Here is a 57671-nt window from a genome sequence, read left to right as displayed (position 1 = left end):
TTAGAAAATATTGATACAAAAGAAGATATTGCTACAGCAAGAGTTAATCAACAGCAAGCACACATAACGGTAGATCATAAAATTTTTAATCAAGACCGCAATGAAAGTGACGGCGCTTCAAACCAGTACCATGGATATTGGTCAACAGGTTATAACACTAGTGAGTTAAGAGGGACAAGCACTTTGGTTTTTGCAGATAAGGATTTATCTGCTGATACTAATATTGAATTATCAAATTGGCAAAGCAAGCTAAGCGATGATACTTTGTTAAAAGAAGTCACATTACCAGGAGCTCATGATGCTGGTGTTAACAATGCCTCACCAGTAAGCCGACATGGAGCAGCCTTAGAGGATTCATATGTAACAGCCCAAGAGTATGATATTAGAGGGATGTTAAATTATGGGACACGATATTTTGACTTAAGACCTTATGATAATAATGGGGTTCTGCGCGCAGGACATTTTGGCGGCGCTGGGGGAGGGTATGGTGAAAAGATTGTAAATATATTTGATGGTGCAGTTACATTTCTAAATAGTCACCCAAGTGAGTTTGTTGTATTTGCCATTACTCATACTGAGTCTGATGCACCTAATGACGGTGAAGCTCATCGTAGTGAAACAGCCAAAAAGATTTTAGCACTCTTAGGAAGTCAAGATTATTCAAAATATATTTATAGATCAACTTCAAATGATCTTTTAAATACACCAATTGAGAAACTAAGAGGAAAAATGATACTTCTTTTTGATAAAAACAATGGTTATGAAGGAAGCTCTGAAAACGGTGTTTTTTCAAACTCAATTATTTCTGGTTCTTATGCAAACACTTACCATGTTGCTGATATGGAGAAAGATCAATTGTCAAAGCTTGAACATAGAAAATCAAACGCACTTTTTTATTTAAGTTGGGAGTTGACTGCTAGTGAAAAATCATTGCAATTTGCTATTAGACCATTAAGTAATATCGCAAATGGTTATTTGATGAAAAATGCTTTTGATTTTGGCGCATATGAGAAGGTTCCCAATATTGTGCAGTATGACTTTAATACTCCTAGTCTGAATAATGGTCTTATTAATCAAGTAAATAATATAACCACGATGTTTATTGATATTCCAGTAAGCAGTCTGACATTTCTTAATTCTATAACGCTTTCATCAGAGTATGGTCATGGGTATTCGTATAATACATCGGCAGTTTTTTATAAAAATGGTAAGGCATATAAACGTCTATATCTCAAATTTATGGGTATGATGAATGAAGATGATACCGCTGTGAAATTAACTGCTTATTCTCCTGATACGCAAGTAAAAACAATTTTAATTGAGAGAAAAAGATCAGAAGAAGGATATGAGATTATAATCAAGGATGGTAGCGAGAAGATTTTAGGAAGGGTTGAGACAAATAAAAATAATAATTTTTATAAGGTGGATCTTGATTATTTAGTGCAAGAAAGCGCTTACAAGATCGATAGCTTTGATAGAGTTGGGGATAGAGATCAGTAGATTGCGTAGGTTTGATTACATAGGAGCAATATCCCACGGAAGTCATTTAACTCAAGCAATATTAATAATGAAATCAAAATATTATTAGTAATTGTATACCAATTTAATATCAATCAATAGAGGATAACAACATGTTGAAAAAAACAATCACTATTTTAACTGGTACATTAATCTTAACCACAACTGTTACAAGTTTTGGTAATGTTAACTCAAACTTGCTACCAAAAGAAACTCATCAGGCCGTTAAAGCAAATATGATCGAAGGAATTAATAATCTTACTTCTTCACAATTACCTAAGAAGCAGGTGGTAGGTGATATAACTGACGATATATTTGGGCAATTTGCAAAAGCAGCAGCTGCTGCAACAGCACAAGCAATTTTTGGGTTTGATGCAACGGATCCAAAGCAGATATTATCTAATGTTTTCGGAATTGATGTTAGCGACCCTGTTACCGATAGCCTAGAAAGGATTGAACAGGAATTAGCAAAGATAGATGATAAAATTGACCATCTGGATCAGGCAACTAGAAGTTTAATCGATAAGATTGATTTGCGATATATGCAAGATGCGTGGGACGCAGTTTCAAATGGTGGAAGTGCTACTAACCGAGCATTAGCATTGGCACCAAGAGAAGGGGGGGGCAATGAGTTAGCCAATCAGATGGTTTACTCTGGCGTAGTAAATGCGTTAGCAAATAACGCAGATTTAGAAAAGCTTGGATTTAAAGCTTTCAAAGGAAATATTGCTGAGTTTATTAATAGCCTTTCCTCTGATGATGCAAATAAAGCAGCCGGAATTATTTTTGGAAATGATAAAGTGACTGGAATTATTACGCCAGATTCTTTGAAGAGCATAAGCCAATTTATCAGTGGAGTTACAAACAAACAATTCTCACAAACAGGTAATTTGGGCACTGATCTCGGATCACCGTTGACTGATTTCTTAGACTACTATTTAGGCGCTGTGTATAAAATATATGCCAATGATTATTACACAGAAACTAATAACAACATGAAAGATTTTAACAGCTATTTAAGTGCATCCAGGTATGAAATGTTAAACTTGCAATATCAAATTACGATGGGATTAATTATTGGCAATAGTATAGAAAGATCCATTCTTGATATGCAAAATAATCATAAGATTACAAGTGACGATACTAAAGCGAAAATAATAGATTTAGCAACTCTAGTCAAATCTCGACCTAATATCACAGATGTGCAAAGTCTTGATAAATTTTATTTAAAAGCGAGTGACTATGTGAATAAAGTATTTGATGATCCGTCACAGGACGACAAAGCAGGCTCTGGAAATGTGGGGCGTTTCTATGACAGGCTTAGTAATGATTATATTTTGACGAAATCTGGCTCTGATATTGCTAATGGCTCAACAAAAGCCGATCCAGGTAAAGATTTTAAGTCACTTCTGGAGACCTCATCTTCATATCAAAGTTATTGTAAAACAATTGGGGTATATGATGATGCTCTCTTTGCAGAATGTCTTGTGGCATCAGATGGTAAGAACCAAACCATTTGCTCCACAGACCCCGATAGTTGCAAAAAAGTGATATATGGTATTAATATCAATAATGCTTTATCTGACTCTGATGCTGAATACGCTCAAGAAAACTATTCAAATGTAACAAGAAAAATTTCATTCTATTTACCAGCTAATAAGCCAAACCACGATGCACATTTAACTGCTACAGATGGTGCCAGTGATAGAGGAGAAAATACCAACTTGCTAGAATATTCAAAATCTATAGCTTATGAAAGTTATAGTAGTCGTGACTATTTTGAAAAGTTGATTGACTATACGTTACCTTACAGTTTCTATAATGATCAAAACCCATCTGACATTGGTGATAATGTTGCTAATGGTACACCTATTGGGTTATTTATGGGCGGTGCAAATACTTTTGAAGGCGGGGCTGATGAAAATGATTGGATTTACTCACGTGATTATCATGATGGAAGTACAAATCTTCACGATGATGGATCATTCAAAGACGATGCAAAAGCCTATTACGTCAATTATCTTGAGACACCATCTGGAGAGCCTATTTATTATACACAATATTTTGATATATATGCTCATGCTTATGATACTTCTTATTCAGGGGGAGCTTCCTATCATCTTGAGACTGGAGTGGGATGCCTGTCAAATGATACTCGATGTAATAAAGGTGTAGAGGATAATGGTCCCTATATTGGTAGTCACTCAATGCCTCGTGCAAAAATAGATATCCCAGATATTAATGATAAAGCAACAGGGTTTGCTTTACTTGGTAGAACTATCGATTATCAAATGCAGGTAGATGATTCTTCTGATATGGATACAGGACGTTTTCATTGGAGCTTGTTAATACTTAATAGTCAGTATTTTACAAGTGATTTATCTAATGATCCAACAAACTCAGTGATTAATCGCATTGGAGGAGGCTTCCGTAATAAGTGTTACATGAATACCTCTGGAGAGCCAACATGCTATTATCAAACTTACGATAAGGATAAAAATACGTATGATTTAGTAACGACTAATTTAGATGCAGACTCTGTAGAGTTACTTGCTAGAGCTAAAAACTTTACAACTTCAGATCGCGCTTATTCGTTACTTGATGCGGTGGTAAGTAGCAAAAGTGCAGCGTTGAATCTGGCTGGAAATATTTGGCACAATTTAGGAGATTTCAACCCCCATTATGACTAATGATCTAAGCTGAAAATTTCACGAACGGTTCTTCATTGGACATTACAATAAATTTACATTTTATTGCAAAAAACTCAACAGTATATCCATTATATTTATCAAGCCAACCAAGTAAACATTTAAAAAGAATCACAGGATAATATTATGAAGAATATAAAGAGAACACTCCTTTGCAGTGCAATCAGCATAACACTTTCTGGAAGTGCTATAGCCAATAACTATGAAGAACCAACAACGAGTACAGGTTATTTTGAAAGCTTCATGGTTAATGGTGCAGAAACATGTTTTGAGTCAAAAAATATAAAATTAGTCCCACAATCATTGGGAGAGATCAGAAAATTCTATGCAGGTGGTGCTGTTGATACTAAAAATGCGCTAACGAGTTTATCCATGGATTTGAACCTTGGTTTTATTTATGGTCCGTTTTCAGGGAATAATAAGATTTCCTATATAACGACAAATTTAAGTAAAGAGAAGACAATTGACTTATTTTTTATGTCGTCTTATGCTCAAAAATTTCGTGTTGATTATGGTTCAAATCCTTTTACAAAAAGAGCAGCAGAACTAATTAAGCAGAGCAATAATCCAGATAATGCTTTAAATTTTATTTCTGCATGTGGCACGAATATACCAACACTTTTCTACGCTGGAGCATCAACGCTTTTTAAAGTAACAATGACATTTAACTCTAAGGAAGAAGCTCAAGAAATCAAAGATATACTGAAAGTAAAAATGAACTTGGATGGCGGTTGGGTTTCGTTAGAGGGTGAGATAGCTAACTTAGATAAAAAGTATCAGGCTAAAACACAATTTAAGATTGAAAGTACAGAAACAGGTTATTCAACTACTGCTGCAAAGGAGCGTGAAAAAGTAGCAAATAGCATGGGTAAGTGTATATCAGGTGGATCAGAAGAAGATTGTACTCAGTATATTCAGGCGATTTCAAATTATACATTTAACTTCAGCAATTATGTTGCTAATGATGTTGCAAAGAATGACCAAAAGAAGTTTAAGTATACTTTGACACTTATGGGAACACCTCTAGAAAGTTCTCCTATAGGTCAAATTATTGTTAACCCTAAAGGCATTGATGCCAAGCAAAACGTACAAGAAGCAATTAACACCTACTATAAGAGTCAGTCAATAATGAATATAAATGCAGCTATTGAAAGATATTTACGAGAAAGACTTGAGTTAGAAGATGCTATTGATGAAATATACAACAAAGTCAATCTGGATATTAGCCTAAAAGAGTCTTTAGAGAAAATCAAAGTTATGCTATCAAAGAGCTATGATTTCAATAATCATGAGAAGGGCGTTTTAAGCAATGCTTTAAATGATATAGTCAAAAACCCAAGAAATCATCAAAGAGAGTTTGATAGAATTTTAGAGTATTTTAAGGAACATCAAATTAGTGAGAATGACTTAGGAAAAGTAGCAGAGTATAAGCATATTGAACAATTTAAATTGGCGGGTGTTGATGATATAGATTTATCAAAAATATTCCAGATAGACTCTAGTTATCTTATGAAGCAATCTGCTGAAGGCTTACCTGCTTCAAACTCTAAAAACTTTGTTGTTATTAGCGACAAAGAGCAAGGCTATCCAAGGTATCGATATTTAGACTTAGCGCTTAATTCAGCACTTAAAGAAAGTCAAAAAGAGTTTGATGATGTTATAGGAAAAATATACAAAGAGCACAATAAGGGGTGTGTATATGGGTTTTTAGGTGGTCAATACACGGGACATAGAGCCGAGTACAGACTGGAGTCCAATCATATATTACCTGTGTATAGTAAACTATTAAATTTTATTGAATCACAGAATAATTTAATTCAAGTATTAGAACAGAATAAAGCATGAAAATAAATTAACAACCTTAACAAAAAAATAAGGATTAAGTAAATGAAGTTTTTATTAAATTGTTTAGCGCTAGCCTTAACTTTTGGTTCGGCATGGGCTAGTTATGATATGCGCTTAGAAAATGAATATTATGAAGATGCTACTGTAACATTAGATTGTGGTGATAAGGATGCGGGTACTCAATTACCAGAAAGTGCGTGTAAATTATTAACATCTCACATTGAGGCTAGAACTACACGAGATTTTATGCACTTAAATCAAGATCAAGGTATTAAGAGTGGTGTTGTATATCCAATCAAAGTAACACTTTCTTATCAAGGTGGCTTAAAAGTGGTTTATAGATTTAATATTACCGGAGTTTGGGGTAGTTCAGAGCTATCAGATTTAAGGGTTACAAAAGATAAAAGTGACATCAAAAAATTGTTACCTGAAACTGGTTCGCTTATTGAGGGGAATATGGAGAATAATATATCTTTCTCTCACGATGGAGCAAGTGATTTGTCAGTTTTTGCTAAGTCTAATGTGAACTTCAGTGTTCATAAAGTAAGTGGATTAACGCTTGGGGTAAAAGCCACGACAGATTTGCATTGTCCACTTGAGCCTACAAACTCTATGCTTGAAGCAGCATGGGAAAGGGCCACTGCCAAAACAGAAAATCAAGCGTTAATTGGTAAATAGTAGAAGATGAAGATTTCCAATTAGGTAGCTATCGGAAGTCACCTAATCCAGATTGATAATAGTTATATATCAAACTTATATGCACTTCAGCATCCTAAGAGGTTTTGCCTCAACTAAACATAGCAATACCTCGCGGGTTTTATTGACGTGAAAAATGAACAAAAAACAATAAGTGATTCAGGAGAACTATAAAATGTTAAACAAGAAATACCCTAAAAAAATTATGCTAACTGCTATGATGTCATTATTGTTAGCTGGAAATAGCATAAGTTACGCTGGTGATGGTGTACAGAAATTAAAGCCAGTTAATAGCGCTTTAAGTATGTCAAAAAATGCATTAAAGATTAATTCTTTTTTGGAATCAACAAAATTTATAGGTCTTAAGTATTGGGAGCAGAAATATGTGTTACAGGACATTCTCTCCGATATACCTTATGCCAGTGAAGGAGTTGAATACGCCTTGGATGTAATCAAGTCTCAACCATTTAAATCAGTTGATTTAACTTTGAAATTTATTAATGATTATGGGAGTGGAAAATATATAGATGCTGCGAAATCAGCCATAGCCTGTATGGCATATTTGACAGGGCAACTTACAGTTTCTCAAGTGATTAATTATCTTAAAATGTATAATGGAGGGGTAAAAGCTTTATCAAATTTACTAGGCTATAGTCAGGTAAATAAGGTAGTTTCACAAACATTAGATAAAAATTTCTTTTCATCAAAAAACCTAGATCATACCTTTGTTTACTGTTCCAATGGTCATGATGAAATTATAACAACTTTTTCAAAATTAGGATTCCAATTTGCTTATAATCAAGGGTATGTTTCAGGTAGATGGATGAAAGATCATCATGGTAAAGATATCTTTGCAACAACTGTATCACCTGATGAGTTGAGAACACAATGTGCATATTTATTGGAACTAAAACGTGAAGTAGGAAGTAGTCACGTTGAGAATAGAGAATATATGACAGATTTAGATGCAGACAATGATCGACAGAAATGGGCTCAACAAAACTCTGACAAAATCAAGGTACAAGCGGTGAGTAATTTTGGAAAAAAATATGACTTCGTTTTTTATCAATTTATGGATGATGCTCATCATGAGGCAAAATGTATTAATGGGGCTGGGGCTATGCTTAAAAAGGAGCAATTTAAGCAAGACATGTTAGATCGCACATACCAAATGGCTGGTTCAGGAGTGGCAAGTAGGTATGTACTAGGTCCGATTCAATTTAATCAGTCCGCATATGGGATGAGAGATTTCGATGATTACATACATGACAAATTACAATTCAGTGGTTTTGATAGGTTAAATGATGCTGAAGTCATTGGAGATCTTGATCTAGATGTTAATGATAGTTACTGGAATACTGGACTTATGTTAGCTAATAGTGCTTGGGGTGGAGTGTGTGATGTAACTTCCCGAACTTTTTATTGTCTAGACAAGTTAGGTGAGGCATTAATAAGCTATGAAGAAGCATATGATAATGAGCTAGCTCACAGTGAAATGTATGGGGTTTTATAACAAGCAATTTAGATGAACTTTAAAAATGTTATTACAAAATTATGTATTCTAGGTTGAGTTATAGTGTCTAGGAAAGTTAAAAAACTTTGAAACAATTTTATAGTATAACTATATCGCAGTTTACAACGCAGATTTTGAAAGGTTTCATTTAAAACTAACCTTTATTACTTTTTCATCCTTGAAAATAGAAGAGGGTGAGAAAAAATAGGGAGTTTACTTTTAAATCTTAGATTAAAAGCAATAAATAGAAGGATTAAATTATGTTAAAAATAAAAAAAATATGCATATTCGCATCTATTATCGGCGCTACTTTATTAGGTGCTGTTGAATATTCTGCGGCTGTAATTGTGTACCAAGATAAGAACAAAAACGATTGGACGGGACTTATCAGTCAAGCTGTCATGGCTGCTTCAGGTGCTTATAATAATCCAAAGTTGTCTGACAGACAAATAATGGAGGGCGAGACCTTCTCTGATTATAATAATCCAGAAGGGTTTGAAGAAGATGGAATTTTTGCTAGTAAGGTAATCCTTGATGTTGGCAATAAAGCTCGCGCAGAATTAAAAGAGCAATTCGATGAATTTTCAAAATTTACTTACACTGTAGATCAACAACAAAAACCTGCTGGTATTATTTATTATAAAAAGGGTCAAGATAATCAAAATGACCAAATTTTGGTTGCATTTCATGGGACTGAAAATGTTAGTGATATCATGACAGATCTAAAGGCATCGAAAATCAAGGCAACTCTACACGGAAGTGTCAATGGGAGCCGAGTGCATAGTGGGTTTTATCAAAGGTACTCTCAGGGTAGGAATGATTTTCTGGATCTGTTGAATCAATATATTCATCAAGCACAAACAAGAAATAAGGCAGTAGATATACTTGTTACAGGCCACAGTTTGGGTGGAGCGCTTGCATCTTTAGCTGCTATAGATTTAATAGGTGATATTAAGGGAAAGAATTTAGAGGCAACGGCTAAAGTCAAGTTAATTACTTTTAACTCTCCAAGAGTTTTTGATAATGATAGTGCAGAAAAGGTTAATGAAATTTTAGGTGATAATGCATTGAGATTGTGGAGAAAGGGCGATCCTGTATCAGCTGTTCCTATGGGGAGTTTAGGATATAAGCATGTTGGAAAGTCTCTAAAGATGAGTCAAATATATGAAGGAACTAATTTGGCAAGCAATCATTCACTAGATTTAATGAAGAATGATGCTCTGTCTGTAAAGAAATTCTTTCCAGTGCCCGAAGTTATACAAGAAGCATTTCCAATATATTTATATTGCTATGATGGTGAAAGGCTATTAAATGTTAATAACACACCTTATATGGTTACATTGAGTCGAATGCCAACATGGGAGTCAATGTTTGCAAATGCATATACTTTGTCAGCTGAAGATTACGATAAACTGACCGTTATGTGTGAAAACATTATGGGTAAAGGTAATATGGTTAATGTAAGAATAGCTGAACCTGGTCTAACACTAAAGGGAGCTATATTCACTAAAAAAGGATATCCAGTTAAAAAGAATAACTAAAAACTCTCTTAATTACCCAGCAGAGTGATAAGTGTATAGAAGATTTGATTGCTTTAAGATTAAGCACTTATTGAAAATAAGTCACATTGTTTGGCATGTGATAATTCTTGAATAAGATTGATTTCATTTTGCTCTGATTTTCTGTGTATTTTGAGACCTGCTGAGCAGTTAAAATTTTGTGAAATAATTTTATTGATATTATCACGCTCAACACTCCCGACTTTTCGCTAATTTAAAGGAAGGTACATTCTAATTTACTAGAGTAGAGGAGTGTGAAAAATGAACAATGAACAATGAAAAAAATAAATATTAAAAGGAAATGTTAAGATGTCTATAAGAAAAATAATTGCTGTTTCAGTGCTATGTTTAACAGGTTCTGTTGCTATGTCAGCACCCACTGAAGCTAATTTCTATTGTTATATAGGTGGAGAGCTGAAGTCCACAACGAAAATAAAATTGGAAAGTCCTCGATACTATTCGACTGGTTACCTTGGTACTAGCTTCTATATACTGAGTAATAAAGATAAGTTGATTGCTGATGAGCTTTTTTTATCGTGTACTCGTCTAGCTAATCTCGATAAATTACATGACAGTCACAAAGCTATATCGCATGATGAGCTTGAAAAAGGTCAAGGTGATCGAGCGGTAGAGCTTAGGATGGGTGAGAAAGATTATGTGACTTTCAAGGCGCAATATGGTCTACCTATTGGGCATATGAATGATGATGAAAGCTCGGCAATTAGGGATTATTATGATGCTGCTTTACCTGGAAGTGTTTCCAGTATGTTGTATTCGTATTTTATTGAAAATGCTACAAAAATTAACGCTAGGAAAAATGCTGGATTGGGAGATGCTGTTGTATATAAATGGAAAAATTATCTAAACGGTATTGCACTTTTTAACAGAAGTACTACAACATCAAAATGCCCAACCGATATTAGATCGCATTTGAATGTGTTGCAAAAGCAAGGAAACGGTCAAGCTGAATTTCCAGTTGGTAACCAAATAATAAAAATTCTGCCCAGTGATGTATTCTTTGATTCTTCTATTGAAGATCATGAAAATTATGGCAAGCTTGTCGAGGAAAAATATAAAGCATCCCTGAAAGAGGAAATAACCTATACTGTGTTGATGCCATTTTATACTTTTGGTCATGTTTCATTATCAGTACTTAATATTCATCATGGTAAGCTCACTTTTCAAGTTATTGATTCGTTGGTAAGTCAAGCCAAAGATAAGGAGATAGCAGTAAAAATGGAAGATATTATTAATGGCTTTAAGGATAAGTTTGGAGATGAACATGTAACAGGCTTGGAGATAAAGCATATGGGGATTCAATTACCTTTCCAAACAGACTGTACTCGTTATGTGATTGCATGGGCAGCAGCTATGGCAGCAGGTGTGGACTTAGATAAGCTTAATGGTACCGATTATGAGAAGATTATTAATGAGATGCTGACTAAGCAGGGTCAAAGTAAGAGCTTATATCTTATTTAAAAGCAAATTAAGGCTAATTTTCTGTGTGTAGTTGGGGCTAACACCTTGACTGACCCTATAAATGATAAAAAACAAATAAAAACAGATTGAGTTGATCATGAACATTAAAAATAATTTTATAAAATTGCTCTATAGTACTTTGACTTTTTGTTTTAGCTCAGCACTATATGCAAATACAGAGCTGTATCAACCTGATAAAAGCTATACAAAAGGCTGTCAAGTCATTCATAACGGTAAAATATATAAGGCAAAATGGTGGGCAAATTCAGGGGATATTCCAGATACAGTAGTTAATAATGCATGGGACACTCCATGGGAATTGGTTCAAGTAAATGATAAGCCAGTCAACTCAAATATGGTGATAGATAACAAAGAAAACCAGCTGTATCAAAAAATAAAGAAAGAAATTAAACCTTTGCATTTTGGATATTTAGATGCAACAGCTACTCTCAGCGCGAGCAAAATACAAATGGCTAAGGTGTATAGTGATGGATACAGTGCACTTATTATTGGTTTTGCAAAAATAGATGGTGTAAATATTAATTATTATCCAGGGGCAGAAGAGATATCTAAGATAAAGGCAAAAGAAGCAAAAGTAATAGGGATGCCGGTTTTCATAAGTGTGGGAGGTGCTGAAAATACATTTTCACCAGGGGTGCTAGATGAGTTTCAAATAAAGCAGTTAGCTCAGAACATCGTGAATTTTTTGCGCAATCAACAGTATGACGGCATAGATTTTGATTTAGAAATTAAGACCGATCCTTGGTTTTTGAGCAAACTGCTTGGTGAAATAAAGAGCTTGGACGATGATATAATACTAACTGCTGCGCCTCAATTTTTTGATAATGGTCTTGTGACTACAGGCGCAAATCATGATTATGATATTGCGATTAAAAATGGGTATTTTGATTATCTTTTGGTACAAGCTTACAATACGGAAAATAATGATTTTAATGGCGGAGTAAGGGGTGCTAAGTATATTTCATCTTTGTTTTATAAGATAGCTGCAGAAGTTCCTCAGAAAACAAAAATAGCTATAGGAGAGCCTGCTAATGCTGTTAGTGCTGGCGATGCAACAATTTTTCACCCCAAGCCAGAGATAACTCTTGCCGCTATAGATGTGAGCGGAGATATCAAAAAGGAAATTGAGTTAATCAAAGCCCATCCACAATACGGTGGTGTAATGATATGGTCTTTAAATACTGATTATGCAGCAAACTTATATGGAGATAATCTGGTCCATCAACCTGCAGAAATCATTAAGAAATTAGCAAAATGAAGCCAGAAATAAATATGACATATAATGACTAAGATTAGCAATTCTGTTAAGGAATTATGATTTCTCATCAAATTTAATATTTTTTTGCAATAAAATTTAACAAATTAGAGGTACAAGAATAATGAAAAATTTGTAACTACCCAGCAGGTTAGATTTTGATAAACAGTAATTTTTGGCAATTTTTCCAGATTTGATGTTTTCATTTGCAAATAAATATGGCGTAATTTGATCGATGGATATGAAACTAGAAAAAATGATTCAAGAGCTATTGGCTAGAATCGACACGCTTGAGCGTGAAAATGCTCGATTAAAAGAGGAAATTGAGCAACTTAAGAAGCGGCTTTCTAGGAATAGTCGCAACAGCTCAAAGCCGCCTTCAAGCGATGGTTTGTCACGTCCTAACAAAAATAACAGTGTCAGCGAAAAAGGTAAACTTAAGCCCAAGGCTACCAAGAAGCAATCAGGTGGTCAAAAAGGTCATAATGGTAACAATCTTGGGCAAGCTAAACCGGATGAAGTCGTGACTAAATCTGTAACGAGTTGCGATCATTGCCAGAGCGATTTAAGTGATATAAAAGCACAAGGTCATGTAAGACGCCAGTTGCATGATCTACCTGAAATGCCAAAGCTTAAGGTGATTGAATATTGTCATGAGAAAAAGTGCTGTCCGAACTGTCAGAAATATACGACCGCAAGTTTTCCAGAAGGCATTAATGCGCCAGTGCAGTATGGCAATAACCTAAAAAGCTATGCGACGTATTTGCAAAATCAACACTTTATTCCTGAGCAACGCATTCAGCAGTTGTTAGAAGATTTATTTGGTGTTAGTGTGGCAAAAGCCAGTATTGCAGAGTTTAGTCAAACATGTGCTGATCAATTGATTGAATTCGAGCAAATGGTTCTTGATCAGCTTAAAAATGCTCCAGTTAAACATTTAGATGAAACTGGTTATCGCATATGCTCAAAAACCCAATGGTTACATGTTTGCTCAAATGCTGACTATACTTATTATCACGTGAGTCCTAAGCGTAAATCTCTACTCTCTGGTCTAACAGGTATCGTGGTTCATGATCATTGGAAATCCTATTTTACCCTTGAAGGTATAAGTCATGCATTATGCAATGCCCATCATTTGCGTGAGTTAAGATCTTTAGCTGAAGATGGCGAGATTTGGGCAAAACGTATGATGAGATTACTGAGGAAAAGCTGTCATTTGGTGAATATATCTGATCAATCAGTACTATTGCCTAATAAGCAAGTTTTAATCAGCAAAATTTATGATCGGATTGTGGCGGATGGTCTTAAATACCATGAAATTTTGATGCCTTTAGCAAGTGTTGGTAAACGAGGAAGGAAAAAACGACGAACAGGTCATAACTTATTGTTACGATTGCGTGATTACAAGAATGACGTGCTTAGATTCATCTATGATTCAGAAGTGCCTTTTACTAATAACCAGGCTGAGAATGACTTGCGTATGATGAAGGTAAAACAAAAGGTATCAGGCTGCTTTCGTAGTGAAACTGGCGCTCAAAAGTTTGTGCGTATTCGCACATTATTATCAACTGCACGCAAACAGGGTTGGAAGATTATTGATACCATTGCGGATGTCTTTAATGGCAAAGTTCCACAGTTCAATTAACAAGCTGCTGGGTAGTTACAAAAATTTTATATTTAAAGTGACATCAGGAATGCTTATATTGAGTAACTTGACTTATGCAAACAATCATTATGTGAGCTTTGACAATAAAACGGATTATGATACGTTGCTTGTTGCAATGAGAGAAGCCTATACAGGCAATAATCCTGTACAAAACCAAGAGCATTTATATGTTTATAATGCAGATACACATGTAGCCTTTAAGTTTGATGACAGAGTGTATTATAAATGGATTGGATTTTTAAACCAAGGTGGGAATTGGCAGAACGCAGAAGATTACACTTTTTCTGATATCCCTGAATTTCATTATAGCCATATGCCTGGCAATGCAGCTAAGTACACTGCCTTTACTGTTATGGATGCGTTTATGACAAAACGCAACGATTATTTTAACAAAAATCACTCAATTAATGGAAAGGAAGTTAATAATAGAGCTCGAGCGATAGCGTTGATGGCTGAGGCGGTTAGATTTGATGCAGTTGATCGCGCATTACATAATCTTGGGAGTGATGGTGAGTGGCAGTACTCATGGAAAACACTTGCAAATAATTGGGAAAACATAACTAACAAACAATTTACTATACCTGTAACAATTCCTCACGTATGTCAATTCATGAAACAATCTACGGATAAAGATAATTTCAAAAGTTATATCAATGGTTACCTTGGAAAAGATCAGTGTATAGACATATAGGCGTAACAAAACTCAGTCAGCCATCAAACCAAATAGTAACGCATGTATCAAAATTTGGCATGATTCAAACCTAACTGCTTCAAGAACCTCACCCTTCTTTTAAACTCTTAGTTGTCAAACTATACTTATGTGCATAAACACAAGAAATGATCAGCTTAGGAGGGGGGGAGGTTTACTTGTATTTAGAAAAGTGCCAAAAGCACATTAGCAAGTAATGTATTATAGATAACAACCAGATAAAAAGTAAAGCTTGCAAAGATAAGGATATCACGCTTGCCAATATGTCTGGACAAATCAATTGTCAACATCAAGTAAGTCACAACGGATGCGATAAAGAAGTATTCATAGTAAGCACTGATTAGTAGTATTATAAGCAGTGCCAAATGGGGCTTAATCGAAAGTTTGGGATAAATCACAAAATACATAATTATGCAACTAATCAGGTAAGCCAAGGCTTGAATCCATTCCCGTGGTGATAGGGTTGTGATGCATATTGAGAGCAATGTAATAATGATTAAGATTACTGTATAGCTTAAAAAAATGATTGATGCCTTACGATTGGCTAAAAGCAAATAAGCCATCACAGTGATGGGTCGAGATTTCTTATGTTGCCACTTGCTAGAGAGTAAATTGACAGTTAGGACAATCGCTAAGGCAGGAACAGCTATATATAAGATAAAAATATGCATATCGATGTACAAAAATAAAAGATCACAGACAACGAAATAAATAACAAAAAATAGTGCGTAAGCTGTGCGCTGAAGTGTATTAATCATCACAAGTGGCAAAGCAAAAACCAACCCACCGTTAAAGAGCATGGCAAGATATAAAACACTATGATGTGGGAAATAATCATAAATAACAGCGTAAAATAGCATTGAAATAATCCCAGCAAAAAGCATAATGTTTTGCATCATTTGGGTGTTTTGGCGCATAAATCCATAAGTACTAGGCAGAAGAATGATCCAAGGTAGTGCAAATAAAATGCCTTCAGTACGATTAAAAAAATCATCTAGTTGTAAGGTGATCGCATATTTGTCATCAATGAGACTCAAGTTGATAAAGTAAACAGAAATTAAGAGTAGGTAGATTAAGAAATAATGGTGAAATAGTCGTCTATCCTTCATCTTAGTATCCTAGTGATTCAGGGCAAAACCAATTGAATGAACGGTTTCAATCATCTCTTTGCCAAGAACTTTTCTCAGCTGTGAAATATGTACATCAATACGCCGATCAAAACTATCAAAAGGTTCGTCATAACATTTTTTATGAATAAGCTTCTTCTCAACAACACCACTGTGTTGCAAAAGCATTAATAGTATTTGTGTTTTGACTTTTTTAATATAAACCTTTTCACCATTTTTATGTTCAAGTAAAAATTGTTCAGGGTAAAAACGCCAGTCCGCTAAATCATATGTGCTCAGCGTTTCAGGTACTTGATCAATCTTGCACATCTGATTGTAACGGCGAATATTTGCACTAATGCGCGCTTCAAGCTCCTCTAGTGAAAAAGGCTTTGTGACATAATCATCCGCACCAATGTTTAATGAATAAGACTTTTGCGTGGTGTCGCTAATCGCTGAAATCATAATAATTGGCATATCATAGACTTGGCGTATTTTCTGGCAAAGTTGAATGCCATTGTCGCTACCCAGATTGATATCAAGTAACAGGCAATCAAAGGATGTTTCCTCAACGGTAGCTAATGCGTCAATGGCGGTTGATTTTATGACGACTTCGTAATTCATCCGCTCAAGATAGCGCACAATCATTTGTGCTAATGAGTCATCATCTTCAACAATTAAGATACGTTCCATCTGTGATTAATCCATGTTATTGCGATGTTCTAATTTATAGTGGAGTTTGAGAAATATTTCAAATGGATTTGAGTTCAAAATGAAAGCTTTTTCCGTCGTCAGTTGGTGTAAATTGCAGTTTACTTTGGTGCTCAGCCAGTATTTTAGCTACTGAATATAGCCCGATACCATGTCCGTTTTTTGAGTGATGCCAAAAAAGTTGTTTCATTTTGTTGAGATCTAAATTTTTCTGTATGACGCCGTCATCCGATATGGTAATACGAACTTGTTGCTCGGCTGCCTCAACCGATAAGTGTATATTGGTATTAGCGTATTCAATAGCATTGTTTAGAAGATTATAGAGCACGCGCTTTAGTTTAAAAGGTTTGATCATGACATAGGTTTTTTGATTGATATTAAGCGCTAAATGTAAATTGACTTTTTTATTGTCTTGTATAAGCATATGCTGATAATCAATAAATAATTGTTCGATAAAACCTCCTATTTCAATGGGCTCTTTTTGCTCAGTCAGGAGTTGATTTTCTTTGAGTTTCGCTAATGAGTGTCCTGTGATCACTTTTATCTCGTTGATATCTTCTTTGACAGCCTTATACGCAGCGTTGTAATCAAGCTCAAGTTTAAATGATAGCCGTGTGTAAGGTGTTCGTAAGTCATGCAGCATCGTTAGCATATCGCTTTTTTGACGCCTTAATACATCTTCAACCAATTGGTTTAACTTAAGATGTTGTTTGAAAAAATAACCCTGTTTGAGCGTCGTTTCATAATCGCTATAACCTAAAATCACTTTACGTGTTTCACGGATAAATCGCGTAATTTTGAAGTAAATGTAGTAAGCAACCACAAAGATAAGAAATAAGCTTAAAATTGCTAAGGTAATACTTGCGTAGATGTAATAGTACTCGGCAAGATCAAGTGTAGCTGTTCTGTCTTTTTGCTCTGCTAGGTGCTGACTAAGGCGAAACAGCATGATGATTGTAATACATGATACGAGGTACTCAGGCTTTAGTACTTTCTTAAGTAGTTTATGGTGCTGTTTATTGGTTGTTTGCATGATGTTTATCACCTAAATCAATCATTATGAAATTTGAATTAGATTTAAATATAGTTGAATCTAGGTGTTTATGTAGTAAGGCTATAAGAATAATATGGAATTGCTCTGATTTATCAGGTGCTCATGGTTGCTGTATCAAGCTTGCATCACGCTGTACAAAAGCAGCTAATTGGGCTAATATGAGCGCCGAAATAAGCCTCAATAGACAGAAAAAACAGTAAAGAAGGAGCTATCCTCATGACGGATTTAAAACGTTCAACAAAGGTTTTGATTGACGCCAAAGGTCAACAATATACCGCCTATAGCTTGCAAAAATTAGCAGCTGAAACCGGCAAAGATATTACGCGTTTGCCGTATTCTATTCGTGTATTGGTTGAGAACCAATTGCGCAATATTGATGACTACAAAGTTAAAGTGTCTGATGTTGAAAATGTACTTAATTGGGATGCTAAAGCTCAGGTGCGCCCTGAGATTCCACACATGCCAGCACGTGTGGTAATGCAAGATTTTACTGGTGTTCCTGCGGTTGTTGATTTGGCTGCTATGCGCCAAGCGATTAAAGATGCCGGAGGCAATCCACAAAAAATTAATCCATTGGTTGATACAGCAATGGTTATTGATCACTCGGTACAAGTAGATTATTACGGTACGAAAGACGCACTTGAGAAAAACGTTGCCAAAGAATTTGAGCGCAATGGTGAGCGCTACTCATTGTTAAAGTGGGGGCAAAAAGCATTTGATGATTTTGTGGTTGTGCCACCGGGCATGGGGATTATTCATCAAGTCAACTTGGAGTATTTAGCAAAAGGCATTTTGGTTAAAGATCAAAATGGTGAAAAAGTTGCTTACCCTGATACGCTTGTCGGTACAGATTCACACACAACAATGATTAATGGTGTTGGTGTGATGGGCTGGGGTGTTGGCGGTATTGAGGCTGAAGCTGTTATGCTTGGTCAGCCGTATTATATGGTATTACCAGATGTTATCGGTGTGAAGTTAACAGGTAAATTACGTGAAGGTGTGACTGCGACTGATTTGGTATTAACAATTACTGAGCTCCTTCGTAAGCATGGTGTGGTTGGTAAGTTTGTTGAATACTTTGGTGAGGGCTTAAAACATTTGTCCCTTCCAGATCGTGCAACTATTGCCAACATGGCGCCAGAGTATGGTGCGACAATGGGCTTTTTCCCAGTGGATGATGTAACTTTAGCCTTCTTTAAAAACAGTAACCGCGGTGAATATGCTGAATTAGCAAAGAAAGTTTATGAAGAGCAATATTTATTCCGTCACAACCCAGCAGAAGAGCCAGAGTATACGGCAGTAATTGAGCTTGATATGTCAACGGTAGATTCGACATTAGCAGGTCCTAAACGTCCACAAGATCGCGTTTCAATGCGTGATTTGAAAGCTGACTTCAAAAAATGTTTAACAAATGAAACAGGTTTGCATGGCTTTGGGCTGACAGAAGAACAGACCAAAACGGCAGTTAAAATTGAAGGCATGGACTGTGAATTAAAGCATGGTGATGTGGCAATTGCTGCGATTACGTCATGTACAAACACATCTAACCCATCGGTGTTATTAGGTGCGGGCTTATTAGCGAAAAAGGCTGTTGAAAAAGGTTTGACCGTTAAGCCATATGTCAAAACATCACTAGCCCCTGGTTCACAAGTGGTTACCCAATACCTTGAAAAATCAGGCTTATTAAAGTATTTAGAACAACTGAAGTTTGATGTTGTGGGTTATGGTTGTACAACGTGTATTGGTAATTCAGGTCCATTGGATCAACCGATTGTTGATGCGATCAACAAAGGTGATTTAGTCGTTGCATCGGTTGGCTCAGGAAACCGCAACTTTGAAGGGCGTATTAACCCTGATGTTAAAGCAAATTACTTAGCATCTCCTATCCATGTGGTGGCGTATGCGATTGTCGGAACGGTTGATTTTGATCCAGAGCATGACCCAATTGGTAAAGATCAGCATGGGCATGATGTTTATCTAAAAGATATTTGGCCAAGCACACATGATATCGCAGAATTACAATCGCGTGTGATCAACAATGAGATGTTCGAGAAGTCTTATGCAACGGTTTTAGATGGCACAAAAGACTGGCAGAAACTATCAGCACCTACGGGTGAGTTGTACAAGTTTGATGAGAAATCAACGTATATTCAATGCCCTAATTTCTTTGAAAATTTTGCCGATTCAGGCAAAGGCTCTTTAGATATCGTTGGTGCGCGCACATTATTGATGCTAGGTGACTCAGTAACAACAGATCATATCTCTCCAGCGGGCTCTATTCCAGAGGAATATCCGGCAGGACAATATTTGAAAGCGCATGGCGTTGAGAAAAAAGACTTTAACTCATATGGCTCACGTCGTGGTAACCATGAAGTGATGATGCGTGGTACGTTTGCTAATATTCGTATTCGCAATTTATTAGCACCTGGCACAGAAGGCGGGGTTACCAAATACCATCCAGATGGTTCAATTGAATATGTGTTTGATGCGGCGATGAAATATAAAGCATCAAATACCCCATTAGTTGTATTGGCAGGTAAAGAATATGGTACAGGTTCATCACGTGACTGGGCAGCTAAAGGAACTTTCCTATTAGGTGTTAAAGCTGTGATTGCTGAGAGTTATGAGCGTATCCACCGTTCAAACTTGGTTGGTATGGGTGTGTTACCTTTACAGTATGTTAATGGTCAAACGGTCAAAACGCTTGGCTTAGATGGTACAGAAACATTCAATATCAAAGGCTTGGATAATGTGAAGCCACGTGCGAACGTTATCGTTGAAGCTGTGCACTCCAATGGTCACAAAACAATCTTTGAAGCATTGGCGCGTCTAGATGCTGATGTCGATGTTGATTATTTGAAAAATGGTGGCATTTTGCAGACCGTTTTGAAAAATATGATGTCATAAATTGCGTGTATAGGGGGCGATTTGTGAATCGTCCCTACGTATCCATATGCGACTGCTCCTAGATGAATATTTTTCATATAGGGATTTGCAGCAGACAACAGTTGTCAAAATACCACCTGTCATGTACATTATCCCAGATTTTTAAATAGTATATCGCTCGATAATTATTTTACGTGCGGTGTGATAATATACCTCAACAGGAGAGAAATAATGAATAAGTTATTAGTAGCACTATCATCGCTATTGTTGTTAAGCTCAAACGCTTTTGCTGAAGGCGCTGCAGCTGGGGGCTCAGCAATGAGCTCAATTCTAATGTTGGTGGCGTTTTTTGCCATTTTTTATTTCTTACTTATTCGTCCACAAATGAAGCGTAATAAAGAACAGCGCAAGATGATCTCTGAACTGGCTAGAGGTGATGAGGTCATGACAAATGGTGGCATTATCGGCAAGATCGCTAAGATTGGTGAGAACTATACTGAGATTGAAATTGCTGAAAACGTTATTATTAAAGTACAAAAAAGCGCGGTTTCTGGTGTTTTACCAAAAGGTGCTGTTAAAACCAATTAATTTTGACTACATTGCTATACAGTCAACTCAAACTAAGGTATTAGGATTATGCTTCATCCCAGACAAAAAGCTGCGGTTAATAAGTATCCTTTGTGGAAATATATTACTATTCTGGTAATTGCGATTTTGTCGATTATCTATGCGTTGCCCAATTTATTTGGTGAAACGCCGTCATTACAAATCTCTCCCAAAGATGGTACGGTGAACTCAGCCCTTGTGACGCAAATTAAAGACACATTAAATGAGCAAAAGATCGCGTATAAATCATTGCATCAAGAATCAAATACAGTGGTTCAAGTGAGATTCGCCGATGCGCAGGATCAAATTGCAGCACGTACGGCTTTGCAGAAAACGATTGGTAGCGATTATATTGTCGCACTTAATATGGCAGCAAATACACCTAATTGGTTGTTGGCGTTAGGTGCTGAGCCGATGAATTTGGGACTTGATTTGCGCGGTGGGATGTACTTAGTGCTTGAGGCTGATACGCAATCAGCGATTAATGCACGTTTAGATAATACCTTAGAGAGTTTGGCGCAAGGCGTTAAAAAATTGGGTGTAACACCTGAGTCACAACTAAAAGCATCGCAAAAACCTGAAATCACGAAAGCATTGCCAGTGCCTGCAACTTATAGCAGTATTGGCTATGTGGCATTAACTTTCGCCAATAAAGCGGATCTGGATAAAGCAATTGCTTTTATTAAAACAGATTACTCTAAGACGCAAAACAATCAGTTAGTTTATAGTGCGTTGAAAGATAAAACATTGTTGGTTACTTTCAATGCGCAATTATTAACACAAATCAAGCAAGAAGCTATCTCGCAAGTGGTGACGGTAATGCGTAATCGTATTAACGCACTAGGTGTTGCCGAAGCTTCTGTTGCTGCTTCTGGTGACTCACGTGTAATTATTGAGCTGCCTGGTTTGCAAGATGCAGCACGCGCTAAGCAAATCTTAGGCGGCACATCAACGGCAAGTTTTTATATTGTGACACCTGTTACCGATCGTTTGAAAGTTGAAGAGCAAGGCATTAAGGTGTACCCATTAACTTCAAATGGTCAGACATATTACTATCAATTAAATGGTAATTCGGTTGTCAGTGGTAGTGCGATTGTTAATGCCTCTCCTGGCGTGGATCATCAAAGTGGTCAACCGATCGTTGCCGTACAGTTAAGCTCAGATGCAGCTGGTCATTTTAGAGAGGTTACTGGCAAACATGTCGGTGACTTGATGGGGGTGATGCTTGTTAACACAACCTATAAAAAAGAAATGGTTGACGGTAAAGAAGTCAATAAGATTGAAAAGACTGAAAAGCTTGTTAATGCGGCAACGATTCAAACCGTATTAGGGGCTAATTTCCAAATTACGGGTCTTGATCAACGTGAAGCCAATAACTTAGCGTTAATGATTCGTTCAGGTGCATTGCAGGTGCCTGTACATATCGCACAAGAGCAACAAATTGGTCCAACGCTTGGTAAGCAAAATATCGAGCAAGGGATGTTATCTATTGTTGTCGCATTGATTCTTGTCGTGCTATTTATGGCAATTTATTATCACCTGTTTGGTATGATTGCCAACGTCGCACTCATCCTAAACTTAGTATTAATCGTTGCAATTATGTCAATTATTCCAGGTGCTACACTGACATTGCCTGGTATTGCCGGTATTGTGTTGAACTTGGGGATGTCAATTGATGGCAATGTCTTGGTGTTTGAGCGGATACGTGAAGAGCTGAGAAATGGCATGCCGGTGCAAAGTGCGATCTCGGCAGGCTATGAGCGCGCATTTGGTACGATTGTCGATTCAAACGTCACAACCTTGATTGTGGCAATTATCCTCTTTGCGATTGGTACAGGTGCTGTTAAAGGCTTTGCGGTGACATTGATTATCGGTATTCTGACATCAATGTTTACGGCGGTAACTGTCTCGCGGGCGATTACGAACCTTGTATATGGCTCACGTCGCAATCTTAAAAAATTATCAATCGGAATATAGGGGTGTCGCATGGAGTTTTTTAAACGTAAAACCAATATCGACTTTATGGGAATCCGTAAATGGACCGCGATTGTTTCGATTGTATTAATTGGTTTATCTGTTATATTTTTAGCTGTTCGCGGCTTAAATATGGGCTTGGATTTCACTGGTGGTTATCAGATCCAAGTCAATTATAATAAAGCGCCATCAACCCAAGAGGTGGCAAAAGTATTGGCGCGTGATGGCTTTCCTACCGCGCAAGTGACGACTTTTGGCTCAAGCGATAGCTTGATGATTAAGCTGCCGATTCAAAAAAATGAAAACAATCAGGCAGTGATTAATCAAGATGGTCAATCAGCGCAACAATTACTTAAAGTGAAAATTGAGAAAAGTTTAGGCTCTGACGCACAAGTCACTAGCTTAAACTATATTGGCCCACAAGTGGGTAAAGAGCTCGCAACCAATGGTTTATTGGCATTATTAGTAGCGATGATCTGTATCGTTGGCTATATCGCTTTTCGTTTTGAGATGAAGTTTGCGATAAGTGCGGGTATTGCGCTTATTCATGACCCGATTATTATTCTCGGTGTTTTTGCGGCATTCCAGTTAGAGTTTACCTTAACAACATTGGCTGCAGTACTAGCTGTAATTGGTTACTCATTGAATGATACGGTAGTGATTTATGACCGTGTGCGTGAAAACTTCCGTAAGATGCGTAAGGCATCAGTGATTGAGGTGGTTAACCGCTCAGTTAATGATACTTTATCGCGTACGATTATGACCTCAGGGTTAACACTTCTGGTGGTTGTTGTCCTTTATTTCTTCGGTGGTCCGTCATTGCATGAGTTCTCATTAGCTCTTATCTTAGGTGTGATCGTTGGTACCTATTCATCAATCTATGTTGCCGGCGTATTAGCGGTATTGTTTGGCTTAAAGCGCGAATCACTATTGCCGCCACAACGCTTGGATGATGATCGTCCTTAGTTTTAGTCAAGGTGATAATACTCAGGAATAGTCTTTTTTAAATTTACTCAAATGTTACTTCTCAATTTCCTTTAGGAATAGATCAGCTTCGTCAATTTGACTTTCATTGAAAATGCGTACTCCATTACATGTTAGCAATTCTGCAGTGATGCCCGAGCCATCAATTATTTTACCACTAAAGCTACCATCATAAATGCTTAAATTGCCACATGAAGGACTATTCTTCTTGAGTATTGCTAACTTAATATTATGAGCTATTGCAAGCTCAAGGGTTTTTTGAGCTCCAAGGATAAATTGCTTTGATATATCAGATCCATCTTTTCCAATAACTTGAGCTTTCCCATGAATGACATCAGTCAAGTTGCCGCCAACTATTTCAGCAGGTATTCGAGGAATAGGCAGTCCTCCAGATACTTCTGGGCAAATTGATATTATCCTACCTTCTTTTTGCCATTTTTTTAAAGTTAAGTGCTCAGAGAAACAGTTATTGCCATCGTAGCGGACATTGTGACCAAGCAAACAAGCGCTAATAAGTATTTTTTGCATGAGTCACGAGGCTCCTTTGAGAGTTATTCAGTTTGTGAGGATTTTGCATTTGATTTCTTGCGCGTGCGCTTAGCATTACTGGATTTTTTCTTTTTGCTTTTTGGCGGTTTGCTATCAACTAATTTTGTGGGTTCAACGGTACTGTTACGCGTAGGCTTTTTGCGTGTGCGCTTTTGTGTTGATGATGATTTTAGGCTTGAGGATTTAATACGCGCGCGACGGCGTTTTGGTGTGCTGCCTGCTGCAAGCTCTTGATGACTGCGACCTTTGCCATTCACTGTTAATTCAAAATCAATCTGCATCTCATCTAAATTAACACGTACAAGTTGTACTTGAACTTTTTGTCCAATGCCAAAGGTTTTCTTCGTATGCTGACCGATTAAACGATGCTGCACTTCATCAAACACATAGTAATCACCATGCATTGACGAGATATGTACTAACCCTTCAATATAATTTTCAATGAGCTCAACATACATCCCAAAGCCAGTAACATGGACAATTTTAGCATCAAATAGCTCACCAATACGATTGTGTAAGAAATGGCATTTTAACCATTTCTCAACATCACTAGAAGCTGAGTCGGCATTACGCTCTTGACTTGAAGCATGGGCGCAAAGCTCATCTAATTGACTGTGGGTGTAGTGATAAGCACCAAGTGTTTTCTCACCAAGAATCGATTTGATTGCGCGATGCGTTAATAGATCAGGATAGCGACGAATCGGTGAAGTAAAGTGACTATAGGCCGGATAGGCTAAGCCAAAGTGCCCATCATTATCTGGTGTGTAAAATGCCTGATTCATGCTTTTTAGTGTCATCAGTTGAATATTGGCAAAGTCATCGCGATCTTTGACAGAGCTTAGCATCTGACTGTAATCAGCAGGAGTGGCACCTGATTTGCTCGGTTTAAAGGTAATGCCAAGGGAGTGCAAATAAGCTTTCAAATCATCGACTTTGCCACTAGGTGGTGCACCATGTACACGAAAAGGGGCATGTGCTTTGTTTTTCTCAATAAAGCGCGCTGTGGCAACATTTGCCAACAGCATGCATTCTTCAATAAGCTTATGTGCATCATTGCGCTGACGTGGAATAATCGCTGAGATATGCTGATGCTCATTTAAAATAATCTGTGATTCAACCGTATCAAAATCAATTGCTCCGCGTTGTTTACGTGCCTCGGCTAAGACTTTATAAAGATCATATAAATCAAATAAATGAGGAATAAGCTCAGGCTGCTCGTAATAGATGTTATTGTCTTTATTGTTTAAAAGCTTGGATACTTCGGTATAGGTTAAGCGCGCTTTAGAATTAATAACGCCTGAGTAAAACTTGTAGCGTGACAGCTTGGCGTTAGCACTGATATTCATCTCGCAGATTAATGCTAAGCGATCTACTTTTGGCTTTAATGAACATAACTCATTGGAAAGCTGCTCAGGCAGCATCGGGATCACGTAACCTGGGAAATACACAGATGTTGACCTGGCTTGTGCTTCTTTATCAAGGCTTGAGTCTGGGCGAACATAATACGAAACATCAGCAATCGCAACATAAAGTTTCCAACCACCCGTTGAGCTTTTACGTGCGTAAACAGCATCATCAAAATCTTTGGCATCCTCACCATCAATCGTGACAAATGGTAAATCACGTAGATCTGTGCGTGGCGATATTTCAGTATCGAGCACTTGAGACGGAAGTTTGCGCACTAGACGCGCGGTTTTGTTGCTCCAGTCCTCGATTAGATTATGCTTTTTGCTGGCAACTGAAATTGCCGTGAGAATCGGTGATTGCTCTTCAATAATTTCAACAAATTGTGCGACCGCTGAGCAAACCATTGAGGGGAAGATAACTAGTTTTGCTTTGATCAGCGTATCAGGCTCAAGCTCTTCTGACGGGGGTAAAAGTGCGATATATTTCGGCATGGTTTTGCTAATCGGTTGGATAAAATGGCTATCCAACTGTTGGCTATAGCGCCCAGTGATTTCAATGGTGTTGCGCTCAATAATACTATCAATGCGCGCTTCTAATCTATCTTTGCGATTAAGTCCCAAGATCATCGCACAGACTTTGTCACCGTTAAAGATTAAACGTGCTTGATGTTGTGGTAAAAATGCGCTGTGCATTCTATCTTCGGTAGTAATAATCGCAGTGCCATCGTTTTCAATGCGTACATAGCCGGTAATGATACGACGTTTTTGTTTTAACGGTCTAAAATATTGACCATCTTGTTCAATTTGTTCATCGCGTACCATCGCACCCAAGCGATTCGCAAGGGCATCGAGTTGTCTGCTGCGCTTTAGTCCCAAATTATCAGCAATTTTCTCAAAAACAGTTGGCTGCTTAAGGTCTTTTAAGTAGGTTAAAATGACCTCTCTACTTGGAATAGGGTCATCATATTTTTGTGCTTCTAAATCCTTGTTCGGATCGTTATCAATCGTGTATTTCTTGCTCATTCTCGATGATGCCTTGTAAAAAAAGTTGTTTTTTCACAAGCTCGCCATCATTAAAGTGACCAAGTGCGACAAATCGATCTTGATCATAAATACGGGCGCTGCCGGTGAAATTATTGGTTAGTTGCATCTTTCCTTTCAGATAAAATAAGTCCACTTTGTCACTAGGTATAGTAAAAATAGGTGTATCTGTAAATGCATATTCTGGATTAAATAGCTTTTCATGGCATGAATCCAGTGTGAGTGTCTGCAGCGTCTCAAGCGATAATGCATCATCCATCGTCAATAATCCGCATGCGGTTCGTGTTAATTTGATTAAATGTCCAGCGCAATTTAGCGCTTTGGCAATATCCATACCCAGCGTGCGAATATAGGTCCCCTTGGAGCAGCGCACCTCAATGTCAATGGTGTGCTTTTCAGGATTGTAGTCAATCAATTCAAGCGTGTAAATGTTGATATTACGCGCCTTGCGCTCGATTTCAATGCCTTGACGTGCTAATTCATACAAGGGCTTTCCTTGGTGCTTTAGTGCTGAATACATTGGTGGGATCTGACTTATCTGACCACGGAATGTCTCCAATGCGTTATGGATGTTTTGAAGGTTGATTTCAGGGACTTGGTGCTGTTCAATAATATTACCTTCAGCGTCACCACTATCAGTGCTGATACCTAACTGAATCGTTGCTTGATAAGCCTTGTCGGCATCTAAAAGATATTGTGATATACGTGTTGCTTGACCAAAGCAAATGGGTAACACGCCCGTTGCCATAGGATCAAGGCTGCCTGTGTGTCCGGCTTTTTGTGCATTAAAAAGGCGCTTAACACGTTGTAGTGCGTGATTGGAGGATAAGCCTTGTGGTTTATCAATCACGATAATGCCATTTAAGGCAATTCCTTTGCGTTTACGTGCCATAGTTATTTATCTTGTACTTTAATTGCTTTTAATGCTTCTTTGGCAGCGTTATGTTCTGCTTGCTTACGCGATTTGCCTTTGCCGCGATAGCTGTGCTCAAGCGATCCCAGCGAAACTTCGACTGTAAAGGTTTGATCATGATCCAACCCCTCAGTGGCAATGATTGAATAAATTGGATGCGTTTGAATCTCGGCCTGTAAATACTCTTGTAAGCGTGATTTGGGATCTTTGGTATGCTCTTCAACATTAAGTGTTGCTAAGACATCCTTAAACCAATGCAAAATACGCTCTTTAACAACAAGCATGTCACTATCAAGATAAATTGCACCAATCATTGCCTCAAAAGCATCTTCTAACAAGCGTGCGCGTTTATGTCCGCCGGATTTAAGCTCGCCAACCCCAAAAGACATATACTCACCTAAGTCAAAATGCTTTGCCATGTCAGTCAGTGTTTTACCACGCACCAAATACATGCGAAGGAGCGATAAACTGCCTTCATCTTCATGTGGAAACTTCTGATAAAGCGCTTCGGCGATTACAAACCCAAGAATGGAATCGCCCAAGAACTCTAAACGCTCATTATGTTGTTTTTGTTTACTGCGATGCGTGAGCGCTTGAATGATAAGCGCTTCATTGTTGAAGTGGTAGCCAATGCTACGATATAAAGAAGTGTAATCAATGGTCATTATCTATAATACTCGTCCTATTTCGCTCCAACGTACAGAGCTGTTTAAACTATTCCAACTAAACCAGACAAAGCTTGCTTTACCAACAAGGTCTTTATCAGGAACAAAGCCCCAATAGCGGCTATCTTCACTGTTGTCGCGATTATCACCCATCACGAAATACATGCCTTTAGGGACAACAAGGTTGGTGAAGTTAGCTGATGGGGCGTTCGCCATATCATCAATTTGATGCGCAACTTTACCCAGATGCTCGGTGCAAATAGTGTTTGGACCATTGCCGTTATAGCTATTAACTTGATTATCTAGGCAGTTGGTATACTCAATGGCTTTGCCATTGACTGTAAGCTTTTTGTCTTTGTAAGAGATAACATCGCCAGGCACGCCAATAACGCGCTTAATAAAATCAACGCCTGGATTAACAGGGAAGTGAAATACAGCAATATCGCCGCGCTCAGGCTTGCCTGTTTCAATCCAGACATTGTTGGTAATTGGGTTTCTAATGCCATAAGCCGTTTTGTTCACCAAAATAAAGTTACCAACGGGTAACGTTGGTGTCATTGAAGCTGATGGGATTAAAAAGTTGCCGATTAAAAAACCACGTAAGATAAAAACGATCAAGAACACACTAAACAATGAGCGCGCATAATCAGCCAATAAAGGCGCTTTTAGCGCTTTGTTTTTTTGAATAAACTTACGACGTTCTTTTTTCTTCATGCCCTGGAGTTCATCCATAACTGGTGCCAAACGTTTTGGTTCAAACTTAAATTTGTCAATGGCTGCAATAATACCTGAGGCAATTGTCAGTACCAGTAGCCAAAAGCTAAAATCAATATTCATAGGTTTTTATATCCTTTGTGCAATATACCGGCATTATTATACGGATTAGCCCAAAAATCGCTATGCTTTTATTGCTAAAGTCATTTCTATCGCTGATTGGAAGCTTTAGAATGTGCTTTTGTCGCAGGAGATGGCGGCAGACCAAGTTCTGTGCCTGAGAAATTGATTCAATGTGTTATGAGATAACTATTGCTTTGCAACCCAATCAATGACAGTAAGACCGTCTACTTTTTTAAATTCTTTAGTATTATTTGTTATTAGTGGGATATTTAGAGATTTTGCATGGGCAGCGATAAGTAAATCATTGGCACCAATCAGATTACCTGTTGCTTCAAGCGATGATCTAATAAGTCCATACTCATTAGCCGCATCTTGATCAAATTCAACGATAGAAAGCGGGGCAATAAAACCTGCTAGTGCTGATATATTCTGATCGACTCTTTTGCTTTTATAGGCGCCGTATACCAACTCTGAATAAACGATAGATGAGATAGCGATTTCATTAAATTTATATTGCTTAAATCTGTCAAGTACCATAGGTGGCTTTTCATTAATAATAAAAATACAAATGTTAGTATCTAACATAAGTTTAATCATCTTATGTCCTCTCTGTTTTGTAATGGTAAATCAATGCGTTTTTCAACCATAAAATGATCAAACTCATCTAAACACTTAAAAACTTGCTCCCATGATTGCGGAATTTCTCGAACAATAAGGGAGTTACCAATTTTATTAATATCTACTTTATTGGATTCCAACTTTAGCGATTTGGGTATTCTAATGGCTTGGCTATTACCGTTTTTAAAAACTGTCGAGATCATTTGTGTTACTCCGTTAGTGGTGATATATATTTTGTAGTATATACTATTGTGGGTGGATGTGTTTGAAAATTAATAAAAATATTTTTCTATAGTGCTTGACAGTAAACACAAAGCTCACTAGAATGCGCTGAAGTTTTCGGCAGTACGCTAAAAATCAGTGAAAGTTTCCTAGTGTCCCCATCGTCTAGAGGCCTAGGACACCGCCCTTTCACGGCGGTAACAGGGGTTCGAATCCCCTTGGGGACGCCATAATTTAAAAGGTCGCGTAAGCGGCCTTTTTTGTTTTTATGGATTTTAGAGTTGTGTGCGGAAAATTGAGTTAAGCGTATCTTGACCACAGGCAATCGGTAAAAAGGACTTATGATCAATTTCATTGAGTTTAATGGTTAAATCAATTGTGACGAGATGTTGCATTTTTTGGAAATACGGATTGTTGCTAATTATTTTTTGAATGCTTTCGATAATATGCTGATTAAATCGTGGGACGCTAATGACCATCTTAAGGAATGCTTTGGTTGTGCTTTTAAGTCCTTGTAAATAGCAGGCATTTAAGTAACTGGTTTGATTAATATAGTAGGGTTTTAATGGTTGCAGACATTGATTGGATTGCACACTGAAGCTTACACAATATTCTGATAATTCATATTGTAAACTGGTGACAAGTGTAGCGACTGACAAGCTATTGGTATCATGCTCGTAATAAAGCGCCTGACCATTTTGGTAGCTACTGTCATAAATCTGATTAAACTCAGGATATAGCCCATAAAAATAATGATGAAGGAGCAAAGACGTCCCTTGATTAAGGGTGTTGATAATCTGCATTTGATCATTTTTATCTGCGAGACTGTAGTAATGTTGAAGACCCGAAAAAATAGTGAGTTTAGAGAGATTAATCATCACAAAAATATCATGATCACTAGCATAAACATCTTCAATCAGGTGATTGCTCGGTGTGATCGAGAAATTTGCTACAAAACAGACATGTTGCGCGCTGATATTATAGTAGTGGATTAATTCAAGTAGCTCGGCAATATTAACAGAGCGTTTGAGCCTGTGATAGCGATCAATAAATGCCTTAATCATAATCGATTATTAACGGTAGTAGATAAAAAATTGATAGGTCTCATTTTTAGTATTGGCTTGAAAAATGAGGTTTTTTTCGCTTAGGATATAATCCCACTCTTGCCCTGGTGATAGGCGATAGGTTTTATACAGCAATGGGTTATTTAACTGATGTATTCCGCTATCTGGCATGTATTCTAATTGCACACCTGATAGTGACATTTGATTGATATGTTTATTGCGTGAAATTGCTGAGAGCTTAATGAATTTTGGATTAAGGTCAATGCTTTCAACGCTAGGCTTCTTAACGACCAAAAAGAATTGTTTTGCGGCAAGGAAGTCACTTGCTAAGTGCGAGGCGGTGAAGTATTCCCCCTCAAGTTTTAGCTCAATAAATTGCTGCTTAATAGGTTTGTTTAAGAATGCCTCAAGTGTGTTAAATAAACTTTGAAAGCATTTGTGTGGGGCGTAAAACTCAAAAGGCATGTGGAGGGTGTTTTTCTGGAAGACTTGATGCTCGTCAGGTAGTAAAAAACACAGCTCTTTTAAAAGGGTATATAACTCAAAGGGGTGGTAATGGATCGCGCGTTGCGTAATTGATTGTAGTTTATCCTCAAGTTTAAACAGCATTAAGCCTAATAATGGATATAAATGCGACTTGTGCTGATAATGTTGGATAAGGTGTTTAAGTGAAATAAGAATCTTTTCTAACCGATGCAAAGTCGGCAAGAAAGTTGTGCTATTGCAACTTAAAAGTGGCGGTGTGAACTCAGAGAGTTGCCAACCGTCACTGCTAAGGTGCAGCTCGCAAACTTTGATGCTATGCACGGCACTTGGGTCACTTGCAAATGACAAGTGAAAACAAGGGCGCAAAGTTGGGATATCAGCGATATGCGTTTGATGTGTAACATTCACAAAAATAGATGCTTTAGTATCATCATGATCCGTTAGCGAAAGATGTAAGGCATTATGTTGTGACGAAAGTTCAAAGAATAAACGGGTTTGCGTATATAGTGCGAGCTCATCAATCTTGAGCTCGCCCACACTAAGAAGCTTGGTATCAAGTTTTAAGCTAAGTATGCCATACTGCATTTGATAGGGTAATTGTAGCGCTTGCGCGACATATTGATGCCCCAGCATATCTTGCGTGATGAAATATTTAGCACTTAATAATGCGCCATCTTGCCAATGAACTTTTGCTGCCATATTTTACCTTTTTAATTGTTTTTAGGCGGTATATTAACCAGCTGAAGAAGCTGCTTCATCAATACTTAATAAGCCGTATTGACCTTTTTCAGTGCTCTCACCATGAACAACATCTAATGCTGCCTTAGAAAAATTAGCTTTATCAACCATAACCCCGGAAATCGTTAGGATATAGTAGTCAGCTGCTGCAGTTGAACCACCGAGGAAGCCGTATTGTTGGAAATCGATATTAAATGCCGAATTATCAACAGGAACTAATACAAGCTCAGAAAGATCAGTAATTACGTCCCATTTCTCATCATTTTTGTACTCTTGAGAAGCATTGGTTTTACCAAACTTGATCGAAGTATCTTTGGCTTCAGATTTCTTAACAGAAGAAATAAGCCCTTCTAGTGTAGTTTTCATTTTTGGACTGATTGGTAAGCCAATAGTCACTTCAAGACTTGCTTTCATTTGTGGACCTGATAAATGAAACTCAATCAGATTACAAGCAGCCGTTGGACTTGTGACATCATTTAAGTTTTGACCGCCATCGATGGCAAATAAAAACTTGCCCATGTCTTGTCCTAAGATTGTTAATGAGTCAAACCAGACACGCGCTTTAGAGTGACTTCCTGCAAAGTCAGCTTCGCCAAGCTTAAAGCTCAGTGGTTTGGCATCTAAGACAACGGATCTTGCTACTTTAGGTTCGATACTTGCCATTTTAAAACTCCTTGTTTATTAGTGGTTAGTGGTTGGGAAATGGATATGTAGTAAACGATGTTTAATAATGTAATTATTCACCTTCGCCTTCAGCTTCGGCTGTGGCAAAAAGACCTGGGTCAAGACGTGTATCAATCTTCAAGGTTGTATCCATGCCTTCAAATTGAATATGTGGTAATACCGTGATATTACACTTATACCAGCCTGCCTTGCCTGGAATTTGGGTTACCTGAATATCAGCGGCTCTAAATGGGTATTTCGCCATTTCAAGTGCAGTTGGCTGGAAAACTGTTGTAACATAGCGACCAAGCCACTTGGATAATTGCTCTTGAATGATTTCAGTACTGGTGACACTACCGATTTTATCGCGGATAACACATTTAATATAATGTGCAATGCGTGAAATACATAAAGTATAGGAAAGGTTGGCCACAAGTTGTGAGTTCATTGAATCAAAGTTATCGACAAATTCTTCAACACGTTTGATTGAATTAACACTAAAGAAGCAGGCATTTGCTGTGCCTTTCTCCTCAATAATAGGGATAACGCCAATGTTTGCTAATGACAGCTCCATATAATCAGGCAGTGAAATGTTCAAAGCCGAACGTTGTTCATCAAAGCCGCGAATGTTATAAACCGGTGCAATAAGCTCTTTGATGTAGCCACCGTTTTCAGGACCGCGAATGTACTGGAACCAGCCACTTTCAGCAAAAGAGCGCATGACATTTTTGGTAAACAGCAATGATGAGCTACCCCAGAGATAGGTGTCATTTGATTCGTAATTATTAACCTGCTCAACAAAGTTATTCATGCGGCTATCGGCAACGGGACTGTTTACCGGATGATATGGTTGACGTAATATAAAGTCACCTAGGCATAAGCCAACGTAAGCTGCCTGATCTGTTTTGCGAAAGGCATTCCAGTCGCGATAGCGTGGGTGCTCAAGCAAGGTTTCAAAGCTTTTGATTTGTTTGAGTTCAGCGATATCATCAACCCCAAAAAATTGCGGGTTAATCGCAGAGATAAACGGCGCGTGTGCACTCTCAGCAACCATCCCCATCCCTGTTAACCAAGTGATATCATCCATGCTGTTTTTGAAATCATATAGCCCCATCAATAAACCATATGGCTCACCACCGTATTGGTCATACTCAGAAACATAGACTTTCTTAAATAGTTCACTGCTTGAGATATCATACAGATTGCGTTCAAAGTCGTATTGTAGCTCTTCCTTAGTAACATCAAGTATTGCAACATCGATGTTATCATAATCATGCTGCATGACTTCTTTAAGTTGTAACCATTGATTCTCTATATAGCGAAACTCAGGGTGCAATAAGATGCTATTGACTTGCTCTTCGATGATCTGGTTGATGCGCTCAATCGCACGCTGAACATAGATTTTATTGTAATTGACGATATCATCATTATTTGCCAAGACCAGTGCAAGAGCTGCAATATTTCTCGAGTAATAATCATCAGCAATATTGGCAACGGCATTGATGTCTTCTTTAATGTTGGCATTTATTTTTTCAATACTGGTACTTTGCTCTTCTTGTGAGCCGCCAAACATTGAAAAAATACTTGCCAAGGCGTTTTGTTCTACAGTGCTTGTTTCAGACATTCTATGTTCTCCTTAACCGTTTTGCTGTGGATTTTCTTCGCCAGAGACAACTTCACCTTCAATCGCGCCATCATCAGTTTTGGCAAGATTATAGTGATCTAAATTGGGGATCTCTTTTTTCAAAGATTCAAGTGTTTGCTTATCTGAAAAAATACCGTCAATGGTTTTTTTCAACGTGCGATTGTTATCAATGTCTTTTTCAAAGGAAGACAGCATTTCTTTTAATTGGAGAAGTGCATTCAATTCAGGGACTTTTTTGGCAATGCGATCAGGCTGAAAATCTGCCATTGATGTGAATTTATAATTGATATCAATCATTGGTGATTTCGCAGGATTGATGCTATTGGGAACACGCATATTTGCAGTGATTTCCATATCTTTAAGTGTGGCGTCAAGCCCGTTTTTAATCACACGGACATCTCGATCTTCAAATGGCAGCTTGGCATCTTTTGATTTGCCTTTGGATAAATCGCCCATCACGAGAACGCGATATGGAAGTTCTTTTTTCTTTGCCTCGCCTTTAACGCGAGTGTCGTATTGAATCATCAATCTTGATTTTGGAAGCTTCTTATTTACAGCCATGTTATCCGTTCCTTTTTAATGCTCTTATGGTTGATTATATGCTGAGAATATTTCCTATCAGCACTCGGATTTTTACTAGAAATTCAATTTTCTGGTTAGTTATTTGGCTGGATCAATGTAACCTGTTGATTTATGGTTAGTCAATAGCTAGAAGCAAAAAATACAAATTTATTTTTCGAGTGATTTAATAGGCTTTTTTGAAAAAATAACACTCACCTCCTGATTTATATGAATTCTATGCATAGGCGGATGACGATTTTAATGAATCAGACAAATTTTGTTTTTTTTATTTTCAAAAAATGCTTTAAATTGACTTGACCTAATTGTTTGTTTATCGATAGATTATTTATTAGGAAATGGCAAATAATGGCTGTCGTTACTTGAGCTACACCGCTCGTAAATTATTTTGCGATAGCTATATTGGCTTGAGTATTGGAGTAACTAACCTACAGGGATAATGGATGATGTTTGGAATGCCTTTTTCAGTTGCAAGTTTTTCACCGGTCGCCAAACTGGGCTATCAAGTCTTGCAAGAAGCGTATAAAAGCTATGCGTCAATCGAAGATGTGAATGATAATACCAAGGTCGAAGATGTTTCACTGATTGTCGTTGATCCGCAGATTGTGCAGCAATATGTTAATTTCTTTGATGATAAAATTGGTGAGATTCGCGAGGGGTTGAAAGGAAGCGTCAATAAGATCGAAAGTCATGATCTGCAATGCCGCATGCAGTTTGGCAGTGAAAACTCAAAAGAGGCGCATAAATTCTTGGCTGAAAGCTGGGGTTTACGTGAAACATCCAAAAAAATATGGGGCTATCTATCGGGCAAACGCGTGTTTTTAACCGATGGTATTGCACCATATAAACTAGCAGTTGCCTCTAAAAGTGGGCGCATTGATAACGGCTCAAACTTTTTTGAACTGGATGATGTAAAACGTGACCTTATTATGGTTTTTGCCGATTTGGTTACTTTTTTGCAAGTGCACACGGCAAGCTCATTAGACCCAAAGAAACTCTCTGATGCACAAACCGATGCAGATATCTCGACGATGGTCAATAAAAGTGGCACGGTTTATACCTTTGTATCCTTGGATATTGTCTTATTATTTATCATTACCAACCATCTTTATAATATCCTCAATATGACGCATTACCTTTATCAAAATGGTAATTTGGTTTATCCAACCTTATATGCGCATATCGATCATTTAAACGAATATATCACATCCATTGCTATTCCACTTTTAGAACAAAAGCAAGAGCAAAATTTACAAGAGCGTGCTGAGTCTTTTCGTAATGCCACTTCACATTTGGTGAGTGTGCTTAAGGAAAGTCAGAATATCCATATGCAAAAAATGTCGACCATGCTAAGTCGTATAGGGGATAAACAGGTTGATGAAGTCTCTTATATGAATGCCGCCCCTACCGCAGGAATCGCTAGTTTTTTGGCAAAAAAATCCTACAGCAATATTGCTTCAAGCATGGGTAATGTCAAAGCATTTGTGACCGATGTTGCCGAGCAAAAAGGGCATTATGATCAGATGCAAAAGGTAATTGCGCAAAATAAAGCAGCCATTGAAGCATCCAAGCAAATGATAAAAGAGAAGCCTAATGATAAAACCTTGAAAGTTTTTGGCGGTAATTTTGGTCATACGATGTTAGGTGGCGCTGACTTAGGTGGCAAGTTTAAAAAAGCCATTCCACCCTTTGAAGTAGCACGCTTGTCACAGTCATATTTCCAAAGTGTCTTATACAAAGTAGAAACTTCAGCACCAACAGCCATGCTTAAACATATCCATGAATCGATGCCGTTGATGAATTATTATTTTGATTTAGTGCGTCCAATTTTACGTTTGATGTTTAGCTATAATGATATTTCACTTAATAGCAGTATGTTAAATACCTTTATTGGTAGCTTATACCTTAAGATGTTTACCTATTATGATGCTTTTTTTACCGAGGTTAAGGACAAAACCGCTGTTGATGAAAAATTCAATGGTTTAATGGGTAAAGACTATGTTAATACTGCAGTGAGTATTACATTGGAAAAAGTAGCAGAATTAGAGCCTGTAAAACATAAAATTGTTGCTATTAGCTATTCAGATATAAATCTCACAACAGAAAAAGAAATTGCTCAATTATTATTTGGTAGCAAGCAACAAATAATGCCTGAGATGGCGTATCTTGAGTGTACTGAAATAGTGGGCTTAAAATTAAAGCTGGATGATCTATTTAGCAAGATGAAAGATCCAGAACAAATCCCAATTGTTCAAGCGTGGGTTGATAAGGTGCTAATGATTAAAGCAATTGCTGCTAAGCAAAACACGCCATTAACGCAGGCGGCAATTGAGATTCCTGAAGACGCCGATGCCAAAGGCTTTGGTGATGATGTAGCAGCTCTTTTAAAGAGAGAAAAGCATGAAGAAGTGTATAAGCATTTTGCTGAAAATGCCGATGATCTAGAAAAAGTCATTGCCAGTTGCTTTCCACTTGAAATGCCGATGTTACAATTTTTATTTAGAAAGCGCAGTGCAGTCAGTCAATCATCTTTGGCAATCAGCGGTGTTACTCCTTTTTATTTATTACTTGATTATAGCTATAGCATGGTTGTGCATTCCTTTGTTGTACACTATGCACGCGAGTCAATGGATAAGGCAAATCAGGCGATTAAAAAGCATCTTTGTGTGAGTGAAAAAGAGCCAAAAGATAAAAAAATTGAACAGCGCTTAGAAAAATTAATTCAAGAGTACTTAAAGCGTTATCAAAAATGCTTTTCACAAGAAGAGTTTGATGAATTAGTAGGTAATCCTATCAATAAGGTAGTAGAAGCCATTGCCGCTTCAGCAAAAGATGCGTTACTGCCAACCATGTCATTGATACTCGCAACAATGATGTCATTGTTTGAGCGGTTGGTTTTACTTGATATCGGTAAACGCTCAGCAAGTAGTATGATCAAGCAATATGGCAGCATGATTTTTCATAACGAAGTGTTTAGAGGCAGTTTAAAAAAGCTTTATGAAGATGAGCGAAGTATCGCGCAAGTATTAGAAGCCATTACTTATCAGCTGTTACCTGAGCTTGAACAGTATGCTGATACGGTCAATAGTCATTATTGGCTAAGTGGATTAAAGAAAGTCTATAACAGTGTGCGCCCGCAAATGATGACTTTATCAGATTCACTGTATAAACATGGGCAGATGGCAGTTGACTACTTGGATAAAGCCAGTGTTTACCTCAAAGATGGGCAAAAAGTTGATATTAAGCAAAAAGCCTATTTAACCCTGCTTAGCAATATCCATGAGTTCTTAAAGCAGCAAGTGCAAACAGTGCCCTATAATGCCAAAGGCGAAACATTTGAATATGATACATTTGTACAATCAGCAATTATAAAAAATGATCAAATTCAAGCGAGTGTTAAAGAACAAAAACTAGCATTGTTGAAAAAAGTATCGGATTATTCTAAGCTTAAGCAGTACCCATTAGAAACAAAAATGTTCTTTTACAGCATGTTAAGAGGTGGTGGCTGGAGCTTGTTTAGCACGCACCCCATTCCATCGGATGAGTTTTTGTTGTCGAGTGTTGATAGTGAGCTTTTAATGTATTCCTTTTTGGATGATAAGTATCAGAAAACACTTTCAGAGTCAAAAATCACATATGACGTACCACGAGAAATGTTTGCGGATTTGAATAACCAAATTATTAAAGGTTATCAGCTCAATAATGTGATGGACTGGTGTTTACTGGAAGCAGTTCACCATGGACGAAGGGGGCGAACTGAAGTCAGTGATTTTGAAAAATCAATCATTTGGCTGCAGTTTTTACCAGAGGACAAGAATCCGCTGCGAGTGTCGCTTTTAAAGCAAATAGAGATTATTCAACAGTTGTTTTTAAGCTTTAAACATTATGATAAGACTCAGAAAAAAACAATTACGGCAGCGCTTCTTTATGCGATTTTGCAGAATGATGAGCTTTATAAAAACATTCAGCCATTAGCCGGTGTGCAGTTAGATACGGATTCGGATGCGCAGTATAATCTTATCTTTGACAAGGTTATGGGCGCCTTTGAATATGATCAAGCAAGCATGCCTGCAACAATGTATTTCATTGTATGCACATTGTATTCATTGATTAGTTTTGAGGTTGAAGGTTCTAGCTTCAAATCAGGTTTCGCAAAATTAATTCAAGCCAATAAAACGTGGTTAACGGACGATGAGCAAGCTTCATTGGTGTATGTATCAAAAGATTGTGATTTTTCAACGTTAGTTTTTATCAGTCAACAAATTGAGCTTAGCATTGCTTCTATTCAGAAGATTATCCATCAGGCTTTTCATGATTTTAAAATGCTTTTTGAAAATGAAAAACTTAAACAGTCATTAGTTGAAAATATTAAAAAAGTGGCTCAAGGGAGTGTGAAGCGATTAAAAGATCATTTGTATGATAGCTCGTTATACCTTCAATCAAGACGTGTTTTTTGCATATTAAAAGCACAAGGTGCGACCACGGAAAAATCTAAATCAGGGGAGATGGGGACAAAGCGGCATGCTAGTTTTTTTGAGTTTGTTAAGAAAGATCCCACATCCAAATTAACAGCCCCTCAATTTGTAACGGCTGGAAATTTCAACTGGTCAACAGAACGTTTTGTAAAGGAGGATTATGTTCCAAGATCACGAATAAAAGTAAGTGACATTATGAAGTGCAACTTTGTGAACCCTCAAGATAGCAGAAGTATCATAAGTGATCGCTATGATATTGCATTTAGCATGTTGTCATATCCTGCGGTATATGCTTTGATCAAGCGAGAGGTAAATAAGCTTTTAGAGTTAATAGACCCGCAGCAACCAACAGTGAAGACTCTGCCTGTTCATACAAGTGCTATTACCTTGGCGGTTACTATTGTTATGATGTCCTATGTTGCTAAGAGCTCTTATGTTTTTGATACAATTACTGAAGTAGATGCTGATACATTAAGTCAGAAAATCTTAACATTAAAAGGTTTTCTACCCCAAGAATTTTGTATTCTTTACACTGAGTATGAGGAAATTTATTCACGTTTTATTGAATGTACTCATGAAGATGATACATTGGTGAAGTTTCAAGACTCAGATACGATGACAAAAGATAAAGAAGCGCATCTACGAGCTATGCAGCGACTAATGGATAATGGGTGTTTTACCACGCTTAAAAATAAAGGAGAAGACGTATTTTCTGAAAATGGAAAATATGGAAATTGTTATGATAGTCCAGTGACTGGGATGGGGAAAAACTCTAATTGGAAAAAAGAATGGGAGTTAGTTGATCTATACAACGAACAAGCATTAATCCGTTTATATGACGACTCCGCGTGGATGTTAGAAGCAAACCCACAACTACGCATTAAGAAGCTACAAGCCTATGTTAAAGCATTTGAACAGGCATTAAGTTAACAAGCATAAAGCAGTAAAGGCAGAAAAAATAGATAAAAAGGAGTTTGAGCATGGGCTTAATTAGCGGTGCAGTACAATTAGCGACATTAGCCTCAAATGCAGGCAAGGTGATCGATGGCTACAATGAGGTGCAAAAGCGTTTAAGTGCCAGTGAGGATATTGAAACCCAACTGGCTGTTGCTGATTATGACACGGTGGTGATTATTGCGAAGCCGGCGCAAGCGCAAGCTTATCGTGATTTCTTTAATGATAAAAAACTAGCACTTAAGAATATGGTCAGCTCTGGTTATAACGAGCGCGCTTTTGATGTTGCTGTTAAAATGGGCGCGCAAGTCAGTAAAGAGCAGTTTGACAAAGTACAGGAGAAAACCTCCTTTTGGCAAAAGACAAAAATCCGTTTTGCGGATTGGTTCCAAGGAAAAAATGCTTATATTACCGATTGCTTAAATCCACGGATGTTAAAAAATGTGCTGACATTTAATTATGAAAACCTAGAAAGTGACAACTTAAAGCTGATTGCTAAAGTGTTAGAGTCTCTCTATCACGAGTATGTTTCTTATTATGAATGGTTGGCAATGAATGAGGATGCCAAAAAAGTCACACAAGAAGATGATGAAAAACTGTATGCAGGATGTTACTACTCCGAGCAGAAAAAGCTATGGATCATCCATGATGAGAACTTATGGAAAACAGCGGTAATTGTGACACACTTGGTCAAGATCTTAACTTGTCCAAATGTACAGTGCCATAACGACAAAACACTTGTTTCAGGTAGCTTCGGTATTGCCAGTATCGTGCCTATTGCGCTTTATCATATGCATTTCTTAAATGAATTTTTACAAAAAGAGTATCGACGTCCTGAGCATGATCAGGAGATTAAAGACAAACGTCAAAAGCTTGCAAGTGATGCCAAGGCGGTTGTTGAAAAGCTTTCAAAGACAACATCCAAAGGCACATTGGTCAAAAAAATGGCGGATTATGCCAGCGGTAATCAGCCTTCGGCAATTACTGATACTGAGGTGGCAAACTTACTAAATATTAAAGCATTACAGCTTATTAGTGATAGCTTGAAAAAATCGCAGGAAACGCCAGGAAGAGGGGTTTTGGGTAGCTTTAAAGAAAGTGAAGCAGTGGTTGACTTTCAAACACGGTTTGATGAAGTATCTAAGGATTTGGTTGAGGCTCAGAAGGCGCATGCTGAATCGGTCAAAGCGATTCACGATTTGCAGAAGTCAGCACAACAGTGTGATGTGTTTGTCGATAGTGCATCACTGGGTAATTTGTTTGGTATTTTAAAGAATAAGCGCCAGACGGTGATATCAAGCTATTTTAAGTTGCATGATTTTCAAGGACATTTACGTGTTTTCCAAGACTATATTGTTGCGGTTGAAAGCTTTGCACAAAAGAGCTTGCCTGGTGATCAAGTGTCATTAATGCTAGCTGACAAATCGCTTGAATATGTTGTCAAAAATCTGCCATTTCAATTATCAACAATTATTTTTCCAAGCTATCCTGTGATTGATAATGGTATTTTTATTACCACCTGCAAAGAAAAATACTTTCAACAAATGACCTCATCAAGCTTTGAGTTTTTAATGGTTGAAGAGGATAAGTTAACAACCGCAGATGTGGATAAACTAAATCCAGTTGTGACTAAGTTGAAACAAATCAGGGTTAATTATAATGTTACTGGCAAATTTCTAACACTATCGCATCAAAGTGCAGAGATACCAAAGGTTGAGCAATTAAAAATTGAGTGTAAGGATATAGCAAAAAAAGACTTCCAAGGGCAAAAAACTGTTGAGGAGTTGCTAACATGCTTTGCGCCTGAAAGTAAGGATGAGTTTGCACAATTTGTGCAAGCACGACACGAAGCTCTGGAAGGATTAAAAGGCTTTTTAAAAGAAATTGAAGCGGCATTTTTAACAAAAGAAAAAGTCATTAGTGTTGATGCTAGTCAAAACTATCGTGAGGCATGCTATGGACAGATGACGGCATTTATTAATGAGTTTGTATTTGGCATTAATCAGTCACATATCAAGCAAGTTTCTGAATTAACGATGCAGATGTTTTCAGCCTCTTATCCAGAACAGATGCCATTTTTACAACACATGTTTAGAACGCGTATGGGCTTACTTAATGAATTTGCTAAGTTTAGTAGCTATGACATGGTAGTGCATTGGCAATTAGCGCACAGTATGCTGTATTTCTCAACCCAAGAGTTATATGGTAAAGGGGCGATTGAACGCGGTAAAATCGACCAAAAAGAGCTTCAAGCAAAACTATTTGATTATTTTAAAGGTCAGACACCTGATGTTGACGCAGCTAATTTGTTTTTAGAGCAAAAATTATCGCTTATCGAACAAATTGCCAGTTTGAGAGTCAGTGATACCGATTTTCGCTTTTTGATTTCGCTATGTGTTGCGGCTTTAATGGTTGAATATGATCACTTGGTGCAGCTTTACTTAGTGCAACAAGCACTAAGACAGCTTGTTGGGTTGTATGGTGAGGAGTTTATTAGAACAGGTAGTTTCCAACAGATTATTGCCAACTTTACTAAAGTATTGTCTGAAGTTTACAAGAAGTTTGAGGATAGTTCGCGTGCTTTAACCAAAAGTATCGATGCGTGGAAAGAGTCTTTGCAAAAAGATGCAACGCGTGTCAAGGTGCATGGTAATAGCTACCAAGCGGTACGTAAAATTGCCAAATTAAGAGAGCGCTTAGATGTTTATAAGGAGTTGGTGACCAAAACCAATGATCAGGTGAAAGCTATTGAAGGTGCGCAGAAATGGGCAAAAGCCCAAGGCTATACTGGTTTCTGCCAAGCCTTTGTTGATGATAGTAAGGCTCAAATCTATGCGCCACAATTAGAAGAAAATCTAGATACATTTTATGATGCGAATGTTATTAAAGCTGCCAGCACTTTGAAAGATAAGCGCTACAAAGACTTCCAAGACTCAATGCATGCCTATTTAGAACAAGGTGCCAAAATCTTAAAGGATTTGCGCTTTGATAATCAACAGCCAAAGCTTGTCAGTATGGTTGTTGAGGATCAATTAACAGAAATTGCGCTAGGACAGAAGCTAGGCAGCAAACCTTATAACTTCACTGCCATGGTGCAAGCTATTGGCGCCGCTCAAGATATTCCAAGTCAGATCATGAGTGGATTTAACTCTGAGAGTAAAGCGTATATTTATATGCAATTGGTATTATCCAGCAGTAGTTCAACCTTGAAAAATAATATGAATATACGTCAGTTAGTATCTTTTGTTATTAATACCGAAGACATTGTGAATCTCTATGGTTTATTTAGTCAACTTAATGAGCTAATGCTTAAGATGTATGCCCACGGTATTGGTGACGAGCCGATTTATCAGGGCGATAGCAAAGATAAAGTGTTATCAGATCGAATGAAGGCTACCTTAGGAGACGGGACAGCGCAAAGCCGTTATGCACAATTATGTAATACTGAGTCAAATGTCTCTCTGAGCGAATTTATCGCTAAATATTTAGACCTAATCTCCGTGAGTGAATTTAAAAATGAACAGGAAAAAAGGTTATTAAATGATGACAGTGTTAGCTTCTACACGGTTGCCGCTGAAATCATGCATGCTTTGTTACAGGCTTATGTCAAGGTGGCGATCAATATTGAATATGCAACACGCAGCAGAAATTTTAGTGGCAGTGAGCAAAACCAATTAAGAGTCTGGGCGGTTGATGTGATGACTAAATTACAGATCAAGCGTTTTGACGAGAGTGGTGATGTGCGTTATCAAGGGTTCTCGCCAGTGTATAAAGTGGATGATCTAAAAGTAAGCTTATTATTAAAGGCAATGCTATCAAATACCAGTGAGCGCCAAAAGGAAGCCGTTGGCAGTCTAAGCACACAGCGCACAGCAATACAATTAGCCGTGCAAGAGGAGTTGCGCAAAGTTCAGGCAAGTTATCTACAGCAGATTGTAAATTTGACAGGCTCAGCATGTAATGCTGATAGATCCCTAAACTGTCAGGCATTGATTACGAGGAAAACTACACGCAGTGGTCAGCGTAAAACGCCAGTTTATATGAATATTCTTACGAGTATGGAGTCTAATACAAGCTTGCGTGCACTATCAAACTACACATTTAAATCAAGCCATCATGTGCTTGATAAGCAGACCTTTACTCAAGATAGTATTGTTGAGATTGAAAAGTATAGATTGCTCAAAGGTGTGATGCTTGATCCAAAATCGCAGCGAGAAATCGCCTTTCAAAGCTTTGGTGGTTTTGATCAAAATGTCATGGAGTATTTGTCACAACCTGAATCAAGTATTGATGAGCCTGCCTATGCCAATAAGAAAAATACATGGTTGGCAGTCAGAGGTGTCTTTGATGGCGGAAAAAAACAGGCATTACTCGCGCAAGCATATTTGATTCTTGATGAACCTGCTAAGTTACAAAGTTTAATTGATGCGTATCAGACAAGTGGTCAATTTGATTTGGTGTTGCTAGATGGCTCTGCAGTGACTTCCGTTGCTGATGAGGGCAAGAAAGATCCTAATAGCCATGAGTTTTATCCCAAACGTCAATTTAAACAGCCAGTGGCAATGTAAGGAAGAAGTATAGGTATGGCAATAATAGATGAAAGCAAGATGCTTGATGATGAGAGCACAAGTGCAGTAGAACAAGAGCAAAAGACATCTGAAACGAAAGATATAAATGTGCAATTAGCAGATATCTTAGCCGAAGTTTTGCCAAATTTAAGCTTAAGTTCAGAACGCTTTGCCTATATCTCACACGCGCTACTGGATGTATTAACCATTGCTGTTATTGATGAGTTAAACGATCAGAGTATTGATAAATTAAAGCTATTGCATCAAAAGATTCTAGGCTTAATCAAAGCCAAACAAAAACCTGGGTTTCGCCAAAGTATTGCTTATGCTCGTGTGCTTGATTTATTATCTGCCGGTGTGCTATCACGTTATGTGATACGCCCTTTTAAGGTGTATTTTGAAAAGTTGACTTTTATCAATCTATTGGATGAGATTCTAGAGACAAATTTTCAAAATACATCGAACATGCTTGAGAATGCACGCTTAATGTTGGATGAACTTGAGACTTTATTGGTTGAAGAAGTGCTATTGCAACTTGATGGTGTGGATATTTTTAAATTTAAACAGGTGGTGAATAAACTATCACGCTTTTTCGCACTTAGCATTGTCAGTAAAAGCGAGTCACGCAAATTGTTCGCACTTCTACAAACCAAGATTCGTCCAGTGATTGGATATGATCCGTTTATCGTTGAACAAGTTATCACGATTGAGCTTAATCCATTAGATGAAAATCTAGCAACAAAGCCATTAACATTAGTCAGCAACAAGTATCAAAATCAAACGGAAAAGTCACAGTTTAAAGGTTTGATGTTGGCTAATTATCATATTACCGAGCTTGATCTTGAGCTTAAGCGCTATGGTTTTGATGGTATGCTTAAGTTTCAAATCTCATATGATGATGGCGTGCATCCCGATTATGCATTTTTGTATCAAAATGTTCCGTTATCAATGGCAATTACATTAGAGAATACCTATGTTTTTGATGACCCTGATAAGAAAAACACCAAGTATCAGACTAAGCTGCAATTACAAGCAATTGCTTCCATGGCAAATGATGAACATTTACGATTTGCCGATCCTTTGGTTGAACAAAATATTGATAAGCAAACAAGTAAAATTGCCTCGATGTTGCCGTCTTTCACCTTGAAATTTAGCGATCCTCTAAAGGCATTCTGGTCACAACATCAACCTATTTATGTTGATTTTGATAAGTCATATGTCGATGTGTTTAATGACAATAATTTCTTCCAAAGTTGGGTGCAGATTGATGCAGCCAAATGCAAAAAGCTTGCAACCAAGCAAAAACAGATAATGGTATCCGCTTACGCACGTAGTTTCTATGATTATTTCATTGAAGCTTTGGCTCATTACAGTGTTTATTTGGTGTATGACTACAGTAAGCTCACAAAGGGCAAAAGCAGCTATGTTTTATATGATGCGCTAAGCAGTGATTGGCAAAAAAAGCCAGAAGGCAAGGGCACATTAACCTCAAAAGATTTATTTCAAATCGATCATGCACATTGCCAAGTACAGCCACTATGGTCAAAAACACAGAATATGATGAATCTAGCAGATATGAGTACGGATAGAAAACCCTTGGCAAAAATTTATAATGAAAAACAGCCATTAATCAAAGGTTTTGCACTTGATCGCGTTCAGTTCGTTGAGGATCCAAAGATTTACACCAACACCGAGCAAAAGATTACAAGCGATTTGCAAAGCACGTTGGCTTGTGTGGCGAAATTTCAGGTGAGTTTGCGTGAGCTTATGCCTTTTTTCCCGATAACGCCAAGTTATGATTTGATCGCTTTAGATAAAACACAATGGCAAAACACCTTTGTTGGGCAAAGCACAGCGGTAATCTTAAGCGTCCAACGTTTTCAGCTTATGCAGAATAAGGCAACGATCGAGTTTGTGAAGCGTAAATTAATCGAGCAAAACTATGAGTCAGAAACGGACAAGGATCGCTATGAGAAGATCACGATGATTGGTGTGCCTGCTGGTATTACTCATTTTGTGCAGCTTCAAAGTCAATGGCTAGATCAAAGTGCTAAGGCAAATGACTTACCTCAATATCAATCGTTTGTGACATTTCAGACACAAGCAATGGTAACGATTGGTAAAGATGTTGATGATAGTGTCAAATATGCTTATAAGCTTTATAAAGGCCAGTCTGAAACTGAAAGCTCATTTGCTGACGATCAAGGCACTAAACTCACCGATTATGTCTATGCCAAGCAAAGTGAGAACTTATTAAGCTATGCATGTAATTTGCCAAAAGCTCTTTATAAAGATCCGAGTAAACCTGCACCACTGTATGTGCCAGTAGCAAGCTTTGGCGTCACAGCAAATACATTTAATCTATTACGAAATGGTGATGTTGTGTTATTGCAGTTTAGCTCGGCAGAAACCGTCGAGATTAAATCCGTTAAGCTAAATACAGCAACAATCGAAGATAAAGCCTCACAAAAAATAGCACAGCAAACACTCTATGGTGCACAACAAGAATGTGCACTTAGTTATACCCAAGATGCGAATGATCAACAATTTAACCTAAAACAATCAACAAAAAATGGCGAGGGGATTAACGCCTTGGCGTTTAGTGATAAACAGGGAATTATATTAAGCTTTAGTGATGAAAAGGAGTCAAAATGAGTCTATTAACCAGTAAATATGCCGTTATGCTTTTTGGCGCAATGGGTGTGGCTGCTTTTTTGGTCTTTATTGTTTGGTTGATCAAGATCTTAAAGAGTGAAAAAAGCAAGGCAAAGTCAATGTTTGGTCGCTTGAAAAAAGCAGCACCAAAAGCCAAGAAAAATAAAAACCCATATGTAGATGCTCAGCTAAATATTCAAAAGCAGGCAAAGCATTCATTTTGGCCATCCTTTCTATGTGTTTATGAAGGCAATATGGATCATGCCTTGACTTATCTTGGTGGTTTGATTGATTTAGATGCCTTTGAGATTACTATTATTGATGCGAATCAATCGATTATTGTTGGACATGGCAAGATGATTGTCGTGATTACCTTAGAAAGTACCAAGCAGTTAAATGTCCCGTTGTTTAACGGTTTTTTGAATAAGCTTTACCATCGTGGTGCAATTCAGCTACCTGTCGTATTGCTAAAGGCGACAAGCAATGATTTTATATCGAGTCAGTTTGCGATGTTCCAGAAATTTATGGCACAAATGCCATTATTCTCACATGGGAATTATCAGATACATTTATCGGTTGCTGATTTTGCAATGGATGAGGAAATAGAAGCGCTTTTTGATTTGTTGAAGCATGATACTAAGATAAGCTTTGAAGCGCCAAGCTCTGCTGAGGAGATTAAAACAACCTTGGATGACGAATTTGCTGTTATCCGTCATCGAATTTCAGTGAAGTTGAGTGATTTAAATAATCATACGACTGAAGTGCAGCGTGCGTTAACGGCAGCTTATCAAATTGAGCGTGCGACTTTGCCAGCGATACAATTAGTCTCTGAATTAACGCAAGGCGCTTATGGTCAAGTACCTGCTCAAGCGATTCATCTTGATTTTGGTATACATGCTAAAAACTATCACAGTACGTTCTTTGATTTTGGCTCCAAAGCATATAAAAATGCGTTAAAGCCAAGGCATGTATTGGTGCCTGGGGCAGTATTAGTTTCAGTATTCTTTAGTACGGTGTTTGCCTATAATGCCTATCAGCAATATGAGTTTAGTGAGTTTATTCAACTTAAGCGTCCTTTTGCACCATTAGATACAATGGAAACAGAGGCAGCTGCTAAGACTTATGCGCAATGGGTGAGTTATTATCGCAGTCAATTATTATTGCCTTTTTTATATAATGCGCATGGCAATAAAACGCTAAACCGCTTATATGCTAATTATTTGTATGAAAACGTGCTATTACCAAAAATATATCAAACAGAAGACTATCTACATAAGGCGATTTATTTATCGCTTATTGCCAGTACTAACTCAAGCAAGGTTGCCGATGTACTTAAGGATAATATTTCATTGATCTCTTTAATTACTGGCTTGTCTTCTGAGCAATTAGGCATTGTTTATCGTTATGGTAGTAACAATAGCAAACTGGTTTCACATATTCCAAGCAATCTATACAACGCAGAATCTGATGACGCTAAAGTCATCAATTCAGCAAGCTCGATTGCTTCAGGTAAGATGTTGAGCACTTTTTTTGATAGTGATTACTTTCATGCGACGAATGATCAGCTAAAAGAGTATATCAGTCGCAATGTCATTACCCATCAAGAGGTATGTTTGTTACAGCAAGTTGTGCCCGATATGCTAACTAACGATGTACTTAATAATAATTCAGGTGTTAGCAAGTTCTTGGCTAAGTTAGGTAGCGCTTTACCGCAGGATCAATCTTATTGTAGTGGTAGCACGGCATTGATTGATCTGCAAAACCTTATTCCAGCCACGCAAAACAATATCACAAGCTTCTCAGATATTGTTGAGCAAATGTTTCACTATAACGATAAAATCAATGACTTCTTTAGTAAGCGTTCAGTCGATCAATCAAAAGAGCAGGTGTGGAAGCGCATTTTATTGAGTGCCGAGCTTAACTCTATTTTGGTGAGCGTGCTTAATCGCAATCAAAATACGATTAATTTGCTCGATGATAGTGATTACTATCAATACACTTTCAAAACAGTCTTCTCGCGTAATGTAACCGCCGTGTCGTTAGTTTATTCAAAAAACACTTTAATGAATGCCGTATTGCCACTATTAAAGCGCTATGAGAGTTTGGTGAAATTACTGCAGCAATACAATATCAACTATGGCGCATTTGATCGTTTGGAAAAGGGGGCATTAACGCATTATGCCAGTCAATATGTGCAGATGTTGAATCAAGTATTGGAAAACTCTTTGCCAACCAAGGTGTCGATTGATAACTTGCAGATGTTTTTGATTGATATCACTTCAGATAATACGCCATTTAGCAATATGCTTGATTATATCAAGACCAATACAAGCTTTGGTAAAGGGGAAACTCTGCCCGCGGAGCTGCAAATTATTCCGAATAATTTCGCGCGATTAAATGAATTTGTCGCATCCCAAAAATACCAAGACTATAAACAAGTTTTATCATCTGTGAGCAACAATCTCTATCAACGTAATCGTGAAAATTACACCCGTTTATATGAAGAGATCAATTCAACCAAAGAAGATTCATTATTAGCTAAGCTCAATGGGTTGATCGATGCTTTAGGTGTGCCAAATAATGAGGCGTATCAATTGCTTAAAGTGCCAGAGAGTATCATTCGCTTGAGTGTGGCACAGTATCTTATTACTGATTTGAAACAGCAATGGGATCTGGATATCGTGCCAAAAATTGCACTGGTGAAAAGTAAATTCCCATTGGATTTGAACTCCAGTAGTATTATTAGTTCAGATGCATTAAATGACATGTTTGGACCTAAAGGTGTTGTTTATAATGAGATGTATTCATTACTTAAAGGCTTTATTCATTTAGATGCGATTAGTGGCATTTGGCAAGTTGATAATAATTTAACTCAAGAGCAACAAAAGACGCTCGTGAGCTATATTGATTCATTTAATTACTTCTATCGTTTGCAAAGTGACTTATGGACAACAGATGGCAAACCACGAGCGGTGGATATGTTTGTAGCAGCAACACCTTTTAAACAGGTTTCCTTAGATGGCATCAGCAAAATGGTGCTGTCATTTATGCAAATTGGTAGCAAGGATCGTGTATTGGGATTAGATACCTATGACCAAAGCAATCATCCGGTTGTTTATGATTGGCAGTTGCAACCAACCGTATCTATTGGTTGGTTAAGTAACAGCAATGTAACTTATCAAAAAACCTATCAAGGTGAGTGGGCAGTCTTTAAGATGTTAGCCGATGCTCATTGCAATAGTGATTGGTTGTGCAGCTGGAAGATCAGTAGTGACAATAGCAAAGTAGCGCCATTTGTCGTGAGCTTTCAGCTAAAGTCAGACATTTTGAAACTGGTTAAGTATCAACAAGACAATAATGCGGATAATTTTCAGGCGTAGATAACTTGGGTATATGTAGGGGCGTATTGCATACGCCCACAGAAATATGAGCATATAAAAGCAGGTAGAGGCTTAAATCGCCAAAAAGGAGTAAATTAATGGCAAAAATGATGAAATATATAACAATAGCAGCAGTGTTTTTAATGTTAAGTGGCTGCTCGTTTATCCCTTGGTATCATTCGACAACAATGACGGTTAAGGTCGACATGTCAAAAGATGCCAATGATAAGCAGCCAATCACAATGTTGATTAGCCAACCGGCAGACCAAAAGAACTTTGTTACCGCAGATTATGCAACCATTAGTCAAAGTGCGCTTGATCAAGGCGTTAGCCGCTATGTATTTATGCCAGATCAAGGTGAACAGAAGATCTCTTTAGATGTAAGTGATACGCCTGTTGCTATTTATTTTATCTTAAAGCATCAACCGGTATCTGGCTGGAAGTATTATATTGAGAAACCACAAGGTGAAAGTGTGAGCTTCACCATTAATCAATTTAGCGTTAAAAAGGACTCATAATGGCAAAGCACGCAATCGCAATGAACAGCGACGGGATTTCGGTTGCTGTGAAGGGGAAAGAAGAAAAAGAAGTCTGCAATATTCAATATAAAAGTGCGGGTGACGCGGTATTGCAAATTGGCAATGAATATAGCTTAAAAGCAGAAAAGACAATTGCATTTGTCGTTGGAGATATCACGGTCAAAGTGACCACGGATGAAGTGTTGATTCAAAAAAGTAGTACGAGCATTTCACTGAAAGACAAGGATATTAAGCTTGCAGTGGGTAGTAGTGTGATTGAAGTCAAAGACGGTGAAATTACGCTTAACGCGGATAAAGTCAGTATTACGGGGTCCAGTTCACTTAGTTTAAAATCAACAAGTAGTGCGAGTTTACAAGGTGGTAGTGTTGCTGTTAAGGCCACTCAAGCGGCTTCTGTACAAGGTATGACAGTGGATATTAAAGGCACGACAAGTACAACGGTAAAAGGTTTAACCACCTCGGTGGGTTAAGGATTGGCTATGGCAAATGAATTGGCATATTTCCAAAAATTTATCGAAAACTTATCGCTCTATAATGAAAGTGAAACACAAGGTTTAACACAAAAAAGTAGTGTTTTGCAGCGTAACTTAAATGCATTGAAGCAGTATGCTAGCCCTGATTATAAAGCCAGTGGTCTTGAGAATGTTAATCTCGATCAAACACAGAAATTAATTGCGGATTTGACCTCGAGATCAACTCAAGCACCAGATGCCCCAAATATACAAAGTTTAAAAGCGGCAAATGATGCATTAACCGATGCAAGATCCGCTGGTGATATGTCAAAAGTTGCTAAAATATCCGAGAATTTAAGCCCGCAAGTAAGTAATTTTCAGCAAAGTGAAAAGGAAGCACTATTAACACGGCAATCACAGCGAGTTAATGTTGATCCGCAAACCATGACACCTAGTAGTGAATATATCAATACCCTGGGTGATCAGCTAAAGAAAAGCCAAACACAAGCCCCCGCAATAGGTGCTACTAATGTAGCAAACGATAGCAATCAAAAGACAAGTTTGCTACAGATCCATAAAAATATTCTTGGCTTAAATTCAGAAAGTAGTGTTGAAAATATCAATAGCCAGACACAGGCGTATGCCCAGTATCAAGAGAATCTATCAAAAGAGTTAAGTGATTTGAGTAATGGGAATAAAGGCAATACAGGCAAAGATGCAGTGAGTGAGATTGCAAAAAAGCAAACCTTAGCTGATTTTATGGGGTATCCCAATGCTGCTTTCGATGCTAAGACTGCAAATACAGCTGTTTTACCCATGAGTGATCAATTAATGATGAAAAACATAGATTTTTTGCAGAAAACAGGGCAAATAAAACTGCCTGAGCATGATGCTGAAATGGTTAAATCAATTGTCAGTTACCATGAAGAAGTTACCAAAGCACAAAATGTGCAGCTAGGAGATCCAAATACGGCATTAGCACACGTACAAGAGCTAGCAAGTAGTACGCAAGATCCACAAAAGCAACAAGCATTGAGTAAGCTTAATGGGCAAGTGCAAAGTTGGTCGATGTTTGTGGTGCCTGCTAGTTTACCACTAGTGGCTGAAAATGTCAGTAAAAAGGCGCGGATGTTAGGCGATGCGCAATCAACAGCATCCAAGCAAAGTCAGTCAACAGAAAATCGCAAGATGGAGGTCGTTGCCGGTGAGGGTGTGGTGATGGTGTTAAATGATCATGGTACAGCACATCTTATTGGCAGTGATCTACAAATTGCTAAGCAGGTGCGTTTCGAGCAAGCATTTGCGAGTATGCCATCGCAGCAAGTGACACGCTTGCAAAGTGATTATTTGACAAGTGTTGCTAAAGTGACGCCAAGTTTACTCATTGCTCAATCACAGGCAAGCGCATCACCATTATTAGAATTAACCAATGCTAACGCTGCGGTTATGACAGAGTTCTCGGGATTAAAAGCAAGTGCGTTGGCATGGCAGGGGAATCCCAGTAGCGATGAGCTCTTAGCAAATTATCAAGCACATTTACAAAGCACAACAGCGGCGTTAGATCAGTTTAAGCAACAAATACCAACAGCTTTGGCATTTCAATCACAACTTGCCGCAAATGCTAATGCATTACATGACTCACTTTGTCCATGTGTGCCTGACATGAGTTTCAATGCACAAGAAATGCTGCCAAAAATGACTGAGCTACAAAGCGCATTAGATCATTTGCCTAAATTACCTCAATTACCTCAAGGTGGAAGCTTTGATAGTAGCGCTATTGTTGGGCCTTATACGGCAAGCTTGAATGCAATATTGGCTGAACAAGGTAATGAATCATTGGCATTGCAGGCAAGTATCAATGCAGAAATTATGAAGCTTCAAAATCTATCACAAAATCTACCTAAAACGCCGACGGCGAATATGCAAATGGCAAGCTGTTTGTGTGATGAAGTGTTGGATGCTTTTAGCCAGTTAAAATCGCTTATTGCCAAGATCAGTTTGCCTAGCGCCAATACGACAAGCTTGGCATCATTGTCTGATCTGGCAAGCTTTTTGCAAGGGATTGATCTTAATACAATGTCATTACCTAATGTATTAAGTTTGCTTAAGCAAATTCAAATGGAACTTGATACATTATGTCAAAGTTTAGCAAATGCGATGAGCTTTTCGATGCCGCCCTTGATGGGAGTGCCAAACTTACCTCCGTTGTCGGTTGATCTATTATCTCCTTTACAAGACTTACAAAATTGCTTGTCAATGTTGCTAAATAAGGAGGTACCATTACCTAGCGGTGTCTCTATGGCGAGTGTAGCTAACCTTAATGATGTGTTGGCACCAGTGCTTAATTATCAGCATCAGTTTATAGCATTAGATCAACAAAACTTTATCAATGCCATGGGTAGCCCATCGCTACCTAACATGCAAGCCTTGTTAAGTGGTGCGACACCTGGTATGTCAACATCTGGTATTCCTAGTGTCAACGACCTAATTCCTGAAACACCTAAGCTGTTGAATCAGCTACAAAGCTGTGAGAATTTAGCGCATATTGAAGATGAAATTAATGAAATTAATAGTGCCTTGGCATTAGCTGCAGGCGAGATTGGTTCACATGCGCAAAAGTCAAAAAATGCAGCCAAAGCGTTAGATGAAATGCAGGCAAAGACGATACAGATGCAAAATGTGATCGCAGTTCAGCAACGTAACATTCAAAGCGCGCAAGCAGCACGACAGATCGCGGAGCAAGCTGAACTTGAGGTTGCTTTAGCAAATTTAAATAACTCGATGAGTAATACAGCCGTATTAAGTGGTCAAGTAGCAAGCGCGTTAAGTGCCAGTAGTGGCTCGCCACAAGCAACAATGGTCACTTGTACCAGCTCGCAAATGTTATGCACTTTTGGTTTGGGTCCTGGGATGTATAGTACGTTACGTGCAACCGTGCTGATTAATAACAAGCCGGCAGCTAATATCACCGATGCGGCACCTATGGTAAATATTTTGCCAATGCCAAGTTGCACAGCAGTGACGAATCCGGCATGGAACCCATTAAAACCGATTTCGCCGTGCATTCCAGCAGGACAGTTTATCCCAACGAATATTATGACGATGGTACAAGGCTCTCCCATTAATACGATGAATAATAAAGCAATGTGTACAACAGCAGTTGGCGGAGTTATTAGCTTTATTAATCCATCACAAATGACAACAATGACAGGGTGAAGGGTATGAATTTTTTCGATGAAAAAACGGCTTTTGTTAGCAAAAACTATGACTTATCCGATGATCATTATCAGGTATTGACCCATTTGTTTGAGGCATTGGGTAAGGATATTCAAAGCAACTTGGTGGCACAACTTAGAAGTGAGCGAGATTATCGTTTATCGCGCTATAATCAAAATCTCTTAATGCAGTTGCCTAAGCATATGCTTATTGCGGTTAAGTCAAAGATTAAAAAAGCCTGCTTAAGCCTTGAGCCAAAAGAGCGTTTTGATATTTATGATATTCAAGCAAAAAAACAGTTTCATTATAGCAATTTAAGCGAAGTTAATTTGACGTGTTTTAAGGTTGATCATGTCGATTTAACAACGACCTCAACGCAAGTTTCATTACAGACTGATGCACCAACAGAGCTTAATCACAATGTCTTTGATTTGTGGATCAATCCTTTGCTGTGGAAGCAAGCCGAGTTTAAACTGTGTCAATTAAAAGAAATGTTGCTTAAAGAGAATAAAATTAAAGTGCGTGTCATCTATGATGATGGTACGCAAAAGGAAGTGTTAGCGACGGTTTACAACAGTGACGCATATACCTTGGGTTTAAATGACAAAACGCGACTAGATTTATTGTCACCTGAGTTTTCTTTGAAATTAAGCATTGAACTGTCGCAAATTCCGGTGACTGAGACGACTGCCAAAGTCAAAGAAATGATGTTGATGTTTCCCGTGGGGATATATGATAGAGCGGACTTTTTTGAGCTTATTAGCCAGAAGGATCGATTGTTTATTACTAATATTATCCCGCTATTTAATCTCTTTGAAGCCTATTCAACATCACAAAAAATTGATCAACGCTATGATAAAATCCCTTTACTACATCCCGAGGATCCCGAGGCTCGCGCTTGTTATGTTCATCAAGTATGGGTTAATAACCAGCCGTATAAAGATTATTACAACCATACGGTCAGTGAATATGTCTTTCATAAGCATGTTGGTAAACTTAGCTATTCTCCTAAAGATATCAATGAGGCACTAGATATTGAGAAAAGGATTTTTGCCAAAGTAGAATGGACCCAAAAAGCCGAACACGGCAGTTTGATCAAGGTGAGCACCAATAGTTTTACCACTCAAAGTGCACACTTTGAGTTGATTGCTTTAAAGTCCGAGCTAAGACTAAATAGCTTTCGTCATATTGATCGTGTGGTGCAGGTTTTTAGAGCTTTTTCCGATCTGGATATTCGTAATAATGATGGATTCTTATTAGCATTAAAATTCCTTTATGGTGAGGAAAATGCAGAGAGATATCAGTTTTTTAAGTCGGTGATTAAAGCAGTTAATTATGATCATGTAAGCAATGTACTTGTGATTGAGGCAGCTTATCCACATTATTATGCTTATGTGCGATATGTGGCGAATGTCGTGACGCGATTTTTCTATATTAACTCCCCTCAAGTGGTCGAAGTGAAAGTGTTTGTAAGATAAAATAATGCAGATCGAAAGTTGAATAAAAAATATGGTGTAGGTGAGCTATGAAACATGATATCCAAAAACTCGAGCAACAAATGCTTAGTGACATTGAAGAGGGAAAGTTTAAAAACATCGTAACTACCCAGCAGCTTGTTAATTGAACTGTGGGATTTTGCCATTAAAGACATCCGCAATGGTATCAATAACCTTCCAACCCTGTTTGCGAGCAGTCGATAATAATGTGCGAATACGC

General features: G+C 37.8%; 37 protein-coding genes and 1 tRNA gene (1 of these 38 running past the window's edge). 23 read left to right on the top strand and 15 right to left on the bottom strand.

The genetic code is table 11. From position 1 onward, the window contains the following. The 10 genes from F3D68_RS00190 to F3D68_RS00145 form a co-directional block, all read left to right on the top strand. Nucleotides 1-1500: the 3' portion of a hypothetical protein gene (locus F3D68_RS00190; RefSeq protein ID WP_151192544.1), read on the top strand. It extends 264 nt beyond the left edge of the window; 1500 of the gene's 1764 nt are visible here — the last part of the coding sequence; its start codon lies beyond the left edge, outside the window; it ends in the stop codon at nucleotides 1498-1500. A 131-nt stretch (nucleotides 1501-1631) separates the two neighbouring features. Beyond that, nucleotides 1632-4208, top strand: a complete 2577-nt coding sequence (locus F3D68_RS00185; RefSeq protein WP_151192543.1) for a hypothetical protein — start codon at nucleotides 1632-1634, stop codon at nucleotides 4206-4208. Nucleotides 4209-4352: 144 nt separating this feature from the next. Continuing rightward, nucleotides 4353-6071 carry a hypothetical protein gene (locus F3D68_RS00180; protein WP_151192542.1) on the top strand — a complete coding sequence of 573 codons (1719 nt, stop codon included), beginning with the start codon at nucleotides 4353-4355 and terminating at the stop codon, nucleotides 6069-6071. A 42-nt stretch (nucleotides 6072-6113) separates the two neighbouring features. Beyond that, nucleotides 6114-6749 carry a hypothetical protein gene (locus F3D68_RS00175; protein WP_151192541.1) on the top strand — a complete coding sequence of 212 codons (636 nt, stop codon included), beginning with the start codon at nucleotides 6114-6116 and terminating at the stop codon, nucleotides 6747-6749. A 193-nt stretch (nucleotides 6750-6942) separates the two neighbouring features. After that, the gene (locus F3D68_RS00170; protein WP_151192540.1) at nucleotides 6943-8280 is read left to right on the top strand and encodes a hypothetical protein; all 1338 of its coding nucleotides are present in this window, start codon (nucleotides 6943-6945) and stop codon (nucleotides 8278-8280) included. 260 nt (nucleotides 8281-8540) lie between these two features. Next, nucleotides 8541-9821 (top strand): lipase family protein, encoded by a 1281-nt coding sequence (locus tag F3D68_RS00165; protein WP_151192539.1) that lies wholly within the window; start codon nucleotides 8541-8543, stop codon nucleotides 9819-9821. Between the two features lie 327 nt (nucleotides 9822-10148). Beyond that, nucleotides 10149-11318, top strand: a complete 1170-nt coding sequence (locus tag F3D68_RS00160) for a hypothetical protein (protein ID WP_151192538.1) — start codon at nucleotides 10149-10151, stop codon at nucleotides 11316-11318. A gap of 97 nt (nucleotides 11319-11415) precedes the next feature. Then, nucleotides 11416-12597, top strand: coding sequence for a glycosyl hydrolase family 18 protein (locus F3D68_RS00155; RefSeq protein WP_151192537.1), 1182 nt, complete (start codon nucleotides 11416-11418; stop codon nucleotides 12595-12597). A 232-nt stretch (nucleotides 12598-12829) separates the two neighbouring features. Beyond that, nucleotides 12830-14239, top strand: a complete 1410-nt coding sequence (gene tnpC, locus F3D68_RS00150; RefSeq protein WP_151192536.1) for an IS66 family transposase — start codon at nucleotides 12830-12832, stop codon at nucleotides 14237-14239. Then, nucleotides 14214-14951 carry a hypothetical protein gene (locus tag F3D68_RS00145; protein ID WP_151192535.1) on the top strand — a complete coding sequence of 246 codons (738 nt, stop codon included), beginning with the start codon at nucleotides 14214-14216 and terminating at the stop codon, nucleotides 14949-14951. The genes tnpC and F3D68_RS00145 overlap by 26 nt, the downstream gene beginning before the upstream one ends. A gap of 182 nt (nucleotides 14952-15133) precedes the next feature. Here the strand turns inward: F3D68_RS00145 and F3D68_RS00140 are convergent, their stop codons facing one another. Genes F3D68_RS00140 through F3D68_RS00130 form a run of 3 tightly spaced genes read right to left on the bottom strand, consistent with a single transcriptional unit; the run spans nucleotide 15134 to nucleotide 17819 of the window. After that, nucleotides 15134-16078 (bottom strand): hypothetical protein, encoded by a 945-nt coding sequence (locus F3D68_RS00140; RefSeq protein WP_151192534.1) that lies wholly within the window; start codon nucleotides 16076-16078, stop codon nucleotides 15134-15136. 9 nt (nucleotides 16079-16087) lie between these two features. Further along, nucleotides 16088-16768, bottom strand: a complete 681-nt coding sequence (locus tag F3D68_RS00135) for a response regulator transcription factor (RefSeq protein WP_151192533.1) — start codon at nucleotides 16766-16768, stop codon at nucleotides 16088-16090. Between the two features lie 58 nt (nucleotides 16769-16826). Then, on the bottom strand, nucleotides 16827-17819 hold the full coding sequence (locus tag F3D68_RS00130; RefSeq protein WP_151192532.1) for a sensor histidine kinase: 993 nt from the start codon (nucleotides 17817-17819) through the stop codon (nucleotides 16827-16829). Between the two features lie 237 nt (nucleotides 17820-18056). Between F3D68_RS00130 and acnA the strand changes: the two genes are divergently transcribed. The 4 genes from acnA (at nucleotide 18057) to secF (ending at nucleotide 24272) form a co-directional block, all read left to right on the top strand. Further along, a complete protein-coding gene (gene acnA / locus F3D68_RS00125; RefSeq protein ID WP_151192531.1) occupies nucleotides 18057-20747 on the top strand; it encodes an aconitate hydratase AcnA in 2691 nt (896 codons plus the stop codon). Between the two features lie 210 nt (nucleotides 20748-20957). Then, complete coding sequence (gene yajC, locus F3D68_RS00120; RefSeq protein ID WP_151192530.1) at nucleotides 20958-21314, top strand: preprotein translocase subunit YajC; 357 nt, start codon at nucleotides 20958-20960, stop codon at nucleotides 21312-21314. 48 nt (nucleotides 21315-21362) lie between these two features. Beyond that, on the top strand, nucleotides 21363-23309 hold the full coding sequence (gene secD, locus F3D68_RS00115) for a protein translocase subunit SecD (RefSeq protein WP_151192529.1): 1947 nt from the start codon (nucleotides 21363-21365) through the stop codon (nucleotides 23307-23309). A 9-nt stretch (nucleotides 23310-23318) separates the two neighbouring features. Further along, nucleotides 23319-24272 (top strand): protein translocase subunit SecF, encoded by a 954-nt coding sequence (gene secF, locus F3D68_RS00110; RefSeq protein ID WP_151192528.1) that lies wholly within the window; start codon nucleotides 23319-23321, stop codon nucleotides 24270-24272. A 54-nt stretch (nucleotides 24273-24326) separates the two neighbouring features. Here secF and F3D68_RS00105 read toward each other — a convergent pair whose 3' ends face one another. The 7 genes from F3D68_RS00105 to F3D68_RS00075 all read right to left on the bottom strand — a co-directional run bounded on the left by F3D68_RS00105 (nucleotide 24327) and on the right by F3D68_RS00075 (nucleotide 30522). Continuing rightward, a complete protein-coding gene (locus F3D68_RS00105) occupies nucleotides 24327-24818 on the bottom strand; it encodes a DUF523 domain-containing protein (protein ID WP_151192527.1) in 492 nt (163 codons plus the stop codon). Between the two features lie 23 nt (nucleotides 24819-24841). Beyond that, the gene (gene rnr / locus F3D68_RS00100; RefSeq protein WP_151192526.1) at nucleotides 24842-27268 is read right to left on the bottom strand and encodes a ribonuclease R; all 2427 of its coding nucleotides are present in this window, start codon (nucleotides 27266-27268) and stop codon (nucleotides 24842-24844) included. Next, nucleotides 27246-28178 (bottom strand): tRNA pseudouridine(55) synthase TruB, encoded by a 933-nt coding sequence (gene truB, locus F3D68_RS00095; RefSeq protein ID WP_151192525.1) that lies wholly within the window; start codon nucleotides 28176-28178, stop codon nucleotides 27246-27248. The genes rnr and truB overlap by 23 nt, the downstream gene beginning before the upstream one ends. Before the next feature lie 2 nt (nucleotides 28179-28180). Beyond that, nucleotides 28181-28864, bottom strand: coding sequence for a ribonuclease III (gene rnc, locus F3D68_RS00090; RefSeq protein ID WP_151192524.1), 684 nt, complete (start codon nucleotides 28862-28864; stop codon nucleotides 28181-28183). 3 nt (nucleotides 28865-28867) lie between these two features. Further along, on the bottom strand, nucleotides 28868-29701 hold the full coding sequence (gene lepB, locus F3D68_RS00085; RefSeq protein WP_151192523.1) for a signal peptidase I: 834 nt from the start codon (nucleotides 29699-29701) through the stop codon (nucleotides 28868-28870). 186 nt (nucleotides 29702-29887) lie between these two features. Beyond that, on the bottom strand, nucleotides 29888-30298 hold the full coding sequence (gene vapC, locus F3D68_RS00080; RefSeq protein ID WP_117003881.1) for a type II toxin-antitoxin system tRNA(fMet)-specific endonuclease VapC: 411 nt from the start codon (nucleotides 30296-30298) through the stop codon (nucleotides 29888-29890). After that, the gene (locus tag F3D68_RS00075; RefSeq protein WP_151192522.1) at nucleotides 30295-30522 is read right to left on the bottom strand and encodes an antitoxin; all 228 of its coding nucleotides are present in this window, start codon (nucleotides 30520-30522) and stop codon (nucleotides 30295-30297) included. The genes vapC and F3D68_RS00075 overlap by 4 nt, the downstream gene beginning before the upstream one ends. 173 nt (nucleotides 30523-30695) lie before the next feature. On the opposite strand from F3D68_RS00075, the gene F3D68_RS00070 reads away from it, so the two are divergent. Continuing rightward, nucleotides 30696-30771, top strand: a tRNA-Glu gene (locus tag F3D68_RS00070). Between the two features lie 45 nt (nucleotides 30772-30816). On the opposite strand, the gene iglJ is transcribed toward F3D68_RS00070, so the two are convergent. The 5 genes from iglJ to tssB form a co-directional block, all read right to left on the bottom strand. Next, nucleotides 30817-31605, bottom strand: coding sequence for a type VI secretion system baseplate protein IglJ (gene iglJ / locus F3D68_RS00065; RefSeq protein WP_151192521.1), 789 nt, complete (start codon nucleotides 31603-31605; stop codon nucleotides 30817-30819). A gap of 9 nt (nucleotides 31606-31614) precedes the next feature. Beyond that, nucleotides 31615-32790 (bottom strand): type VI secretion system baseplate subunit TssK, encoded by a 1176-nt coding sequence (gene tssK / locus F3D68_RS00060; protein ID WP_151192520.1) that lies wholly within the window; start codon nucleotides 32788-32790, stop codon nucleotides 31615-31617. 33 nt (nucleotides 32791-32823) lie between these two features. After that, nucleotides 32824-33492, bottom strand: coding sequence for a type VI secretion system tube protein IglC (iglC, locus tag F3D68_RS00055; protein ID WP_151192519.1), 669 nt, complete (start codon nucleotides 33490-33492; stop codon nucleotides 32824-32826). A 73-nt stretch (nucleotides 33493-33565) separates the two neighbouring features. Then, nucleotides 33566-35116 (bottom strand): type VI secretion system contractile sheath large subunit, encoded by a 1551-nt coding sequence (tssC, locus tag F3D68_RS00050; protein ID WP_151192518.1) that lies wholly within the window; start codon nucleotides 35114-35116, stop codon nucleotides 33566-33568. Between the two features lie 12 nt (nucleotides 35117-35128). Continuing rightward, nucleotides 35129-35698 carry a type VI secretion system contractile sheath small subunit gene (tssB, locus tag F3D68_RS00045; RefSeq protein ID WP_151192517.1) on the bottom strand — a complete coding sequence of 190 codons (570 nt, stop codon included), beginning with the start codon at nucleotides 35696-35698 and terminating at the stop codon, nucleotides 35129-35131. Between the two features lie 461 nt (nucleotides 35699-36159). Between tssB and F3D68_RS00040 the strand changes: the two genes are divergently transcribed. The 8 genes from F3D68_RS00040 to iglH all read left to right on the top strand — a co-directional run bounded on the left by F3D68_RS00040 (nucleotide 36160) and on the right by iglH (nucleotide 57433). After that, complete coding sequence (locus tag F3D68_RS00040; RefSeq protein WP_151192516.1) at nucleotides 36160-41121, top strand: hypothetical protein; 4962 nt, start codon at nucleotides 36160-36162, stop codon at nucleotides 41119-41121. Nucleotides 41122-41171: 50 nt separating this feature from the next. Next, a complete protein-coding gene (locus tag F3D68_RS00035) occupies nucleotides 41172-45713 on the top strand; it encodes a hypothetical protein (protein ID WP_151192515.1) in 4542 nt (1513 codons plus the stop codon). Between the two features lie 15 nt (nucleotides 45714-45728). Next, entirely contained in the window at nucleotides 45729-48368 is a 2640-nt protein-coding gene (locus tag F3D68_RS00030) for a hypothetical protein (protein WP_151192514.1), read from the top strand. Continuing rightward, nucleotides 48365-51748 carry a hypothetical protein gene (locus tag F3D68_RS00025; RefSeq protein ID WP_151192513.1) on the top strand — a complete coding sequence of 1128 codons (3384 nt, stop codon included), beginning with the start codon at nucleotides 48365-48367 and terminating at the stop codon, nucleotides 51746-51748. The genes F3D68_RS00030 and F3D68_RS00025 overlap by 4 nt, the downstream gene beginning before the upstream one ends. Nucleotides 51749-51846: 98 nt before the next feature. Continuing rightward, nucleotides 51847-52266, top strand: a complete 420-nt coding sequence (gene iglE / locus F3D68_RS00020) for a type VI secretion system lipoprotein IglE (RefSeq protein WP_151192512.1) — start codon at nucleotides 51847-51849, stop codon at nucleotides 52264-52266. Further along, entirely contained in the window at nucleotides 52266-52757 is a 492-nt protein-coding gene (gene tssI / locus F3D68_RS00015; RefSeq protein ID WP_117003584.1) for a type VI secretion system tip protein TssI/VgrG, read from the top strand. Before iglE ends, tssI begins: the two co-directional genes overlap by 1 nt. A 9-nt stretch (nucleotides 52758-52766) precedes the next feature. After that, entirely contained in the window at nucleotides 52767-55955 is a 3189-nt protein-coding gene (locus F3D68_RS00010; RefSeq protein ID WP_151192511.1) for a DUF4280 domain-containing protein, read from the top strand. A gap of 5 nt (nucleotides 55956-55960) precedes the next feature. Beyond that, on the top strand, nucleotides 55961-57433 hold the full coding sequence (gene iglH / locus F3D68_RS00005) for a type VI secretion system baseplate subunit TssF/IglH (RefSeq protein WP_151192510.1): 1473 nt from the start codon (nucleotides 55961-55963) through the stop codon (nucleotides 57431-57433). Nucleotides 57434-57671 lie beyond the last annotated feature (238 nt).

The sequence above is a fragment of the Cysteiniphilum sp. JM-1 genome, assembly GCF_008711525.1.
GTDB lineage: Bacteria > Pseudomonadota > Gammaproteobacteria > Francisellales > Francisellaceae > Caedibacter.
Note: the sequence above shows the minus strand (reverse complement) of the source record. Positions and strands in the feature narration are given on the sequence as shown.

Excerpts from the sequence above, each read along its gene's own strand:
- F3D68_RS00130 (WP_151192532.1), bottom strand. The coding sequence starts at position 17,819 with ATGCAAACAACCAATAAACAGCACCATAAACTACTTAAGAAAGTACTA.
- F3D68_RS00040 (WP_151192516.1), top strand. The coding sequence starts at position 36,160 with ATGATGTTTGGAATGCCTTTTTCAGTTGCAAGTTTTTCACCGGTCGCC.
- secD (WP_151192529.1), top strand. The coding sequence starts at position 21,363 with ATGCTTCATCCCAGACAAAAAGCTGCGGTTAATAAGTATCCTTTGTGG.
- iglH (WP_151192510.1), top strand. The coding sequence starts at position 55,961 with ATGAATTTTTTCGATGAAAAAACGGCTTTTGTTAGCAAAAACTATGAC.
- tnpC (WP_151192536.1), top strand. The coding sequence starts at position 12,830 with ATGGATATGAAACTAGAAAAAATGATTCAAGAGCTATTGGCTAGAATC.
- tssI (WP_117003584.1), top strand. The coding sequence starts at position 52,266 with ATGGCAAAGCACGCAATCGCAATGAACAGCGACGGGATTTCGGTTGCT.
- F3D68_RS00160 (WP_151192538.1), top strand. The coding sequence starts at position 10,149 with ATGTCTATAAGAAAAATAATTGCTGTTTCAGTGCTATGTTTAACAGGT.
- F3D68_RS00180 (WP_151192542.1), top strand. The coding sequence starts at position 4,353 with ATGAAGAATATAAAGAGAACACTCCTTTGCAGTGCAATCAGCATAACA.
- truB (WP_151192525.1), bottom strand. The coding sequence starts at position 28,178 with ATGGCACGTAAACGCAAAGGAATTGCCTTAAATGGCATTATCGTGATT.
- iglC (WP_151192519.1), bottom strand. The coding sequence starts at position 33,492 with ATGGCAAGTATCGAACCTAAAGTAGCAAGATCCGTTGTCTTAGATGCC.
- F3D68_RS00010 (WP_151192511.1), top strand. The coding sequence starts at position 52,767 with ATGGCAAATGAATTGGCATATTTCCAAAAATTTATCGAAAACTTATCG.
- vapC (WP_117003881.1), bottom strand. The coding sequence starts at position 30,298 with ATGATTAAACTTATGTTAGATACTAACATTTGTATTTTTATTATTAAT.
- rnr (WP_151192526.1), bottom strand. The coding sequence starts at position 27,268 with ATGAGCAAGAAATACACGATTGATAACGATCCGAACAAGGATTTAGAA.
- F3D68_RS00135 (WP_151192533.1), bottom strand. The coding sequence starts at position 16,768 with ATGGAACGTATCTTAATTGTTGAAGATGATGACTCATTAGCACAAATG.
- F3D68_RS00030 (WP_151192514.1), top strand. The coding sequence starts at position 45,729 with ATGGCAATAATAGATGAAAGCAAGATGCTTGATGATGAGAGCACAAGT.
- F3D68_RS00075 (WP_151192522.1), bottom strand. The coding sequence starts at position 30,522 with ATGATCTCGACAGTTTTTAAAAACGGTAATAGCCAAGCCATTAGAATA.
- acnA (WP_151192531.1), top strand. The coding sequence starts at position 18,057 with ATGACGGATTTAAAACGTTCAACAAAGGTTTTGATTGACGCCAAAGGT.
- iglE (WP_151192512.1), top strand. The coding sequence starts at position 51,847 with ATGGCAAAAATGATGAAATATATAACAATAGCAGCAGTGTTTTTAATG.
- F3D68_RS00035 (WP_151192515.1), top strand. The coding sequence starts at position 41,172 with ATGGGCTTAATTAGCGGTGCAGTACAATTAGCGACATTAGCCTCAAAT.
- tssK (WP_151192520.1), bottom strand. The coding sequence starts at position 32,790 with ATGGCAGCAAAAGTTCATTGGCAAGATGGCGCATTATTAAGTGCTAAA.
- tssB (WP_151192517.1), bottom strand. The coding sequence starts at position 35,698 with ATGGCTGTAAATAAGAAGCTTCCAAAATCAAGATTGATGATTCAATAC.
- F3D68_RS00145 (WP_151192535.1), top strand. The coding sequence starts at position 14,214 with ATGGCAAAGTTCCACAGTTCAATTAACAAGCTGCTGGGTAGTTACAAA.
- secF (WP_151192528.1), top strand. The coding sequence starts at position 23,319 with ATGGAGTTTTTTAAACGTAAAACCAATATCGACTTTATGGGAATCCGT.
- F3D68_RS00185 (WP_151192543.1), top strand. The coding sequence starts at position 1,632 with ATGTTGAAAAAAACAATCACTATTTTAACTGGTACATTAATCTTAACC.
- F3D68_RS00025 (WP_151192513.1), top strand. The coding sequence starts at position 48,365 with ATGAGTCTATTAACCAGTAAATATGCCGTTATGCTTTTTGGCGCAATG.
- iglJ (WP_151192521.1), bottom strand. The coding sequence starts at position 31,605 with ATGATTAAGGCATTTATTGATCGCTATCACAGGCTCAAACGCTCTGTT.
- yajC (WP_151192530.1), top strand. The coding sequence starts at position 20,958 with ATGAATAAGTTATTAGTAGCACTATCATCGCTATTGTTGTTAAGCTCA.
- F3D68_RS00165 (WP_151192539.1), top strand. The coding sequence starts at position 8,541 with ATGTTAAAAATAAAAAAAATATGCATATTCGCATCTATTATCGGCGCT.
- F3D68_RS00140 (WP_151192534.1), bottom strand. The coding sequence starts at position 16,078 with ATGAAGGATAGACGACTATTTCACCATTATTTCTTAATCTACCTACTC.
- rnc (WP_151192524.1), bottom strand. The coding sequence starts at position 28,864 with ATGACCATTGATTACACTTCTTTATATCGTAGCATTGGCTACCACTTC.
- tssC (WP_151192518.1), bottom strand. The coding sequence starts at position 35,116 with ATGTCTGAAACAAGCACTGTAGAACAAAACGCCTTGGCAAGTATTTTT.
- lepB (WP_151192523.1), bottom strand. The coding sequence starts at position 29,701 with ATGAATATTGATTTTAGCTTTTGGCTACTGGTACTGACAATTGCCTCA.
- F3D68_RS00175 (WP_151192541.1), top strand. The coding sequence starts at position 6,114 with ATGAAGTTTTTATTAAATTGTTTAGCGCTAGCCTTAACTTTTGGTTCG.
- F3D68_RS00155 (WP_151192537.1), top strand. The coding sequence starts at position 11,416 with ATGAACATTAAAAATAATTTTATAAAATTGCTCTATAGTACTTTGACT.
- F3D68_RS00170 (WP_151192540.1), top strand. The coding sequence starts at position 6,943 with ATGTTAAACAAGAAATACCCTAAAAAAATTATGCTAACTGCTATGATG.
- F3D68_RS00105 (WP_151192527.1), bottom strand. The coding sequence starts at position 24,818 with ATGCAAAAAATACTTATTAGCGCTTGTTTGCTTGGTCACAATGTCCGC.